This is a genomic window from Myxococcales bacterium (assembly GCA_016720545.1).
Classification (GTDB): domain Bacteria; phylum Myxococcota_A; class Polyangia; order Polyangiales; family Polyangiaceae; genus JAAFHV01.
On the sequence record JADKKK010000035.1, the window covers coordinates 115344 to 173014 of the forward strand.

Below are 57671 nucleotides of genomic sequence, written 5' to 3' on the forward strand. Positions count from 1 at the left end.
CTTCCGGCTGACAAAGCTGCTCCCGGGGCGCGAGCGCCCTTCGCCGATGGTACCAGGGAGCCCGCGCGCGCGCGGAGAAACCCGCGCTAGAAGCGGCCGGTGAGCCCCACCGACCCGAGCCCAAGCATGGGCGCGAGGTGGAGGCGCGGCGCCTCGGAGGTGGTCTTCTGCACGTCGGTGATCGTGCGCCGCAAGAGCGCGCGGTTGTACCGGTTGGCGTAGAGCACCGCGTCGTGCTCGGTGAGGAGGTGGTCGGTGGTGGCGCCGTCGCCCTTGAAGGCCGCGAGCAGGAACCAAATCCCGAAGCCCACGGTGCCCACCGTGCCCACGCCGGCCATGATGACGCTGCCGGTGTTCGAGGTGTCGCGGCTGCGATCGAAGATCTCGCCGCCCGAGGCGCTTCGGATGAAATCGCCGCGCGCATCGCGGGGCACGCAGTCGGAGTCCACGAAGGCGCTCGTGGCGCTGCTCGTGTTGACGTCGCTCGCGTTGCACGCGCGGCTCAGCGTGAGAAACCCGTAGATGCCCATGAGCGCCGAGGCGCCGGTGAGCGCGCCCGCCGTGTAGAAGGAGACCTTGTTGCGTCGCGTCTCCACGTCGTCGAGGTCCGTGGCGCCCGTGACCGCCCGGTAGCGCCGCACGAACTCGTTCTCCTTCATCGGGCCGTCTTTGTCGGTCGAGAAGACGAAGCCGCCGCCGGTGGTCTTCACGTCGAGCTTCTCGCGATCGTAAAGCTTCTTGACCGTCTCGGGGACGCCGGCCTCGGTGATGCCGGCGGCCTGCGCCACGCCGAGCGCCCCGAGCGTCTCGCCCTTCTTCGGATCGGTGACGGTGACGACCGCCGCGAGCCAGCCCTTCACCTTGCGCTTGTGCAGCACCTTCACGCGCGCGCCGCCCGCCGCGCTGCCCACGGCCATCACGTCGACCTGTGCGCTGCCGGAGGCCTCTTCGCCCGTCGCGTATTCGCCCTCGCCGTACACGAGGGCGCTCACGTAGCCGTAGCCGCAGCCCTTCGCCGCGCAGCAGGCGTTGTACTCGGCGGTGTCTTGGCGCGAGACACGCTTCGAGGTCTCGAGCTTGTAGACGAAGTGGGTCGCGCGCTCGGCGTCGCCCGAGAAGCCGAAGGCGCCGAGCATCGCCCGGGCCTTGCCGTGCACCGAGAGCTCCTGCGCGTCCTCGAAGGAGTTGGCGGTGGGGCTCGTGCGGGGCTCGGAGAGCTTGTCGGCGCACGGGTTCGCGCGGGCGGTCTCCTCCAGCGAGCGGCCGGGCGCCGGGGGCTCGGGCAAGATGCGCCCGAGGATCGAGTCGTCCTCCGACGGCAGCGGCACGAGCACGTACGACGCCCCGAGCGGGTTCGCGTCGGCGCCGCCGGCCGACGAGGCCCCCTGCGGGTTGCGGGGCGTGGCGGGGGGCGTGCAAGCCGCGGCGAGGAGCGCGAGCGGGAGCGCGGCGAGCGCGCGGCGATGGCGGCTCACCGGCACTCCCCCCCGACGCACGTCTCGCCCGTGAAACAAGGCGAGTTGCAGTCACCGCAGTGCTGTTCGTCGCTTCGGATGTCGACGCACCTGCCGTTGCACACGTTGGGCGCGATCGCGGTGCACTTCACGCCGGCGTCGCTCACGCCGGGCGAGGTGGGGCTCGTGGTCGCCTGGCCCGAGGCCGTGGTGCACGCCGCCTTCTTCTGGGTCTTCAGAACGCAGACGTTGGCCACGATCGGGCCCGCATCCGCGCCGTCGCAGGCGGTCCAGTCGGGGCCCAGCTCGGAGCAGTCTTGCACGCGGCTGCTGCAGCCTGCGGTCGCCGTCGACGCCACGAGGGGCACGACGAGCACCGCGAACGTCAGGGGGAGAGAGTGTCGAGCACGCATGGCCGCCACTCTTTCACGGCAAGCCGGACGCACAAAAGAAAACCGGCCCGGGGGCGCGTCTCGCGCGCGTCCCGAGCCGGGTCGGCCGAGGGCCTTCGGCGCTCAGAAGCCGTACTGAATACCCAGCTCGGGCGAGAGGGCCGGGAGCACGCCGTTGCCGAGCGCGAGCGCCATGCGGACCCCGAGCGGGATGGCGAGGCGCTGGTTGACGTTCAGGCGCACACCGCCGCCGAAGCCGATGAAGCCAGGGCCGCCGAGGTACCAAGCGTCGACCGGGCGGTTCTTCTTGCTGGCGCCGTCGATCTCCCTCACCTGGATCCCGACGCGCGCGTCCCAGTTGGAGATGCCGGCGCCGAAGAACACGTACGGCGTGATGCCGGACTCCTTCTCGAGGCCCTGGCCGAAGAGGTAGGTGCCGCGGGCCTCCAGGTGGATCGGGGCCGAGAAGCCCTTGCCGTCGATGCCGCCCTCCGCGCCGGGGTAGGTGTTGACGACGAGGCCGACGCGCCCGCCGATGAGGATGTTGCGCGTGATGCCGTAGTCGGCGGAGGCGAGGATGCGGAAGGTGGCCGGCGCGAGGCCACCTTGCACCTTGTTGTTGTTCGCGGAAGGGAACTCGATAGAGTAGTTCTGCTTCAAGGACTCGGGATCGCCCGACGGCCGCGTGGGGTAGTCGGCGCCGTTGTCGACGCAGTAGTAGCCCGTGTCGTTCACGGGGAGGCCGCCGCGATCGGCGTCGGTCGCGTTGGTGGGGTGGATCTTGCACACGTCGTCGCCGGAGGGGACGAACGAGAAGTCGAAGCCGAGCTGCAGGCCGACCCAGAACTTGCGGTACTTGGGCTTGGCGCCCTCCGGCGCGGTGCAGACGCCCTTGTCGAGGGGGTCGGCGCCCTTGTCCTTCTTGCACTGGGAGCTGGCGCACTCGGAGTCTTCGAGGCACGCCTCGCCTTCGGGCTTGCCCGACGGGCCGGTCTCGGGGCCCTTGGGCTTCTTGCAGCCAGGGAAGTCGGGCGGGCAGTCGCCCGTGTCGGCGCACTGCGTGGGGGCGGGCTGGTTCGGCAGGTGCGGGGGCTCGGCGACCGGCTGCGCCTTGACGCTCACCTTGTACGGCTCGGCGCGGCTCCCGGCGGTGGCGACGGGGTCGTTCTCCGCGTTGAACCCCTGGATATAATAGAGAAAATCGCCGGTCTGAACGTCGCCACACGGCGACTGCCCGCCCCAGCCCTTCTCGCCCATCTTCTGGAGCTCGAACTGCTTGTACTCGGTCATGCCGAACGCCTTGTACCGGGCGATGACCTTCACGAGCTTCTCCTCGCCCGCGTATTCGGCGTACACCGGCACGGACGTGCGCACGAGCTGCGCCGGCACCGGGACGTGGATGAAGTCACCGGAGGGGCCCTTCGCGGGGCCGGGGCCGGGGCCAGGGCCGGGGCCAGGGCCGGGCGCGCCGCCCTTCTTGGCGGCCTCGAACACGGCGGTGATTTCCTTGGTAGCGACGTCTTTGTCGAGCGCGATGGCGGGATCGAGCTTGATCGCCTCGACGAAGGCCGCCTGGCCCGCGACCTTGTCGTTGAGACCGCCGACCTGGACGACGCCGAGGTCGCGATGGAGCTGCGCCCGGAGCGCGGGCGGGCACTTGTCGGTACCGCACGCGGCGATCGCCTTGTCGAGCTTCTCCTTCGCCTTCGCGAACTCGGTGACGAGGTAGTCCTCCTCCATCGCCTTCTTCTGGAGGGCCTTCGCGGCCGCCTCGACCTTGGCGTTCTGCGCGTGGGCGGGGACCTCCAGCGCGGCGACAAGGAGGCCGAAGCTGAGCGCGGTGGTGACGAGGAGCGAGCGAGTGCGGCTTTCCAATTCAAAAACTCCGGTGAATGGAAGGGGCTTTACAACGATTCGTGCCGCCGAGCGAGGAAAGTGTGTCGGCGCCGTCAGCATGGCCCAACCGGGTCGCCGGAGTACACTAATCCGCGGGACCCGGGCCCCAGAAGGCCCCCACACGGCCTCGACCCGGTTGACGGTCATGGGCGCCGCGGCGCAGGATTCGCCATGGTCGCCGCCTCCGCCGCCTCCGCCGCCTCCGCTTCGCCCGCTACGTCGGGCGCCTCCCGCTGGGCCGGGGCGCACGCGGCCGCAACTCTTGCGCTCGCCTGCGCGCTGGGCGCGTGCGCGTCCGCGTGCGGAGGCCCCCCGCCGCCGAGCGCGCCGAGCCCGCTCCTCGGCAAGCCCGCGCCCGACTTTCGCCGGCCCGCGCTCGACGGGGTCGCGATCGACACCGTGAGCCTGCGGGGCAAGGTGACGGTGGTGAAGTTCTTCGCGAAGTACTGCGCCCCGTGCACGCGCACGCTGCCCGCGGTGCAGGCGCTGCGCGAGCGACGTCCCGAGATCGCGGTCGTGGGCGTGTCGGAAGACGAGCACGCCTCCGACGCGGCCGAGCTCGTGCGCACCTACGCGCTCACCTTCCCCGTGGTGCTCGACTCCGGCAACGTGCTGTCGGGGCGCTTCCGCGTGAGCTCGCTGCCGGCGACGTTCGTGATCGACTCCCTCGGCGTGGTGCGCTGGGTCGGCGGGGCCGGCCAGAGCGACGACGACCTCGCCCGCGCGGTCGCGGCCACCCGTTGAAGTCAGCGAGCATGCGCTCCGATCTCGGACCTCCTGGGCGGCGTGAGGTGCTTCGACGCCGCCGGCGGTCAGGCCTCCACGACGGGCGACGGTGACGGCAGCGGCGACGGCCCCGTGACCGCCGCGCGCTTGCGCCGCCGCAGCACGGGATCCGACGCCCGCCAGTCGGCGAGGCGCGCTGCGGGCACCATCGGCACGACGTACTCGGCGGCGCGGACCGCGTCGAAGCTGGTCGCCCCCGCGCTGATGACGGGCAAGTGCTCGAAGGAGATGGTCGCGTAGAACATCCTGTAATGAAAGAAGTTTTTCTGCACGATGACGTCCGCCGAGCGCGCGGACAGGCCCACCAAAGACCAGAAGCTCGGGTGAATCGGCAGGGGCGCGCGGTCGCACACGACCACGTGGACCTGCGCGCTCGCCGCGCCGGGTGCGCGAGCGTCGAGCCGAAGGGTGCGCCCCGAGTCGGTGGTCGCGCGGGCCGCGACGACGACGTCGAGCTCGACGGGCGGCGCCCCGTACCCCGGGGTGCCGCGCAGCGTGACCGCGCGGCGTTCACCGAGCGGCGCGTCCCACAGCTGCTCCACGAGCTCCGGGTCGTGCACGGGCACGAACGCCTCGAGGCCCCAGTCGCGACCGCGCCCGACGAGCGCCTCGACGAACCGGGTGTTGCCACCCGGCGCGCCGGCGCCCACGACGTCGTCGCAGTCGACGAGGGTCACCGGGCCGAGCTTGCGGAGGCGGCTCTCGGAGGCGCGGCGGAGCCCCTCGTCGACGCCGTACATCGGCGGCAAGGCGACGTCGCGCTCCTCCCACGCGCGATCGGCGAGCTCGTCGGCGAGCTTGTCGGCGAGGGCGGGATCGCCGTCGGTGCACACATGCACGGCCCAGCCGAGGTGCTCGGCGTTCGTGTACGGATGCACCATGAAGAGGCTCGCCGACACGACCCGTGGGTCGTTCTCGAGGTCGCGCAGATACTTGAAGACCCCTCGCATCGGGGCGAGAAAGTCGATGGTCTTGCCCCCACCGATCACGATGGGCAGCTTGCGCCACGCGTGGGTGGGGCGGATCTGCCCGCGGAGCGCGCGAATGAGGCGGTTGCCCGCGCGAAAGCCGGTGGGCGCGAGATCCCAGTGGGGGTTCGTGCGGTAGGCCACGAGCACGTCGACCGGCGCGACCAGGCCTTCGGAGAGGTTCGCGTGCAGATCGTAGCTCACGGCGAGCTTCACGTCGGGGCCGACGAGCTCACGCACCCGCGCGAGCAGGTGCGCCTCGGGAGCCTCCTCGAGGCCGTCGACCTGCATCGAGCCGTGGAGCGCGAGGTACACGCCGTCGAGCGGCAGCGCCTCGCGGATGCGCTCGACGAGCCCCTCGACCAGACCGTCGAAGCACGCGCGTGAGAGGGGGCCGCCGGGCACCGCAAGCGACGACTGGAGCGGGACGGTCTCTACGTCGCCCGCGAGGCGCGCGGCCTGCCGAAACCCCGTGAGCTCCGCGTGGGGCATGAACGACTTGAGCTCGGTGCCACGGAGCGTGGTCGCCGCCTCGAGCTCGCTGCCCGCCATGTGGTGGAGCCGCTCGAAGTCACAGAGCTCGGTGAGAACGGGCGACCAGGCGTTGGCCTCGTGGAAGAGGCGCCCGTAGGCGATGCGAAGAGGGCGAGGCCCACGGCCGAGAGAGACACCGAACATTTGAGACCTCCAGGTGAGGCGCCGACGGGCGCTCAGGACTTCGTTGATGGCTTCGTTCGTCGACGGGGGCCGCGCGACGCGGATTTGGACGCGGACGCGGACGCGGATGCAGATGCAGATGCGGGCGCCAACGCCGCGCGTGGTTCGAGCTTGAGCGGCGCGAGGAGCCGCTCCCACACGAGCGCGTGGACCGGCGGGAGCGCGAGGGCGGGGCTCGTGACCTTGTGGAACATCAGGCCGTCGACCAAAGCTCGCACCGTGACGACGAGCGCGTCGGCGTCGCACGGCGCGACGATGCCCTGGAGGATCCCGGCGCGCACGCGGTCGGCCGCGGCGCGCCGGAACGCCTCGAACACCTCGGTGCCGCGCGCGAGGATCTCCGGGACTCGCGCCCCCCCCCTCGCCGCGATCGCCTGCGTGAGGAAGACGAGGCGCGCCTCGCGCCCGTCGTGGAAGGCGTGCACCGCGCGGAGCTGCGCGTAGAGGCGGTCGATGGGGTGCGTGTGTCGCTCGACCTCGGCGATGACGTAGACCGCCTGCTGCGAGAGCAGCTCGACGAGCGCGGCCTCGACGAGGTCGCCGACCGTGGGGAAGTGGTAGAGCAGCGTGGGCCGCTTCACTCCGAGCGCCAGGGCGAGCCGCTCGGTCGAGAGGCCGATGCCCTCGCGCTCGAGGATGGCCACCGCGCGGCGCGCGAGGTCGAGGCGTTTCTCGTGATCGGGAGCCCGGGGCATAACTGACGAACTGTCAATGATGCTTCCTTGACGAACTGTCAAGGAACAATCGTGCGCGCCGCTCCCGAGCGCGCGCGCGGTCGCGCCCCACGCCGGAGCGCGCGAGGGAGGTGGAGCCCTGTCGTCGCGCTCTAGGCTAGCGCTCGGCCTCGAGGGCGGCGCGCGCGGCGGTCATGGCGGTCGCGATGACCTCGCGCACGGGCACGCGGTGGAAGGTGGACGCGCGCGCGCACTCGTCGAACTCCGGCTTCGCCTGCGGCGTGCCGAAGGGCCCCTCGCTCACCTTGACCGAGATGGGCCCGTAGGAGGTCTGCACGACGATCTCGCGGCGAGGCCGCGCGACCCGCGTGACGTCGGTCCGACGGACCCCGATCGTGGTGCTCTCGCGGAGCAGCGCCGCGATGATGCGCTCGCTCAGCGCGGACTGCACGAGGCAGCCGAGAATGAGGCCGGGGCGCCCCTTCTTGGTGGTGGTCGGAGTCGCCCAGGCGTCGAGCGCGCCCTCGCGGATGAGCGTCTCGATGCAGTGTCCGACGATCTCGCCGGTCGCGTCGTCGAGGTTCGCCTCGAGCACACAGTGGGTCCCCACCGCGGCTGTGACCACCGGCTCGACCGTCGACGCGCCGAGCACCGCGCGCAGCAGGTTCGGGCGATCGGGGAGCGAGCGGGTGCCCGCGCCCCAACCGACGCGGTCGGTGCGGATGTTGGGCCACCGCGCAGCGCGCGAAGCCGAGGCGCCGACGATGGCCGCGCCCGTCGGCGTGACGAGCTCGCCCTCGATGCCGGCGTCGTAGGTGGGCAGCCCCGTGAGGCACTCGACGGTGGCCGGCGCCGGGAGCGGGAGCACGCCGTGGCGCGCATTGACGAAGCCACGCCCCATCGGCAGCGGCGACACGACCACCTCGGCGCCGACGAATTCGAGCGCGGCGGCCGCGCCCACGACGTCGCATAGCGCGTCGACGGCGCCGACCTCGTGGAAGTGGACGTCGTCGATCGGCATGCGGTGCACCTTCGCCTCGGCCTTGCCGAGCCGCTCGAAGATGAGGAGCGCGCGATCTTTGACCTTCTGGGGCAGCTCCGAGTCGAGGAGGATGGCGCGCACCGCGCGGAACGTGCGCTCCGGCTGCGGCGTGTGGACGTCGACGTCGAACTTGGTCGCCACGATGCCGCTCTGCTCGCGACCTCCGAAGACCAGCGAGTACCCCGAGAGGCCGAGCTTGGCGATCGCGTCGATCACCACGCTCTCCGGCACCCCAAGGTCGACGAGGGCGGCCACGATCATGTCGCCCGCGAGCCCCGAGGGAGCGTCGAGGAAGAGCACCTTGCCGCGGCCCGCGTTGAGCGGCAGCTCGTCGCGGGCGTGGCGGCGCGGCAGCCCGTGCGCATCCGCGTGCGCGTGTGGATGCGCGTGTGGATGCGCGGGTGGATGCGCGTGTGGATGCGCGTGTGGCGCAGGCTCGGCGGTCGCCGATGCGAGCTCACCGGCCTCGAGCCGCGGGGCCGACTCGAGCGGCGCGGGCGGCTGGGTGCCGAGGGTCTCCTCGACGAGGGCTGCCACTGACACACGACCGCCCTCGCGCTCGTGCGCGTGGTCATGCGCGTGGTCATGCGCGTGGTCATGCGCGTGCTCGTGCCCGTGCATGCGCGTGCTCGTGCGCGTGGTCATGCGCGTGCTCGTGCGCGTGGTCATGCGCGTGCTCGTGCCCGTGCGCGTGCTCGTGCGCGTGGTCATGCGCGTGCTCGTGCCCGTGCTCGTGCTCAGACCCCGCGGGGTGCTCGTGCGCGTGGGCTCCCTCGTGAGTGTGCGCGTGCGTGTGGACGTGCCCGTGCGCACGCGGAGCGCTCCCGCCGGTGGCGTCGTGCGCGGGCGCCGGCGGCGTGGCGCCGCTTGCAGCGAGCGCGGGGCCCGGGTCTCCCGACCCCTTGGCGGTCGCGCCCTCGGCGAGGGCGTCGAACCGGTTCTTTCTCTGCGTGGGCGGGCCGTCCTCGACGGGGGCGGCCCCGACGATGCGTCGAATTTTCGGGCGCGCGAGGGACCCGGGATCGCTCGCGGCCGGCGGGGGGGGCTCCCGACGCGGGGGCGCGAAGCCGCCGTCGCGGGCGCGACGATCGTCGGGCGGGCGTCGATCGGGGCGACCGCTGCCGGCGTCGAACACGCGGGGTCGCGATTCGGCCCGCGGCCCGAAGCCACCGGAGGGCGGGCCGCGGCGGTCGTCGCGAGGCGCGCCTTCCCGGGGCCCACCTTCGCGAGGCACCGGCGGGCCGAAGCCGCCCTCGCGGCGGCCAGAGTCACGCGAGCCGTCTCGACGCGGTGGGCGCTCACCCGAAGGGGCGTCGTGGCGCGGACGGTAGGGGGGCCTCTCGCCGGCCCCCGGTCCCGAGGCGGGGCGCGGGGGCCTTTCGCCCTCGCGAGCGGGGGCTCCGCTGCGTGGGGGGCCACCCGGGCCGCGCCCGCCGCTGCGCGGGGGCCGTCGGTCTTCACGCGTGGGCTTCGGCCGCTCGCGGGTCTTGTCGCGCTTCTTCGGCTTCTTTTCGTCCGTCATGGTGCCCCGACCTTCTTCGCCGAACGCAGGATCCGCACGGCCGCGAACGCGCCTCCGAACCCGTTGTCGATGTTCACGACCGTGATGCCGGACGCGCAGCTCGTCAGCATACAGAGAAGCGCCGAGAGGCCCTGGAAATTAGCCCCGTAGCCGATGGAAGTGGGGACGGAGACGACCGCCCCGTCGACCAGACCGCCCACGACGCTGGGGAGCGCCCCCTCCATGCCGGCCACCACCACGACGACCGCGGCTGCCTCCAGGACCGAGCGCTTGTGCAGCAGCCGGTGGATGCCCGAGACGCCTACGTCGATGACGCGATCGACCTCGACGCCCAACATGCGGAGGGTCTCTGCGCATTCTTCCGCGACCGGCAGATCGCTCGTGCCGGCGGACACCAGCGCCACGCGGCCCGTGGAGAGCCGCGGAATGGGGGCCTGCTCGAGCGTGAGCGTGCGCGCCACGGGGGCGTAGCGAGCCGCGGGCACGAGCGCGCGCACGTCGGCGGCCTGCCCTGCGTCCACGCGGGTCACGAGCACGTTGCCCCCGCGCCGCCCGAGCTCCCCCATGATTCCCGCGACTTGCGCCGCGGTCTTGCCCTGACCGAAGACCACCTCCGGCACGCCCTGTCGGAGCGCGCGGTGGTGATCCACCATCGCGTACCCCAGCTCGGCGAAGGGGAGGTCGCGCAGCTCGGTCACCGCGGCGTCGGGCTCTGTCTCGCCCGAGCGCACGCGCTCGAGCAGCTCTTTCAAGGCAGCTGGATCCACAGTGGCTGGCCTATACCACCCTTTTGGGGCGCCTTCCCCGACGCGTTTGGTGCACGCATTCCAGCGATGCTAGAGCTGTCGCGCGTGCCGCTCCTTCTCGCTCCACTCGTCGCGATCCTGATCGGGCTCGTGCTCACCTACTACGGGCGGGCCGAGCTCTCGCTCGCGGACCGGACGCCGCTAGGCACCCGGTCGTTCCGAGTGGCCCTCGCGTTCGCCGTGCTCGTGTACGCCCCGGTGCTCGGGTACTTCGCGGCGTTCCACGGCGACTGGGCCTACCTCTACCTCGGGCCGCAGGCGCGCCTGCCCTCGGCGGTCGACCTCGCGCTCGTGCTCCTCGCGGCGGCGCTCATCCCTGCCACGCTCGCGATCGCGGCGCGCAGCGTGGCCGAGCAGCGCTCGGGGCTCTTGCTGCGCGCCGGCGGCGCCACGCTCGCCGTGACGCTCCTGCTCTGCGCGCTCGCGTCCAAGCGGCTCCTGGTGAGCGCCTCTTATGTCCAGTTCCGGGGTGGCTTCGGAGGCGTCCCGCTCGGGCAGAGCCCACTCGGGCGCGGCGTCCTGCTCTCCTGGGTGGCGCTCGGGGCCGCCGCCGCGTGGGCCCGCGCGAGCTTGCGCGACGCGCGCTAGCTTTCGACGAAGACCTCGGAACGCGCGGGTGCCCGCTCGACGTCACCGATCGAAGCGGGTCGCGTAGACGAGCGTCAGACGCTTCTGTGTATAATACAGGATATGCGGACGGTCACGTGAATCGAGGGCGAGGGCGACGCGGCCAGGCGTTCCGGGGTCCGAGACTTCGTCATCGACGTCCTCTTGGATCCACTGCGTGAGCCCGTCGACGCGAGTCTGCCGGAGGTAGGTCACCGAGCTCGCGATCGAGCTTGGTCTCTCCTGGTGGAGCACGACGTGCATCTGGCCGAACGAGTCGACGGCGAGCGCTTGGGCGAACGAGGGCGGGCCGCCGAGCGGTGGTACCTTGACGTCGCGCTCGATGACGGAGACCACCGGCTCGGCCTCGCCGGTCCACACGAGCGACACGAGCTGCGCCGAGGCCCCGTTGGCTGGCAGGTGGAAGAAGGTCGCGTAGCGCACACCATCGCGCGATACGAACGCCGGATCGAGCCCCGAGAGGCCGTCAGGAATGCGGTTGTGCACCGCGGTCGCGCCCGGCGCCCACCCGCCGGCCGTCGAGTACGACCGCACCTTCGAGATCGACGTGGGCTGCCCGAAGGTCGCCGACAGCGCCTCGCAGTAAAACGCCTGGAACAGCCCGCTCGGCTCGCGCGCGACCGACGCGGCCCCCGCGTACACCGTCGTACGCGGGTCGACCGTGGTAGAGAACGGCGACGGCAGACCGAACCGCTCGGCGGCCCCGGGGCGGTACATCCCCACCCCGACGCCGCCTTGCGCCGCGTCGCCTCCCGCCGGCTGGAACGAGGTGACGAGGAGCTCGCCCGCCTTGCCCGCCGCGATCGCAAGCGGCGCCCCACGCGGCACGTTGGTGGTCACGACGGAGGGCGCGCCGAGGGCGCCCCCGGCGAAGCGGCGGTACACGACCTGACCTCTCGGGGCCTCGTCGAAGTCGTTCGAGACGACGTGGACCTCGTCGCCTTCGCCGGCCGCGACGGCGACCGCTTCGCCCCACAGGTTGGAGAGACCGTTGCCGAGAGCGACCGTCGCCTTGTCGGCGAGCGACGGCGAGGCCGCACTGAAATGTGTGACCCGGAGCTCGGAGGCCGTGTCGAAGTTGAACCGGCCGTAGCCCGCGGCGACGCGCCCGCCGCTGGTCACCGCCACACCCAGGCGGCGCGTGAGGACGCCGTTGTCGATGGGCATCCGCCGGCGCGCGTCGCACGCGTTGCCCACTGCGACGGGCGTCGTCTTCTCGGCCCACTCGGGGCACACGGAGTCGAGTGGAGGGGCCACGCGATCGGGCGTTGGCCCCCCCTCCACCACCGCGGCGTCCGGCGCCTCGGCGTCCGACGGGGGCGACGCGTCCGCGGCCTGCGCATCGCCCGAAGCGCCCGAAGCGCCCGCGTCGTTGGAGGAGCTCTCTTTCAGCGCCGCGCACGCCCCGCACGCGAGCGCCACCACGAGCAGAGGCAACCCGCGGCGTCGAAAGGTGGCTAGTCGCAGGCGCATCCGGCGGAGTATCCCCCCAAGCCGGCGAAGAGGGAAGCCTGTGAGCCCGCGGAGCTCAGCGTCCGCCTGCGCTTCCCGTGAACGTGCAGTAACGGTAGCCGCAGTCGTTCCCACCGACCTTCACGGCCTTCTCGCCGACGCACTTGGGCGGGGCGCTCGTGCCGGTGCGGTAGACCGCGTACTTCCGCTTCGAGCCAGAGCCTTCGCTCGACAGGCGATCACGCTCGGCCTCGCACTTCTGCTCGGCCTCGATCGCTGCCCTCCCCTGCTTCGCCTTGTCGCAGCTCATCGGGAACGTGACCTTCGACCGCACAGCGTAGATCTCGGCGACGCGCCCGCTCTCCGCGTAGCCACGCACGGGCCGCGACTCGCCGACCGCGAGGGACGGACACGTCGTCTTCCCACGCGTGACGATGACCTCGCAGAAGGTCCGCGAGCCCGTCTCGTTCACCACGTCGGCCCCGGAGGACGGCCAGTTGCACGCCGCCGGCTCGGGCCGAGTCCCGCCGCCATTCGTGCTGCCGCCGCCGCTGCCGCTCGCCGCCTTCGGGCACGCGTCGCAGGTGCCCCGCACGACGCCACCCGCGCCGGGCTGGATCGACCAGCTCTTGCCGCAGTTCGCCTTGCACACGCCGCCGACGCGGCCACGTACCTTCGAGAGCATGTCGGCGCAGTCCCAGGTGGTGCTGGTCTTGTCGGCGCGGAGCATCCGGCAACCGTCGAACGACTCGACGCGGCCCCCCACGGTCAGCGTGACCGCCCCCTTCCCGCCCGCCTTGACGTCGTCTCTGGGGTCGGCGGCCGGGCAGACGGCGGCGACGGACGCGACGAACGAGCCTACGAGGGTGACGGCGACGAGCCTCTTCATTAGTGGATCTCCTTGGCGATTCGCCCGGCAGGGCTGGCGGCGCGCGAACGCGAGCGAGGTAGACGGCCCGCGCGGGCCGGGATTCAACCCGACAGCATCGTCGAGAGCACGCGCGGCCGAAAGCCGAACCGCAGCCAGGGCGCCACCAGGAGGCGCGCGCACACTGTGAGCGAGCCTCCTACCGATCACCAGCCCTCGGTTTGACCTCTGCGCGCGTGCTCGTAGAGTCGCGTCCGGGCCGCTTCTTGGCGGCCTCCCGAGTGCCCCATGCCGAAGCGCTCACTCCTCACGCTCTTCACTCGGACGCTCTTCGCGGGCCTCACTGGCTTCGCTGGCGCGGCGTGCGGATCGCCGCCCGAGGAGGTGGCGACCCCGGAGGTCGTCACGGACGCCGGGCCACGGGACGCCCCCTCGCCGCCGCTCGTGCCGAGCCCCGAGGCCACCCCGCCCACCCCACCGGATAACCTCGAACGAGCGCTCGGCGCTCCGTACCCGATCGTGCTGATGCACGGGATGGCCGGCTTCGAGCAGCTCACCGTCGGCACGATCGGGGTGGAGTACTGGGCCGGCGTGCGCGCCGAGCTCGCGCGCGTGGGCGAAGACCAGGTGTTCGTCACCGAGGTGAGCCCGTACGAGACGAGCGAGGTGCGCGCGCGCGAGGCCAAGGCACAGATCGACAAGATCCTCGCGGCCACCGGGAAGAAGAAGGTCGCGCTCGTCGGGCACAGCCAGGGCGGTCTCGACGCGCGCGTGCTCGCGAGCCCGGCTGGCCTCGACTACGGCGCCAAGATCGCCTCCGTCACAACCATCTCCACGCCCCATCGCGGCAGCTACATCGCCGACGTGGTGATGCGGCTCGCGAGCAGCTCGCCCGACACATTCGACAAGGCCACCTCCACGTTGCTGAAGCTCCTGCAGCGCACCGCGTATCAGCTCCAGGGCGACGCGAACCTGCGCGCGCAGCTCGAGCAGATCAGCGAGAAGTACATGAGGGAGGTGTTCAACCCCAAGTACGCGGATGCCCCTGGGGTGCTCTACGAGAGCTACGCGGGCCGCACGAACCTGCGCGCCGGCCTCGGCGTATGCGACGACGGCATCTACCCGAACGAGCCCTCGAAGCTCGACAGCGCCCAGTCGTTCTTGCTCCCCTCGGCGATCATCCTCGAGCGAGGTCTCCCGGTGCGCGTCAACGACGGCCTCGTCACGGTCGAGAGCGCGAAGTGGGGCACGTTCATGCAGTGCGTGCCGGCTGACCACATGAAGGAGGTCGGGCAGCTCAACATCGACGGGACGAACCTCCAGACCTTCGACCACAAAAAGTTCTACCGACAGATCGTCGAGCGCATCCGGCAGCGCGGCTTCTGAAGGGCGCGCGGCCGCGCCCGCGCGGCGCGTGCGCGCGCGCTCACAGGTCTTGGGGCAGCCCGGCGCGCGCCCAGAGGGTGGTGCCGATGAGGTACACGACGAGGAGCCCGGCGCCCGCGTAGGTGGCCCCCACGCAGTCCGCGCGGCTCACGTTCTTCGGGCCGCGGATCCGGAGAAAGACCAGCATGGCGACGGGCGCCGCCACCATGAGGAGCTCGCGCACCGTGATCGCCCGGGTGAGGCGGCCCGCCACGAGGAGGCCCATCGGGACGACGCAGAGCGCGACGACGATGCGGCCCGCCGCCTCGACGCCGTGTACGACAGGATAGGTGGGTACACCGACGGCCGTGTCGCCCTCGACGTCGCGGAGATCGTAGAGCACCTCGAAGCTCTGCTCGAAGAGGAAGAAGAAGGCGAGCACGCACGCGATCGCGGCGGCCGAGGCGGTGCGCGGAGGCCCCTCGGCGAGGAGCGGGTAGAAGCCCACGGAGAGCACGAACATGAAGGCGCTCACGCCGTTCTTCAGACCGTAGAGGTCCTTGAAGCGCTTGCGCCCGCGGGGCGTGGGGACGTAGCGAAAGCTGTATCCGAGCCCGAGCGCATGAAAGACCACCCGGAGCAGCGCGAGCTCGGGTGTCGTGACGAAGAAGCCGAGGACGAGGGAGCCCACGAGCAGCGCGAGGGTCGCCATCACGATCGCCCGCGCGTGCCGCGCGACGAGCTCGGTGGCGACGATGCCGTTAAGGCGGTCCTCCTCGACGTCGGTCGCGCGGTTCAGGAGGTTGACGATGCACCAGTCCAGGCCGCAGACGAGGGCCACTCCGACGAAATACGTCCCGCGGAACAGGGTCCCGAACACGAGGGCGGCGGCGGCCGCGATGACGACGATGTGGAAGCGGAGCGCGGAGAGGGCTTCGTTCATGGCAGGGTCGATCCCGTCGTACCGCAAGTCGTCGCGTCGTCGAAGTGTCGTCGCGCGCGGCGATGACGCGTCGAGCGCGCCCCCCGGGGGAGGGCACGCTCGACGGGGCACGCTCGTCGGGGCCTTAGCCCCGGGCGCTACTTCTTGGCCGGCTTGGCGGCGGGCTTCGCGGCGGCGGGCTTCGCGGCGGCGGGCTTCGCGGCAGCGGGCTTCGCGGCAGCGGGCGCCGGCGTGGCCGCCGGGGCCGGGACCGCCTTCTCGTCGACGATGTGGAACTCGACGCGGCGATTGTTCTGGCGACCCGCCGGCGTCTCGTTGGAGTCGATGGGCTTCTCCTGGCCGTAGCCCACGCTCGAGAGGCGCGACTTGTCGATGCCGTGCACCGTGAGCCACTTGACGACGGACGCCGCGCGGTCCGCGCTGAGGCGCTTGTTCTTGGCCGCCGCACCCTGCGAGTCGGTGTGGCCTTCGACGCTGACGGCCTTGATCTCGGGGTGATCGGTCATGACCTTGAGCACCGCCTCGAGGACCTCCTCGCTCTCGCGACCGGGGAGGATGAGTGCGCTCGCCGTCTTGAACTTCACTTGGTCAAGGATCTTGATGACCCCCGCCTGCACGAACGCCTTCGGGCAGCCGTTGCGCTTCGGATCCGGGTCGGGCTTGCCGGGCTCGTCGGGGCACGCGTCCACGTCGTTGAGGACGCCGTCCTTGTCGCGGTCGGTGTCGGGGCACCCGTTGGTCTTGGGATCGTTCGACTTCAGGCCGGGCTTGTCCGGGCACGCGTCGTTCGCGTCGATGACGCCGTCGCCGTCGGAGTCGGCCGGGCACCCGTTCTTCGCGGGGTCCTGGTGGCGCACGCCGGGCACGTCGACGCACGCGTCGTCCTTGTCGTAGATGCCGTCCTTGTCCTTGTCGGAGGGGCAGCCGCTCGTGCGGGGATCGTCGGTCTTCACGCCGGGCACGTCGACGCAGGCGTCGTCGGTGTCGAGGATGCCGTCACGATCGGTGTCCTTCGGCGCCTCGGGCGGGCAGCCGTGCTTCGACACGTCGTCGCTCGGCACGCCCTTCACGTCGGGGCAGGCGTCGTCCTTGTCGAGGATGCCGTCGCCGTCGCGATCGGTGATGATCTTGATCTCGGGCTGGTACTCGACGTTGAGCAGAACGCGGGCCTGCGGCGAGCCGAACCCGCGCGTGAAACCGGTGCCCGCGCCCGCGCCGAAGCGCACGGGGCCGGCGGTGTAGTGCACGCCGAACAGGCCCTCGACGGGGGTCGTGCGCTTGCCGAACGCAGCGCTCGTGCCGTCGGGGTTCTCCGAGACCGTCGTGGCGAGGTTCACCTCGGGCCCGACCATGAGCTTCTTGTCGAGCACGTGGAGACCGACCGCGCCGCCGAGGAGCAGCTCGGTGCCCACCGCGGCCTGGGCGAACGGCTGGTCGCGGAGGCGAATGTTGACGCCGGCGCGCGCCGAGTACGCCAGGATCCCCACGTCGCCCGACACGTTGAGGTGCGGCGCGACGCGCGCGCTGCCGTCACCGAGGTAGTTCTCTTGGCTGCCGGTGGGGAGCCAGAAGCGGCTGCCGACGCCGAACCGCAGCGGGCCGGTCGGGTCGCCCGCGACTCGGAAATCGAGCGCGAGGCGGAGATCACCGATGCCCTGCTCCTTCGGCGGCGAAGCGAACTGCGTACCGCGGAAGGTGCCCGTATGCCCGTCGTTGTAGAGGGCCACGGGGAGGTTCACGCCGAGGCGCAGGCGCTCGAAGAGCACGACGCTCGCGCCGAGGTGCGCGAGGAGCTGGTTTCGTACGACCGAGTTCTGCACCGAGCCGTCCGCGTTGTAGATCACGAGCGGGCGGTACACGTACTCGCCCACGATGCCGATCGAAGGTCGCAGCTTCCCGCGGTAGTCCATCGAGTCTTGCGCGAACCATTCGCTGCCGCGCTCCGAAGGCTCGAATTTGCTGACGGCGAACCCGGTCGTCTGCGGCACTTGCTGCGCCGACGCCGCGCCCCCGTGGAGGGTGAGCGCGAGCCCGGTCAGAGTGGCGAGCGAGGCGGCGAAAAGTGAACGAGCTCTCATGAAATCGGATCCTCAGCGGGGAACAGGGGGCTCAGTGGGCACTGGCGAGATGGCGCGCCGCAAGGCTACCGGCATTCGGAGCCGGAAGTCCAACACGCGCCGGCGCCTCAGGCGGGGTCGGGGAGATCGGAGGTGCAAGCCTTGCATTTCTTGGCCTTGATGGGCACGTCGGAGAGGCAGAGCGGGCACTCTTTCGTGGAGGGCGGGGGGTCCTTCTTGCCCATGATCTTCGAAACGAAGATGAAGAGGACGAGCGCCACGACCAGGAAATCGAGCAGCGAGCCGGCGAGCGCGCCGTACTTCACCGCCACGACGTCCTCCGGCTTCGGGGCGTCGCGGAGCACCCACTTCAGCTCTTTCCAGTTGCCGCTCGGCATCACGACCGACACCAGCGGCATGATGAGAAAGTCGACCAGCCCGGAGACGATCTTTCCGAACGCTCCGCCGATGATGACGCCGACCGCGAGGTCGACGACGTTCCCCTTGAACGCGAACTTCTTGAAGTCTTCGATGAAGGCCATGGCGCTGAGTACCTCATTCCGCGGCGGTGGTGCGACAAACCCGCCGATTCGACGCGACGGCGCATGCACGGCGCGGGCCAAGCGGTCGCGCCCTGCGAAACGCGCGCTCTCGCGCACAGACGTGCGGGGTCGACGCCTCACCGTTGCGGTCAAGATGCGGCACGACGATGCCCGGGACATCTTGTAGTGTTGCGCGCATGATGAACCCAACCGCGCGCACGCTCGAAGGCGAGACCACGCCCAAGTTCGCGAAGTCCGTGGCCGCGCCGCGGCTGCGGCTCACGGTGGAGCGCGAGGCGGGCGACGCCGCGAGCCGCTCGGTCACCATCGACGGCGACCGGGTGCGGGTCGGCTCACACGAGAGCAACGACGTGGTCCTCACCGATCCGATGGTCTCGCGGTTCCACCTTCAGCTTCTCCGCGAGCGGTCGGCGTGGCGCCTGCTCGACACCGGCTCACGCAACGGGACGGCGATCCACGGCGTGCGCGTCCGGGATGGCGAGCTCACGGTGCCCGAGGCCGTGCTCGAGCTCGGCGAGTCGCGCGTCCGCGTGACCGAGCTGCCGAGCGAGACCGAGGTGGAGATCCTCGACCAGGCGACCTTTGGAGATCTGTACGGTAGCTCGAACGCCATGCAGCGGCTCTTCGCGATCTTGGCGAGGGTCGCGGCCCACGACACGAACGTGCTGATCGAGGGCGAGAGCGGCACCGGCAAGGAGCTCGTCGCCGCCGAGATCGTTCGCCGCGGGGCGCGCGCCCGGAAGCCCTTCGTCGTCGTCGACTGCAGCGCGATCTCGCCGAATCTCATCGAGTCGGAGCTCTTCGGGCACCTGCGCGGGGCCTTCACGGGCGCCGACCGCGAGCGCGCGGGCGCCTTCGAGTCCGCGAACGGCGGCACGGTGTTCCTCGACGAGATCGGCGAGCTGCCGCTCGAGCTTCAGCCGAAGCTCCTCCGGGCCCTGGAGGCCCGAGAGATCCGGCGCCTCGGGGAGACCACGACACGCAAGATCGACGTCCGCGTGATCGCCGCCACGAACCGACAGCTCGAACGCGAGGTCAACGAGGGGCGCTTCCGCGAGGACCTCTTTTTCCGGCTCTCGGTCGTCGCGGTGCGTGTGCCGCCGCTCCGCGAGCGGCCGGAAGACGTCGCGCTGCTCGTGCGTGCGTTCATCGACGCGCTCGAGGCTCACGCCTCCGCGCACCTTTTCACGGCCGAGGTGATGGCCGATCTCGCGCGCCAGCCGTGGCCCGGCAACGTGCGGGAGCTTCGCAACTACGTGGAGCGCGCGGTCGTCCTCCAGCAGGTGGACGGGGCGCCTCCGCGCAAGGCCCCCGAGGCAGGCGCGTCGGGCGTGAGGGTGTGGGACCTCAGCGCCTCGTTCCGCGAGGCGAAGGAGGAGGCCCTCTGCGAGTTCGAGTGCGCCTACCTCACGGCGCTCATGGAATGGGCCGGCGGGAACGTCAGCCGCGCTGCCCGCAAGGCGAAGATGGACCGCATGAACCTCCACCGCCTCGTCCAGCGGTACAACTTGAAGGCGGCCCGCGGGCTGCGCGACTGACCCACCGCCCCCGGCACGGGAAATGCTTTAGATCTGTCCGAATGCGTCCTCGGGGTCTCTCGCTTCGCACCAAGTGGTCACTCGCGCTCTTGGGGACCGCGCTGGTCCCCCTCGTCGGGCTCGGACCGCTCGCCCTCCGGCTGCAGCGGAGCGGTCTCATCGCGTCGGAGACCGCGCTCCAGGCCGCCGTGGCGTCGCAGACCACCCAGTCGGTCTCGTTCGCGGTGGGGTCGGCTTCCGACACCGCCCACCGGGTCGGCCTCCTCCTCACGAGCGCTTCGGCCGCGTCCGAGCGCGATCCCGAGGCGGGCGCGAACCTCATCGCGCTCGCCAAGGCCGAGGTCGAGAGCGCCGAGACCCTCGCGACGCTCGTCGTGTACGACGCCGAGGGCGGCTACATCGACGCCATCACCCGCGCGACCAAGGGCGGTCCGGCGGCCGCCGTCGCGAAGACCCCCCTCCCCGCTGCGCTGCGGGCCTCCGCCGAGCGCGACGGCGCCGCGTGGGCGCGCGCCGAGGCCCCGGCCGACGCCTCGGTCGACGCGCTCACCTACGTCGAGCCGCTGAAGGCGGGCGGCAAGACCACTGGGTTCGTCCGCGCGTACCTCGAGCCGGGCGCCCTCTCGCGCCTGGTCGGCTCGGTGGCCTCCGACCGCTTCGGCGACAAGGGCCGAGACGCCGTGCTCCTCGCCGACGACGAGCTGCGGGTCGTCGCGATCGCGCCCGGCGCCAGCGTGAAGGTCGGCGAGTCGTTGCGTGGAAAGTACATGTTTGCGGCGATGGACCCAGGGACCATCCACTGGGACGTGTCGTTTCAGGGCGCCACGGGCACGTACGCGGGGCCGGACGGCGAGCCCACTCGCGCGGCGTTCAGCACACTCGCCAGGCACAAGTGGCTCGCGGTGGTTCAGCGACCCGAGCGCGACAGCCTGGCCGCGCTGCGCGAAACGCAGCGCGCGTTCGTGCTCGCGCTCTTCGGCGCGGCGCTCTTCGCCGTCGTCCTCGGGGGCGCGCTCGCGGCGCGCTCCACGCGCCCGATCGAGGCGCTGGTCGGCCTGTCGAGGCGACTTGGGCGCCGTGAGTTCGACGCCCGCGCGGGGGTGCGCACCGGCGACGAGCTCGAGGAGCTGGGCGACGCGCTCGGCGAGATGGCGAGCTCGATCAAGGCCGGCGAGGCCGAGATCGCCAAGAAGACGGTCGTCGAGGCGCAGCTCTCGCGCTACCTGCCCGGGGCGCTGGCGCGCTCCATCGCCGACGGCACGCGCACGATCGCGCTCGGCGGCGAGCGGCGCCCGGTGAGCGTCGTGTTCGCCGACATCGCGTCGTTCACCTCGTTCGCGGAGCGCTCGTCGCCGGAGGCGGTGGTCGCGTTTCTGAACGAGGTGTTCTCCATCCTCTCCGAGGTGGTGTTTCGGCACGGGGGCATGGTCGACAAGTTCATGGGCGACTGCATCATGGCCGTGTTCGGCGCCACGGAGGACCAGCCCGACCACGCCGAGCGGGCGCTGGCCGCCGCGGAGGACATGCACCGCTTCGTCGAGACCCAGGCGGCCGACTGGAAGGCCAGGTACAACTTCGACGTCAGGCTCGGCGTCGGGGTCACCTCCGGCGAGGCCCTCGTGGGTAACCTGGGCAGCGAGACGCGCATGGAGTTCACGGCCATCGGCGACACGGTCAACACCGCGGCGCGGCTCGAGAACCTCGCGCAGGCCGGCCAGACGCTCGTGTCGTCGGAGACGGCGCTCGCCGTGGGCGACGCGTACGAGCTGCGTTCGCTCGGTCCGCACGCCCTCCGCGGGAAACGAGAACCCGTCGAGCTCTTCGAGCTCGTGGTCTAGCGTGTTCGAGGAGGCACTGCCATGACCTTTCCCCCCGACGGCCTCGCCGCTCCCCAGAGCTCGGGCGCCCCCGACGCCACGCTCGGCCCTTGCCCGTCTTGCGGCACCCCCCTCGACGGCCTGCGCGCGTGCACCATCTGCGGGCACGTGCTGCCCGATCCGCGCATCGGCACGGTGCTCGCTGGCAAATACCGCCTCGACTCGGTGCTCGGCGAGGGCGGCATGGGCATCGTGTACCGAGCGACCCATGTGGAGCTCGGCGAGCCGCTGGCGGTGAAGTTCCTCAAGGCGGCGTGGGCCGCCCGCCCCGAGTTTCGCGCGCGCTTCCGGCGCGAGGCCGTGATCCTCGCGCGCCTCCGCCACCCGGGCATCGTGTCCGTGCTCGATTTCGGCGAGCTCGGGGGCGAGCTCTACATGGCGATGGAGCTCATCGCCGGGGTCGCGTTGGCGGACGTGATCGCCAAGGACAAGACCCCCATCGCGCGGCTCCGCGTGGCGCCGATCTTCGACGAGCTCTTGGCGGTCATCGAGGCCGCACACGACGCGGGGATCGTGCACCGCGATCTGAAGCCCGAGAACGTGATGCTGGTGCCCGCGAAGGACCGCGCTGAGCGGGTCAAGGTGCTCGACTTCGGGATCGCGTTCCTCGCGGGAGAGGAGGGCGCGCAGCGCTTGACCGAGACAGGCACGGTGCGCGGGACACCGCACTACATGGCGCCCGAGCAGTGCAAGGGCGTCCACGTCGGGCCCGAGGCGGACATCTACGCGGTGGGGATCATGCTCTTCGAAGCGCTCACCGGGACCACCCCATTCGACTCGAGCGGCGCGTCGGGGCTCATGGTGCAGCACATGTTCGTCGATCCCCCGCGGCTCGCGGAGAGCGGCGTGAAGCCGGAGGTGTCGCGCGGCCTCGAGGAGCTCGTGGCGCGCGCGTTGGCGAAGCGACCCGAGGACCGCCCGACGGCCCGCGCGATGCGCGAGGAGCTCACGAGCGTCTTTCGCGGCACGGACTTCGCCGCGTTCGCCGATCGAGGCGCGCTGGAGCGCTCGCGGATGGCCGCGCTGTCCCGCAGCGATCGTGCGATCACGGGCGTGGGCGAGGCCGCGAGCGCTGGCGGCATCGCGCCCGTGGCGACGGGCGCGGCGGTCGTGCTGTGGCTCGACGACCCCGACCGCGCCTCCGAGCTGCGCTCGGCCCTCGCCGTCCACGGGCTCTACGGTCACGTGCACCTCGGGGACTCCCCCCCTGGCCCCGACGTGGCCGCCGGGCGCACCGTGAAGGCGCTCGTGATCGGGCGCGGCGACGCCACCGGCGACGCGGTGCTCGTGGCGAGGGGGCGCGGGCCGCTGCTGGCGGTGGGCGCCCGCGACGCGGAGGACACGGCGCGGCTCGTGCGCGGCGGAGCCAGTGACGTGGCGCTCGCGTCCGCCGCCAACGACGAAATTGTCAAAAAAATCATGCGCCTAGTGCGGCGCGGAAGGTAGGCCAGCGGTGCCTCTTCGGGACTTCTCACGGGCACGGGTCTCCCAGTGGGGGCTGCGCGCCGCGATGGCTGCGGCGGCGCTCTCTCCCACCGCGGCGCAGGCACAGAAACCCAACAGCGACTACACGACCCGGCTCGGCGACGGCTGCAGCGCGATCGCGCAGCGCGCTTACGGCGATCGTCGGCGGGTCGACCTCATCCACAAGGCGAACCCCTCGCTCGGCCCACTGCCCCACTACCTGAAGCCCGGGACCGTGCTCCATCTGCCGCCCCCCGAGGAGGCCGCGGCCGCGCCCGACGCGCGGGTGACGTTCGTGCGAAACCAGGTCACCGTGCAGGCGCAGGCGTCGAAGAAGGCGGCCGTGAACGACCCGCTCTTCCGCACGAACCGCGTCACCACCGCCGACGCGTCTTCGGCCAACGTCACGTTCCGCGACGAGACGCAGCTCCGCGTGGGCGAGGAGAGCCTCGTCATCATCTTGGGCGACGTGCTCGGGGCGGCGCGCCGCGAGCCCGCCCACGCGACGCTCGTGAGCGGTGCGCTCCAGGCGCGGCTCGGCGAGCTCTCGGGCAAGCGCAAGGTGAACGTCGACACCGCGGGCGGCGCGCGCGTCACGATGGCCCAGGGTCAAGCGCGCGTCGACGTCGACGCCACCAAGACGACGCGCCTCGCCGTCCACGGCGGGAGCGCGACGCTGGACGCGAGCAAGAGGTCCGTGGTGGTCCCCACGGGGTTCGGGTCGAAGGCCGAGGAGGGCAAGGCGCCCACGCCGCCGCGCCCGCTGCCGGCCCCGCCGGTGTGGAGGGCCGCACCGCCGGAGGTGGTGTTCGCGGACGGCGACGATCGCGGCAACGTCACCGCGTCGTTCGCCGACGGGCCCACGACGCCCGGCGCGACGGCGGTCGCCGCGGCGTCGTTCCGCGTGCAGCTCGCCCGCGATCCCAAGCTCGACGACCTCATCACGAACGCGGTGGTGCCGCGCACCAAGACCACGATCGACGCGCGCGGGCTCACGCCAGGCACTTACTACCTGCGCGTGGCGGCGATCGACGACGACAAGTTCGAGGGGCCGCCCGGAGCCGTGGCGATGCTCGTGGTCGTTCGGGCGAGCGCGCGCGAGACGACCCCGGGCCGGGCAGCGCTCGGGGTCTCTCCCGGCGATTTCGTCCTCTGCGGCGCCGACGGGAGCGCCGATCCCGCGTCGCTCTTCGACGTCGACGCGACCGTGGCCCACGAGCTCTCGTGCCGGCTCAGCCCCCACCGCGCAGGGGTCGTGATGCGCGGCGGTGACGTGCCCTCGGCCCCGGGCGGAACCAAAGTACCCGAGCTCTTCCAGCGCTTCACCGCGACCGCGGCGTTCGCCGAGTCGCACCCCGCCGAGGCGCGCGGCGTGGTCGCGATCGAGCTCCGCTCGGGCACCGGCGCGACGTTGTCGACCGAGGGCATCACCGCGATCGCCTCCAACGGCGTCGAGATCACCGGCGTCACTCGAGAGGGCACCCGAGCCCTGCTCGGCGTCCGCTTCCCGGCGTCGCCGCGCCCGTTCTTCGTCACGGTGCGGCGAGGCGGCGGGAAGGCGGAGTCGAACCTCCTCACGGTGCCCGCGCCGGACGCGCCCCGGCGCCGCGCCGACGGCACGAGTGGTGTCGCCGATCGTGGCTACGAGGTCGGGCTCGGCGGCGGCGTCGGTACCCTCTTCACCGGACACGGCGGTCGCCAGCTCACGGCGAGCACCGCCTATCGCATGCCCCTCGGGAGCCGCGTCAACTTCGCCGTCGGCCCCTCGGTCACGCTCGCGCGCTTCGAGCCCCAGGTCGCCTCGGCGGACAGCTACAGCCCGACGCCGCTCGGCGACACGGGCTCGCACTTCGACGCGATCGTGGGGGTGCCCCTCTCCCTCCGTCTGTTCCCTCACGCCGTCGTGGCGCCGTACGCGACCATCGCGCCGGAGGTCGGGTTTCAGCGCGCGACGTTCGCGACGGGCACGACACGCGTCACGTCCAGCGCCGCGCTGCTGGGCGGCCGCTTCGCGCTCGGGGGGCAGTCGGAGATCGGCCCCGGCTGGCTCTTCGTCGAGGGCGCGGTCCGCGCCAGCGGGGCGGTGTCGAAGGACCCCGTCGCGGAGTCCCTCTCCGGGGCCGGGCTCGAGCTCGGCTACCGACTCGGCTGGTAGTTGCAACCTGCACGTTCTTCGTCCCCGGCCCGCTCGCGGCGTCGGCGGCTCGCCGCCCTCGCCGCAGGCGCCCTGCTCGCGATCAGCACGCTCGTCCCCAGCGCGTTCGTCTACCGCGACGGCGCCGCGCGTGTGGTCGACGAAGAGCGCGCGCGCCCGGCGCAGGTCATCGTCGTGCTCGGCGCGAGGGTCTACCCCGACGGCCACTTGAGCCACGCCCTCGCCGATCGCCTCGAGACCGCGCTCCGGCTCTATCGGGCGGGTCGCGCGCCCACGGTGCTCGTGAGCGGCGCCGACGACGAGCCCGGGGCCATGCGCCGCTGGCTCGAGGCGCGCGGCGTGCCGCCGACCGCCATCGTGGAGGATGCCGGTGGCGTCGACACGTACAGCACGATGGCGCGCGCGAGCGGCACGTACGGCGCGGCGACCGCGATCGTCGTCACGCAGGCCTTCCACCTGCCACGCGCGCTCTACCTCGGCGCGCGCAAGGGCGTCGCGTGCGAGGGAGTGGTCGCCGACGCGCGGCGCTACCAGAAGGCCCCCTACTACCAGCTCCGCGAGGTGTTTTCCCGCGTGCGTGCCTTCGTCGATGTCACGCGCGGGCGCGAGGTCCCGCTCGCGCGCTGACCACCTCCCGCGGCAGACGCGCGCGCGACCACCGCGCCCGGTCGAGCTTGCAGCGGGAGGCGCCGCAACGGACAATCGGCCACCATGGGACTCTTCGATCGCCTCGACCGCTCGCCCCGAATGCCCACCCCCGAGGAGGCCCTCCCAGGCGCCGCAGCGCCGATCGCCCCTCCCGAGCGCCACTTCGTGAGCGGAGCGCGGCTCGCGCCGCCCTTCCCCGCCGGAATGGAAGAGGCCATGTTCGGACTCGGCTGCTTCTGGGGCGCCGAGCGCGCGCTATGGCAGGCCCCCGGCGTGTACTCCACGATGGTGGGCTACTCTGGCGGCTACACGGTGAACCCGACCTACGAGCAGGTGTGCACCGGGCAGACGGGTCACAACGAGGTCGTCAAGGTCGTTTACGACCCGCGCGAGACCACGTACGAGGCGCTGCTCGCGCGCTTCTGGGAGAGCCACGATCCCACGCAGGGCATGCGGCAGGGCAACGACCGCGGCACGCAATACCGCTCGGGCGTGTACACGTTCGGCGCGACGCAGCGCGAGGCCGCGCTCGGGTCGAAGGCCGCTTACCAGGCCGCGCTCACGCAGGGCGGGCACGGCGCGATCACGACCGAGGTGGTCGACGCCGGCCCGTTCTACTACGCCGAGGACTACCATCAGCAGTACCTCGCGAAGAACCCAGGCGGGTACTGCGGCCTCGGCGGCACGGGCGTCGCGTGCCCGATTGGAGTGCGCGGCGTGAGCGCCCGCGCGCCCTCGCGGTGAGGGTCCATCGTGGTGGGGGCGGGCGCGGCCGGCGCTTTGATCGCCGCCCGCGCCACCGAGGACCCCGCGTCGGCGGGTCGGCGGCGGTGAACACGTGCATCGCCCTCCGCGGCCAGCCGTGGCTCGACGAGAAGCGCTTCGGCGAGCGGCTCCGCGACGGCGGCCTCGACTGACCCGCGCTCAAGCACGGCCCAGAGGGACCACGGACTTCGCTCGGCGACTCTCTCGACTCGCACTTCGTCCGTCGCTCGGGGTGACCGGAGTAACCCGACTCGTCGAGCGGGAGGAGCTCGAGCGGCTCGTGAATCTGTCCAAATTTGTCCGCCAAGAGCTCGCTCGCCCGCCCTGTCCGCGAAGGCGGTCGCGCGCGCCGCGCATGGGCCTTGCTCCGCGGAGCCGGGCCAGGTATCCCGCGGACCATGCTTCAGCAGACGCTGGCCTCGATGGCCACCGAGTTCGCCGCGACGCTCATCCGCGCACTGCGCGCCGCGCCCATCGATGAGCTCTCACAGCTTCTCTCCGAGCCCGACGCGCCGAGCCCCGCGAGGGCTCACGGGGCCGCGGCCCCCTCGACCGCGACGCCCGCGCGTCGCCCCGCGCCTCGCGATGCCGTGGCCCCTCGCGCTCCCGCTGCGCCGCGCGTGGCTCCTCGCGCTCCCGTGGCTCCTCGCGCACCTCGCGCACCTCGCGCACCTCGCGCACCTCGCGCACCTCGCGCGTCCAAGCGACCGGCCCCACCCGCCCCCGTGGCGGTCGACGACTCGAAGGCGCGCGCCGCCACCGTGGCGTATTTCGCGGAGCGCGGCCCCAAGGGCGCGACGCCGCGCCAGGTCTCGGAGCACCTCGTAGGGCTCGGCCTCGACGGCGACGCGAGCGACCGCATCGTCGACGCGCTGCTGGCCGACGGGGCCGTGCGCGATGCGGGCTTCCGCCGCGCCGCGGGACGCAACGCCACCGCGGCGGTGTACGTGACCACCGCCAGCACCTAGGCCCGCCCCTCCCGAGGGAGGGCCGAGGCGCCCCCGGCGCGACCGCTACCCGCGCGCGCGGGCACGAAGGCGCTCGGGCGGGGTGCGCTTCGCGCGCGCGCGCGAGTCCCCGAGCCCGAGGCGCGCGACGGCCTGCGCGAGCACGCCGAGCACGAGCTCGTCGTAGGGCAGACCGGCCGCAGCCGCCTGGAAGCACAAATCCGCGACACCGGGCGCGAGCCCTGGGAGCGGGTTTATCTCGAGTACGTACGGGACGTCGCCGTGGGCCTCGTCGAGGCGCACGTCGACCCGCGCGAAGTCGCGGCACCCGGTCGCGCGGAACGTCGCAGCCGCGAGCTCCACGACCTCGCGCTCGGTCGCGGGCGGGAGCGGCGCGGGACAGTGGTAGTGACGCCCACGCTGCCAGCGATCATCCCAATTCTGGGTCTTGATCTGGCCCGTGTAAGCCACCCCGCCGCTCGCGAGGAGACCCTCGGGTGCGATCTCGTACACGGGGAGCACATAAAGGCCGCCCGCGCGCGCGAGGCCACGCCACGCGCGCCCCGCGAGGCGCGCCGTTGGCGTCGCCAGGTTGCCGACGAGCCCGACGGTGAGCTCGCGCCCGCGGACGAACCGCTCGACGAGCGCGGGCTGCGCGTAGGCGCGGAGCACGCGCGCGACCTCGACGCGGAGCGCCGCCTCGTCGCGCACGAGGCTGCTGCGTGTGACGCCGATGCCGGAGCCTTCGCGTGAGGGTTTCACGAAAAGCGGAAACGCGAGGTCCGGATCGAGCGCTTCGTCCTCGCGTGAAAACACCTGAGAGGGCGGGGTGCGGACCCCGTGAGCCCGGAGAAGCGTCTTCGTGGTGGGCTTGTCGAGAGACACGGCGAGCGCGAGCACACCGGCGCCGGTGTACGGGATCCGGAGCATCTCGAGGAGCGCCGGGACGTGGCTCTCGCGGCTCTCGCCGAAGTGCCCCTCGCACAGGTTGAAGCACAGGTCCGGCCCGAACCGAGGCAGCGCCTCGACGAGCCCGAGGTCCCCCTCGAACGAGGCCACCTCGTGGCCGGCGAGCTGGAGCGCGCGCGCGATCGCCTCCACGGTCGCGGGCGAGTCGAGCTCCGCCCACGCGTCGGGGGCGGCGGATGCGCCAGCGGGCGCATTGGGCTTCACGTTGGCGAGCACCGCAATGCGCATGAAAGGCGCGACTGAGGGTGCCCGAGGCGCCGTGGGCGGTCAACCTCTCACGCGGCCTTACTCGGCCGCAAGCAGGCGCTACACCCGGTCGCGCAGCGACGCGCAGCAATTTCGCGCCCGGCGGCGCGCGGAGAGGTTGCCGGCCTCCGATCGGTGGCCGTATAGGTGGCGCATGAATCGACGCGAAGCCCTCGTTGGAAGCTCCGTTTGGACCGCAGCCCTCGCCATCGGCACGATCTCGTGCGCGAAGAGCGCCGTCGCGCAAGCGGCCGATCCCCACGCCCACCACCACGGCGGGGATGCCGCCCTCGTCGACGCGGCGTTCGCGTGTATGAAGGCCGGCAACGCCTGCCTCGCGCACTGCATCGGGATGGTGATGGCGAACGACCTGTCGATGGCCGCGTGCCTCGGCTCGGTCAGCGACATGCTCGCGACGATGGAGGCCCTCTCCAAGGTGGCCGCGCGCGGCGGAAAGCGCACGAACGAGCTCGCGAAGGCCGCCCTCGGCTTCTGCTCCGACTGCGCGACCGAGTGCCAGAAGCATGCCGCTGTGCATGCAGTCTGCAAGGAGTGCATGGAGGCGTGCCAGCGCACGGTCGCCGCGATCCAGAAGCTCGGCTGAAGCGCCGCCGCGAGGGGTTCCGGGCGCCGGCGCGCCCCGCCGTGGGATCGAACGCGTCGAACGTATCGAGATCGCGAAAGGGGCCCTATTCCGCCGAGGACGGCAGGTGTGCCACCTCGGTCAACCTCGTGACGCGGAGCGATGGAACGGTAGCACGCGCTAGAGACTTCGTGCCACGAAGGCCAAGACCGTCGCAAGCGGGAGTCGACGCGCTCGCTCAGGCCATCACGCCGTCATGTGAGGGTCGACGGCGCCACGTTGCCACCGCACACGAGCACGCCCACACGCTCGCCCGGCGCGGGCCGGTAGCGCCCGCCGAGCAGGGCCGCCAGGGCCGCCGCTCCCCCGGGCTCCGCCGCGACGCGGTAGGCGCGCCAGAGGTGGTCTTGGGCCTCGCGGATCTGCGCGTCGCTGACGAGCACCACGTCGCACCCTGCCCCGCGCACGGCGTCGAACGCCAGCGCGCCGGCACGCCGGGCCCCGAGCGAGTCGGCCGCGAGAGACTCGACCGGGACGTCGACGGGGTGCCCCGCCTCGAGGGCCGCCTGCATGCAGCGTGAGCCCTCGGGCTCCACACCCACGAGCTTCACGCGGCCCGCCCAGTGGCAGGCCATGCCGCCGAGCAGCCCGCCGCCGCCGACCGCGACGAGCACGGTGTCGAGGGGCTCGAGCCCGAGCCGCGCCTGATCTTCTTCCCATTCGAGGGCGACGGTGCCCTGCCCCTCGAGCGTCGGCGCGGCGTCGAACGGGTGCACCACCGTGGCGCCCGTCGTGGCGGCGTGGGCGTCGCAGGCGAGCTGCGCGTCGGCGTAGCGCGCCCCTCCGATCACGACCGTCGCTCCGTGCGCGCGGATGGCGGCGACCTTCACGGGGGAGGCGATCTCCGGGACGAAGATCGTCGCCGAGTGGCCGAGGCGCTTCGCGGCGTACGCCACGGCCACGCCGTGGTTTCCGCCCGAGGCGGCGGCGACGCCGGCGGTCGAGACGGCGCCCGAGAGCAGCGACTGGAAGGCCCCTCGCGTCTTGAACGACCCGGCGTGCTGGAGCAGCTCCAACTTGAAGGTCACCCGGGCGTCGCCGAAGGAGCCTGGATCCCCCGAGAGGAGCGGCGTGCGGCGCACGTGCGGACGGATCGCGCCGTAGGCGCGGCGGACGGCGAGCGGGGTGACGGGCGTCGGCATGGGCGCTCACCATGCCACACTCCCACGCAGCGCACGGCTCACCAGGCTCGGCGCGGGGCGCGCGCGCACTTGCGCCGGTGTCGCTGGCCGCCAAGCGGCGACGCGGGCGCACGGTGGGCGATGGTGCTCGAGCTGACCACATGGATCACAGACCATCCAGACTTGCGGCGACCGCCAGTGACATTCTGCGGGGTTGCGTGTACGCAAGTGTGCGCACGGTTCTTGCTTAAATGCGGCCATCCCCCTCGAAGGAGCCCCATGTCCCGTACGCCCCTCTTCGCCCGCCTGCTCGACACCATGTTCATCGCCCGCTCGAGCCACGCCGCCGACGAAGCCGTGGGCGTGGCGGACGCGCGGCGCGTGAGCCGGCGGCAGGCGCTCGCGGCGGGCGCGGTCACGCTGGGCGGAGCGTCGCTCCTCGGCGGGTGCGCGGCTGACGGCACGGGCGGCAGCGAAGCGGGCGAGCTTGGCCGGGCTGCGGCGTCCGCCAGGCAGATCCCCGTCGACGTGGGCATCGTCGGCGCCGGAATCGCTGGCCTTTCGTGCGCCTACGAGCTCAAGAAGGTGGGCGTCGTGGCCACCCTCCACGAAGCCTCGACCCGCGCCGGCGGCCGCATCTGGTCGATGGGCGGGCCGTTCGCCGGGCCCGTGATGTTCCCCGGCCAGGTGATCGAGCGGGGCGGCGAGCTCATCGACACGCCCCACAAGACGATGATCGGCTACGCGCGCGAGCTCGGCCTCACCCTCGAGGAGGTGACGAAGCCGGCGCGCGAGACCAAGTACTTCTTCGACGGCGCCCTCGTGAGCGAGGCGACGATGGTCGAGCAGTACCGCGTGCTCGTCGACGCGATGCGCGACGATCTCCGCAAGGTGGGCGCCCCTACCGCCGACGCTTTCACGGCCGACGAAGCCGCGCTCGATAACCTCAGCCTCCGCGAATACCTCGACTCGCGCGGGGCGCCCCCGCAGATCAAGAAGCTGCTCAACGTGGCCTACGAGATCGAGTACGGCGTCGCGAGCGACGAGCAGAGCTGCCTCGCGTTCCTCCTCTTCGCGAAGGCGTCTCGGCAGGGCAAGCTCCGCCTCCTCGGCAACTTCAGCGATGAGCGCTACCACGTGGTGGGCGGCAACCAGCAGGTCACCGACGGGCTCATCGCGCGGCTCCCGGGGCAGATTCGCCTAGGCCGGAGGCTCGTCGGCGTGCGCAAGGCGTCGGACGGCCGGGTGGTGCTCACCTTCAAGGAGGGGACCAAGACCGTGACGGCCACCCACGACGCGGTGGTGCTCTCGCTGCCCTTCAACATGCTGCGCGACGTCGCCCTCGACGCGAGCCTGGGCCTGCCCGCCTCGAAGATCTACGCGATCCAGCACACGGTCTACGGCACCAACTCCAAGCTCATGGTCGGCTTCAACGGCCGGCCGTGGCTGCCCGCCAGCGGCGCGGCCTACAGCGATCTCCCGTACCTGCAGGCGACCTGGGAGACCAGCCCGAGCACGGCCGACGCGACCCGCGGCGTCATCACCGACTACACCGGCGGCGCGCTCGGCCGCTCGCTCTCGACCGCCAACACCCAGGCCGACACGGCGCGGTTCCTGGCGAACTTCGAGATGGCGTACCCGGGCAGCAGCGCGCGCGCGCGCCGCACCGCGGGCGGGGCCTACGTGGCGCACCTCCAGCACTGGCCGAGCGACCCCAACACGAAGGGCAGCTACACCGCGAACGCGCCCGGGTACTTCACTCGGATCGAGGGCAACGAGGGCAAGGCCGTCGGCAACCTGTTCTTCGCGGGCGAGACGACCGACTCTTTCTACTCGTGGCAAGGCTTCATGGAGGGCGGCGCCCTCTCGGGGCTCCGCGCCGCCGGCGAGATCCAGCGCGCGTTTCGCTGAGCGCGCGGCCTCGAGCGGCGGACCGCTTCGCCTCTCGGGGCGACAGGCGCCTGCTACGCTCGCCGCGTGGCCTCGCGCTCCTCTCCCCGACCGCCTCCCCGACTGCCTCCCCGACTGCCGCCGCGCCCGTCGGCGCGCCTCATCGAGCGCGCGATCGGCGCGCTCCGGCCGATGCGGGCGCTCGCCGCTCCGCACGTGCAAGGGATTGAAAACATTCCGGAATCGAGACCGCTGCTCTTCGTGGGCAACCACTCGATCTTCGGCGTCCTCGATCCGCCGCTCCTCTTCGCAGAGCTCTACGAGCGCAAGGGCATCGTGCTCCGCTCGCTCGGCGATCACCTGCACTTTCAGATCCCCGGGTGGCGCGACCTTTTGTTCGCGTGCGGCGCGGTGGACGGCACACCCGAGGCCTGCGGCGCGCTCATGGCCGCGCGCGAGTGTGTGCTCGTGTTCCCGGGCGGCGGGCGCGAGGTCGCGAAGCGCAAGGGCGAGGAGTACGCCCTCCTCTGGAAGGAGCGCCTTGGGTTCGTGAGGCTCGCGGCGACGCACGGGTGCACCATCGTGCCGTTCGCCTGCGTGGGGGTGGAGGACGCGTTCGAGGTGGTGCTGGACGCCGACGAGGTGCTCGCCTCCCCTCTCGCCGCGCCGCTCGCGCGCGCGATCGACCGCCTCGGCGTGCGGCGGGACGTGCTCATGCCGCTCGCCCGGCCGCGTCGGCCGCAGCGCATCTACTTCGGCTTCTCCGAGGCCATCCCGACCGAGGGGACTCCACCGGACGACGACGCCGCGCTGCGCGCCCTGCGCGACGGCGTGCGCGCCGCCGTGACCGACCAGATCGCGTCGCTGCGTGCGTTCCAGGCCACGGACCCTCGCCGGTCGCTCGTCGCGCGGCTCGCCGAGGCGCTGGCTCGGGGCTGACGGGAGACGCCCCAGCCACCGCCACCCCCACCGCCGCGGCCCGCGCGCGCTCGAAACGGCGTATGAAGGCGCATGCCCACGCTCTACGACCGCCTCCCGCCGGACGGCGCGTCGCCCGACGCCGTGCTCGACGCGTTCCTCGGCCACGTGGCCGATCTTGGCCTCGACCTCTACCCCGCGCAGGAAGAGGCGATGCTCGAGCTCGCGGCCGACAACCACGTGATCTTGGGCACACCGACGGGCTCCGGCAAGAGCCTCGTGGCCACCTTCGCGCACTTCCTCGCGCTCTCCGAGGGGCGTCGCTCGATCTACACGGCGCCCATCAAGGCGCTCGCGAACGAGAAGTTCTTCGCCCTCTCGAAGGACTTCGGGAAGGACGCGGTGGGCCTCCTCACGGGGGACGCGAGCATCAACCCCGGCGCGCCGATCCTCTGCGCGACCGCCGAGATCTTGGCGAGCATGGCGCTGCGCGAGGGCGACCGCGCCGACCTCGGGCACGTGGTCATGGACGAGTTTCACTACTACTCGGACAAGGAGCGCGGCGTGGCCTGGCAGGTGCCCCTGCTCGAGCTGTCCCACGTGCGGTTCTTGCTCATGTCGGCCACGCTCGGCGACGTCACGTTCTTCGAGCAAGACCTCGCGCGACGCACGGGGGCGGCGGTGCGCACCGTGCGAACGGCCGAGCGGCCCGTGCCGCTCACGTTCGAGTACCGCGACACCCCGCTCCACACCACCCTGAGCGAGCTCGTCGCCGCGGGCAAATCCCCGATCTATTTGGTTAATTTCACCCAGCGTGGCGCCGCGGAGGAGGCCCAGAACCTCATGAGCGCCGACTTCTGCACGAAGGAAGAGAAGCGCACGATCGCCGACGCGATGCTCGGGACGCGCTTCGACACGCCCTTCGGCAAGGAGGTCCAGCGCTTCGTGCGGCACGGCGTGGGGCTCCACCACGCGGGGCTCCTGCCCAAGTACCGCCTGCTCGTGGAGAAGCTCGCGCAGCGCGGCCTGCTCAAGGTCATCTCCGGCACCGACACGCTCGGCGTCGGCGTGAACGTGCCCATCCGCACCGTGCTGTTCACCAAGCTGTGCAAGTACGACGGCGAGAAGACGGCGATCCTGACGGTGCGCGACTTCAAGCAGATCGCGGGGCGCGCCGGGCGTCGCGGCTTCGACACCGAGGGGCTCGTGGTGGCGCAGGCGCCCGAGCACGTGATCGAGAACCTCCGCCTCGAGGCGAAGGCCGCCGGCGATCCGAAGAAGCTCCGCAAGCTCGTGAGGCGCAAGCCGCCCGAGCGCGGCTACGTGCCGTGGGACAAGGCGACCTTCGACAAGCTCGTGGCGAGCAGCCCCGAGCCGCTCGTGTCGCGCTTCACGGTGTCGCACGGGATGCTGCTCGACGTGCTGACGCGCGAGGACGGCGGCTGCATGGCGATGGCGCGGCTCGTGAACCGCTCGCACGAGCGCACGGCCGAGAAGCGAAAGCTCGGGCGGGTGGCGCTCTCGCTCTACCGCTCACTGCTCGACGCGCAGGTGCTGTGGCGCGTGCCCCAACCCGGAGGCGGCGCCCGCCTCACGCTCGCGGACGACCTGCAGCTCGACTTCGCGCTGAACCAGCCGCTCGCGCTCTACCTGCTGGAGACGCTGCCCCGCCTCGACCACGACCTCCCCACGCACGCCCTCGACGTGCTCACGGCGGTCGAGTCGATCTGCGAGAACCCCGACCCCATCCTGGTCAAGCAGCTCGACAAGGCCAAGCAGGCGAAGCTCGCCGAGCTGAAGGCCCAGGGGATGCCCTTCGACGAGCGCATCGCCGAGCTCGAGAAGGTGGAGCTGGTGGTCCCGAACCGCGAGCTCTCGTATCTCACGTTCAACGCGTTCAAGTCGCAACACCCCTGGGTGGCCGACCAGAACGTGCGCCCCAAGTCGATCGCGCGCGACATGATCGAACAGGTGCTCTCGTTCAACGAGTACGTGAAGGAGTACGGGCTCGAGCGGGTCGAGGGGCTGCTGCTCCGGTACCTCAGCGAGGTCTACAAGACCCTCGTGCAGTCGGTGCCCGACCTCGAGAAGACCGCCGCCATCGACGACGTGGTGATCACGCTGGGCGCCGTGGTTCGGCAGGCCGACTCGAGCCTCCTCGACGAGTGGGAGAAGATGCGCGACCCCGCGTACTTCGACGCGCTGAAGGCGCGCGACGAGTCGGCGCTGGCCCCGGTCGCGATGGGCCCGCCCGACATCACCGCCGGCGAGGGGTTTCTGGCGCTCGTGCGCAACGCGAGCTTCGCGCTCGTCCGGGCGCTCGCGCGGTACGAGCTCGCGACGGCGACGGAGCTCTGCCAGAACACCGCGATCGACGAGGCGGTGCTCGCGCGCGCGCTCGACGCGCTCGTGGCCGATCACGGCGCGCTCCGCATGGACGGCGAGGCCCGCAGCCCGAAGCACCTGACCGTCGAGCGCGGCGAGCACGTGTGGGAGCTGCGACAGGCGCTCGTCGGCGACGACGGCCCCACAGGGTGGGTGGTGCGCGCCAAGGTCGACCTCGAGGGCTCCCGGAGCGAGGGGCGCGTCGTGATGCGCGTGGAGGCGATCGAGCCCTGACACGGGGCCGCGCGCCTTCGACGTGGCCCGGCCTCGCGAAGTTGGCCCCGCTCGAGCGCCCCTGCCTATCGTTCGAACAGGAGGCCCCCATGACCCTGCTCGCTCAACCCACTGTCCACCCGCTGCGCCGCAAAGGCTCTCGCCGTGCCCTCCACATCCCCTACGGGCAGGTCATCCGCGAGCGCGACTTTCGGGTCGTCTCGAACCTCACGGTGGATCTCTCGCCGTTCGGGGCGCTCGTGCAGGCCGATCGCCAGGTGCTGACCGGCGAAGAGGTCATTCTCTCGCTCCGCCCGGCGCGCCGCGAGCACTGGGTCGACGTCTTCGCGACCGTCACGCGTGTCCTCCACGGGCGCCGCAAGTACGACACCATGGGCCCCTGCCTCGGCCTGCAGTTCCATGGCGTGGACGCCGCGGCGAGGCGCGCGCTCTACGTGAACCTGGCGAGCCCGGAGCCCCGCGCGCTCCCGTCGCGCGCGCGCTAAAGAATGGGGCCGCCGGGCGCGGCGGCTCGCGTCAGCCCCTCGGCCGCCCCTCTCGGCGTCGGGCCCTGCGGCCGGCGAGCCCGAGCGCGAGCCCGAAGAGCGCCGCGAGCGACGCCGAGCGAAGGGCGCCGGCGACGCGCCCACGACCTCGCAACCGCAGCTCTCGGTGGTGGTGGTCGTCGTCGCGGCTCCGGCCGGAACGGGCTTGCCGTCGGGCCCCACCGGGCCGCCCGGCGTCGGCTGACCGCCCTCGACGATCGGGTCGGACGCGCACTCGGTCTTGCACTTGGTGGTCGCGCAGTCGGCCACGGCCTTCCGGAGCTTGTTGGCGGCGCAGCTCGGATCCGCGGACGCGCCCGCGCGAAGGCACAGGAGGCAGTCGGCGTCCCCCGCGCACGCCCCCACCGCGTCGCAGCACGCCCCCTCGGTGCAGGCGCCACACGCGTCGCGCGGGAGGGCGAAGCCGCACTTCGGGGCGCTGCGGCACTCGATGAAGCACAGAGGCTTGCACACGGTCTCGCCGCACGTGCAGTACACGGCGGCGTTGAACTTCGCGATGGCCCTCGGGTGTCTGTTCTCGCAGTCGGTCACGCACGTCGCCGACGAGCACTTCTGCTGGCACTCCGCGAGCTTCTCGCACTCGGGGTCGGTGAAGCACTCCGCCTGCTTCTGCGCGCACGGGTTGTCGCCCGAAGTCTCGGCGCGCGTGCACGAGTCGCAGGACTCGGCCGGCGGCGCCTTGGCGAGCTGCTGCTGGATGAACGTGTACACCGACGAGAAGGTGACGCGGACGCTGTAGGCCTGCTGGGTGCAGTCGCCGTTGACGTACGAGTGGATGCCGACGACGCGCTCCGCCGTGCCAGTGCCCCGGAGCGCTGGGCCGCCGCTGTCGCCCTGGCAAATGTTGCCCGACTGGAACCGGTACCCGATGTGCGTCGAGTCGAGCTCCTGGACGGCGAGCCGAATGTTCTTCCGCGTGGTGTTGTCGCCACCGGATGCGCCGGCCGGCGTGGTTCGGCCGTAGCCGACGCTCGTGAGCGTGGTACCGAGAGAGAGCTGATCGGGGGAGGCGGTGATCGGGATGACCGGCGTGCCGCTGTTCACGCCGAGCACGCGCACGACGGCGACGTCGTAGTTCGACGCGACGTCGCCGTTGTAGCTGGGGTGAGCCGCGTAATCGAGCACGGCGAAGCGCTTGGCGCTCGCGCTGTTGTAGTCGGGGCCCATGAACACGATGCTCGGCGGGATCGTCACGCAGTGCGCGGCCGTGAGCACGTAGCCCACCTTCCCCACCGTCTTCACGATGGTGCCGGTGCATGCGCCGGCCTGGGCACCCTGTTGGCCATAGATCGCCACCACCGCATCGTGCGTGCTGTCCGCCGCGCCACCGATGATCGGGTTCGCGGTGGCGCCGAGCTCCGGGGCATCGACAGGCGCGCTCGACGCGCACCCGGTGGCGCCCGCGACGATCGGGACGAGCGCCGCGAGCGCCGCGAGCGCGACCACGGTCGGCGACACGCGGGCGTTCGAGGGGGGTCGGGAGACGAGCTGCGTGCGTTCGGTCACTAGAGTCACAGGAGGCCTTTCGTCCAAGCGCGGCGTGCGACGCGTTACTCTACGGGACAGCTCGCCAAAATCTTCTTTCACCGCGGGAAGTTTCACACTTTTGTTCCCCGGTGCGCCCGCGGAGCGCCGCGAGGGGCCATAATCGTCGAATGTCCCGACGCAGCGAACTCATCCAGGCCGCCCAAGGAAAGCGCGACTGCGACCTCGTCCTCGAGAACGCGCGCTGGCTCGACGTCTTCACGGCCACCTTTCGCGAGGGGCACCTCGCCGTGTACGACGGGGCCATCGTAGGCGTCGGCCCGGAAGCGCGCCTGCCAGCCAAGCGCGTCGTCGACCTCGGCGGGAAGGCCGTCGTACCAGGCTTCATCGACGCGCACGTGCACCTCGAGAGCTCGCTGATGACCCCGTCGAACTTCCAACGGTGCGTGCTCCCGAAGGGCACGACGACCGCGGTGTGCGATCCCCACGAGCTCGCGAACGTGCTCGGCGCGCCCGGCGTTCGCTACTTCCTGGAGGCGAGCGAGACCCTCGGACTCTCGCTGAAGGTCATGATGAGCTCGTGCGTGCCGGCGACGACGTTCGAGACCAACGGCGGCGGCTCGCTGTCCGCGGCCGAGCTCTCGGCGCTCGCGGCGCACCCCTCCGCGCTCGGGCTCGCCGAGGTCATGAACGTCCCCGGTGTGCTCCACGGCGATCCCTCGCTCCTCGAGAAGCTCGACGCCTTCGAGGGCCGACCGATCGATGGCCACTGTCCGCTGCTGCGGGGCCAGGCGCTGAGCGCGTACGCCGCGGCGGGTATCTCGAGCTGCCACGAGAGCTCGGAGCTCGAAGAGGCCCGCGAGAAGCTCTCCAAGGGCGTTCGCGTGTGGATCCGCGAGGGGAGCGTGGCGAAGGACCTCGACGCCTTGCTGCCCCTGCTCGACCTCGCGAGCTCCACGAGCCTGGGGTTCTGCACCGACGACCGCAACCCGCTCGATATCGCGCGGGAGGGCCACGTCGACCACCTCGTGCGCAGCGCGATCGCGAGGGGTGTGCCGCCCGAGGTCGTCTTTCGCACAGCCTCTTACAGCGTCGCCTCCCACTATGGCCTGGCGTCGCACGCCGCACGCGCGCGCGTGGGAGCGATCGCTCCGGGTTTCACCGCCGACCTCGTGGTGCTCGGTGACGTCCAGACCTGCGCGATCGACGCCGTGTACAAGGCGGGCAAGCTCGCCGAGGAGGTGCTCGCGTCGCAGGTCGCGGGCGCCGGCGCCCGCACGGGCAACACGGTCCGTTGCGCGCTGCCCGAGGCGAGTGAGCTCGAGGGTCCGGCCGGGCAGGTTCACGTGATCGGGGTCCGGCACGGGCGCATACTGACGGATCGCTCGGTGGAGGACTCGGCGGCGCGCGGCGTGGCGCGGCTCTCGGTGCTCGAGCGGCACGGGCACGGGCGCCCGCCGTCGAACGGATACGTGCGCGGCTTCGGCGAACGCTTCGCCGGCGCCATCGCGTCTAGCGTCGGGCACGACAGCCACAACCTCATCGTGGTCGGCAGCGACACGTCCGACATGCGTCGCGCACTCGCGGCTCTCGCCGCGCTGGGCGGCGGCTTCGTGGTCGTGCGCCGCGGCGAGGTGCTCGCGGAGCTGGCCTTGCCGGAAGGTGGGCTCATGTCGGCGGCCTCGCCCGAGGAGCTGAAGGTCGCGCTCGAAGGACTGCACGGCGCGAGCCGCGCGGTCGGCTGCGAGCTGCCCGAGCCCTTCCTGCAGCTCGCCTTCCTGAGCCTCCCGGTCATCCCCTCACTCAAGCTGACCGATCACGGGCTCATGGACGTCGACCGCTTCGAGCTCATCCCGGTGAGGGCGGCGTGAGCGGCTCGGACGGGGGCGAGCCGCGCCCCTCCAGCCACCCAACGCGCCCGCCCAGCATCTCCACGGCGCCCCCCACTCGAGCGCGCGCGGACGTGTCGCTCCGGGCCGTGCCGACGCGCGTGGAGAGCCCCGACGCGGGGCACACTCTCGACGTGCGCGCCGCGTTCGTGTGGCTCCACGCCGATGGCCGCGAAGACCTCGCCTCGATAGGAGAGCTGACCTCGCTGCCGCTCGAGGAGGTGCTGCACGTCTTCAGCGGGCTCATGCGCGACGGGCTCGTGACGCTCGCCATGCCGGCAGACGGCCGGGACGATGCGGCGCACGCCCCCCGCGAGGCCCACACCACGAGCCCGCCGCCGCTCGAGTAGTCGAACTGGCGGACCGCGCCTCAGGCGAGGCGCGACGCCTCGCGATGCACGCTTCGCCGCGCGAGCAGGCGCTCGACGTCGGGGTTGGCTCGAAACGCCCGCAGCGAGCGCTCCGCGCGGGTGCGCACGAACGACCGCGGATCGTCGAGGAGGCGAATCAGCTCCGGCACCACGCGGGGATCGTCGGGAGGATCGTCGGCGACGACGGCGCGGACGTGGGGATCGGTCGAGGAGAGCCCCTCGATGAGCGCGACGTTGCCGCGCGGATCCCCCATGCGCTTGAGCGCTTTGCAGAACCACACGAGGTGGTGAGGGGCGTCGTCGTACTCGTACGTGGAGGTGAGCGGCTCTTCGAACAGGCGCCGAATCGAGCGGACCAGCGGCCCCACGCTGGAGGGATGCCCAATGTCCGCGATGCGGAGGGCCACGTTGTAGCGAAACACGCCGTTCTTGTCGTGGAGCGCCTGGTGGAGCGCGTCGAGGCCGCGGCGCTCGATCGACGGCAGCTCCATCTTGTAGTACGGGCGAACCCGCGGCACGCGCTGCCCGCGCAGCCGAAACGCCTCCGTCGCGGCGTGACGGACCGCGTGATCGTCGAGCGTGACGAAGTACCTCACCGCGTCCATGTCGAACTCGGCGCCGCCGAGCTCCGCGAGGCAGCGGAACGCCCACACGCGGCGCCTCGAGGTCTCCTCGCGCTTGAAGCCGGGCTCCCAGATCGCGCGCTCGAGCGCGCCCTCGAAGTCGAGCACCGCGCTCCCTGCGGCCGCGCTGGCGGCGCCCTCGCCGAGCTTCGCGAGGGCCGCGACGCGCACGACGTCGGCCGCCTTGTCGGCTAGCTCCACCGCCCGCAGCGTGTCGCGCGACGGCCCCTCCTCGACGCCGGTCGAGAGCTGACCCAGCGCCCACACCAGCTCGGCCGGCACGCCATCCCGCAGCGTTGCCGCGAGGCGCGTGAGCTCGCGCATGCGTGGCGCGGCGGGACCGAAGCGGAGGCGCCCGAGCGCCTCGGCGCACGTCGACACGATGGGGCGCACCTCGAGGCTCTGCGAGCGCAGCAGCTCGTGAATCGGGCCGGCGGCGGCCGCGTCGCCGAGAACGCCGAGGGTTGCCACGAGCTCTTTCACGAGCGGCCCGCGCTCGAGCCCCTCCTTCCAGTCGCGGAGGGGGTTGTCGGCGAGCAGGGCGAGCAGGCGCGGCACCGCCGGGCGCGCGCCGAGCGCTCGCAGCGCGGACACCACGCTGGTCTCGACGTGCCGGTACCGCTGTGACGGGCGATCGAGCAGGGAGAGCAACGGCGGGATCGCGCGGGCGTCGCCGAGCGCGCCGAGCATGTCGATCGCGCGCAGGTCCTCGCGGAGCGCTCGCCCAACGAGGAGCGGCACGAGCACGGGGCGGCCATGCGCGCCGAGCGCGAGCAGCGCCTCCTCGCGCTCGTTCGGCAGCACGGCGTTGTCGTGCACGTGCCCGTCCTGGTCGATGTAGTCGATCGCCGCGAGCCCGCACTCGAGCTCCGGACGCTCGCCAAGCCTCGCGAAGATCGCGCGGTGGGTGCCCTCGTCGCCGAGCCTCTCCCACGCGCGACGTTCGAGATCGTCGAGCGAACGCGCACGGAGGGTCTGGGCGCTCGGCGACGGCGCAACGGCAGGCGTGCGCTCCGAGCCAGGCGCGCGAGGACGCGCGCGCGACGAGGGCGGCGACGTGAGCCCGAGCGAGAGGAACGCTCCACGCGCCTGGCTCAGGCTACCCAGCGCGCCGAGTGTGTCACGCCGCCCGTGGGCCACGTCGTCGAAGAACCTCGCGGCGTCGGCGATGAGCCTGGCGGGGCTCGCCAAGCACACCTCGATGGCCTCGGCGAGGCGGCGGTGGTCCTCGAAGAAGTAGCTGCGGAAGAGCGCGTAGAGGGCCGTCGGGACCTGGCTGGGCATGGCCCGGACGAAGCGCTCCCACACCGCGCGAGTGGGCTGCGCATTGTGCCGCGGCGAAAATAGGCGTCGCACGTCGTCGAGGGAGAAGACGCCATCGTCGGCGAGGAGCCCGTGGATCCACAACGCCCGGAGGAAGCGCTGGAGCGTCGCCGAGCGCGGCGCCACGTAGGGCGCGCCCGCGCGTCGCGTCACCTTCTCGAGCTCCGCGAACGGCGACCGCCGCGCGACGTGGGGCCGGAGGCGCTCCGCGCACGCGCCGAAGCCGGGCTCGTCGATCTCGCCGGCCCGGCGCCCGCCCACCAGCGCCGCCGCGTACGCGAACGACGACAGGTCGCGGGTGAGAGGCCCCACGAGCGCGCGCTTGACCCACGAGAACCCGAACACCGCGTCGCGGCTCACGAGGCGCGGGGTGCGAGAGAGCGGCTCGTCGAGCCCCTCGTCGAGCGCGACGTAGAACGTCTCGCCGAGGTCGGAGCGCGCGATGGGGAGCGCCCCGATCAGGAGGCCGAGCAGCGCGCCCGAGCCGCTGTGCCGCACGAACGCGTCGAACGCGTTGTCGTCGGTACCCTCGGGAAAGCGGAGCAGGTCGAAGTCGGCCAGCACCGGACGCAGCGACGCGAGCGTCGTGAAGCCGACGAGGTCACGCGGTGGGGGGAAGCCGAACGCGTGGCCGAAGTCGGAGACGAACCTCACCGCTTGAGGCGACGGCTCGCGCACGAAGCGCTCGAGGAACGACGTAGGGCTCTCCGCGAGCACGCGCGCCGCGACCGCGCGGCCACGATGCGCGAGCCGAGCCTCGAGCGAGGTCGGCTCCGATCGTTGCGAGGCTTCGGTCTGCAATGCACCCATGAGTGTCGTCGCTCGGCGTCACGCGCGATCTCGCGCGGCCCCCCGCAGAGAGAATGGTCGTGGACGATCGCCCGCGGGTCAACGAGAGACGATCCGTTCAGTCCGACGAGGTGCGCCAAGCGACGACACCTACCCCGTCCCGCGATCGTGACGCACCACGACGCGCCCGCTGCGCGCTTGGAGTAGGCTGACGCCACGCATGGCGACAAGGATACAGCTGGGCGGCGAGACCCAGGAGAGCGCGGCGATCCACGTTCGTGGGCAGCCGTTCCAGCCGCACAAGGACGTGTTCCACTTCGTGCTCCGGGTCCCCTGGGTGGGCTTCTTCGCGCTCGTGACGCTGATCTACGTCGCGGCGAACCTGCTGTTCGCCGCGGCCTACCAGTGGCAGCCGGGGTGCGTGTCGGGCGTGACGAGCTTCGAGAGCGCGTTCTACTTCAGCGTGCAGACGATGGCGACCATCGGCTACGGGACCTTCTCGCCGATCACACGCTACGGCCACATGCTGGTGACGCTCGAGGCGATCATCGGCGTGTTCACGACGGCGATGGTGACCGGCCTCACGTTCGCGAAGTTCGCGCGCCCCACCGCCCGGGTGCTGTTCGCGAACAAGGCCGTCATCACCCGGCGCAACGGCGTGCCGCACCTCATGTTCCGGCTGGCGAACGCGCGCCACAACACGGTCGTGGAGGCGCAGCTCCGCGTGACCTTACTCGTCTGGGAGCGCACGACCGAGGGCGAGTCGATGCGACGCCAGCTCGACGTGCCTCTCGTGCGTGGGAGCACGTCCATCTTCGCGCTCTCGTGGTCGGCGATGCACGAGATCACCAAGGAGAGCCTCTTCTATGGGCCCGAAGGGATGGCGAGGCTCCGCGCGGGAGAGGCGGAGATCGTGCTCAGCATGAGCGGCCTCGACGAGACCATCGTGCAGAACATCCACGCGCGTCACAGATACGCCATCGCCGACGTGGTCGAGAACGCGCGATTCAAGGACATCATCAGCGTCGACGCGTCCGGCGCGCGGGTGCTCGACTACGAGAACTTCCACGAGGTCGAGGCCATGCCGGTCGAGGGCGCCGCCGCGGTCGCCGAGGAGCCGTCATGAGCCAGGCCACGAGGGCGCGCGTCGAGAGCTTCGAAGAGCGCTTCGCCGTGGTGAACGGCGTGCGACTCCACTTCGCGAGCGCCGGGCCCCCCGAGGGGCGGCTCGTCGTGCTGCTCCACGGGTTCCCCGAGTTCTGGTGGTCGTGGCGCCACCAACTCGAGGCGCTCGCCACCGCGGGCTACCGCGTGCTCGCGCCCGACATGCGAGGCTTCGCGCAGTCGGACAAGCCCGCCGGCGTGCGGAGCTACGGAGTGGAGCTGCTCGCGAAGGACGTGGCCGAGCTCGTTCGCCGCGAGGGGCGCGCCTCGGCGATCGTGGTCGGTCACGACTGGGGCGCCGTGGTCGCGTGGCAGGTGGCCATGCGTCACCCCGAGATCGTGGAGCGCCTCGGCGTGCTCAACGTGCCGCACCCGCGCCGCATGCTCGAAGGCCTCCTCACGCGCGAGCAGCTCCGCAAGAGCTGGTACATCTTCTTCTTCCAGATCCCCGGGCTCCCCGAGCGCCTCATCTCACGAAACGACTTCGCGAACCTCCGCGCGATGTTCCGGGAGGACGGCTTCGACGAAGAGGAGATCGATCCGTACGTGGACGCCCTCCGTTACCCCGGCGCTCTCACGGCGGCGCTCAACTACTACCGGGCCGCCGCGCGTGACACCCTCGCAGAGCTGCTCGCGCGAGGCCGCGGCGTCGCGCGTGGCCGCCGCGTCACGTGCCCCGTGCTCGTGCTCTGGGGCAGGCGCGATCGGGTGCTGGGCGCGGAGCTCGCCGCGCCACCCCCCGACCTGGTGCCGAACGCGACGGTCGAGGTGGTCGAGCACGCCTCGCACTGGCTCCAGCGCGACGCGCCCGACCTCGTGAACGCGCGGCTTCTGCGCTTCTTCGAAGAGAGTTGAGCGCCGCTCGCTCGCGGCGCCACAAAAGAGGCGAGGCGCCCCGAGAGTCGGCGCGCCTCGTGCTCCGCGTGCTGCAGGGCCTCAGAGCAGGCTCTTGATCTCCTTCTCGATCTCGGCCTCCTCGCCGTCGTGATAGCCGAGGTGCACGAAGCGAACGACGCCCTGCTTGTCGACGACGAACGAGGCGGGCATGCTCTTCGGCTGCCACTTGCCGGCGATGTCCTTGCCCTTGTCCCACCCGAGCGGGAACTTGGCGCTGAACTGCTCGCCGAACTCCTTGATGCCGGTGTTCTCGTCGTCTTCGGAGATGCCGACGACCTCCACCTGGCCCTTGTACTTCGTGAAAAGCTCCTGGATCTTCGGGAAGGACTTCTTGCAGGGCTCACACCACGTCGCCCAGAAGTCGACGTACACGACCTTGCCCTTCCACTTCTCGATCGAGACCTTGCCCTGACCGTTGAGCGACTCGAACTCGAAGGCGGGAGCGGGCTGACCGATGAGCGGGTGCTTCGCCGCTTCTGCGGCCTTCGGCCCCTCGCCCGCCGGCTCGCCGCACGCGCCGAGCGCCAGGCCCGCGGCGAGAGCGCCGATCGTCAGGAGTTTGGTTGAGAAACCCTTCGTGACGGTGGTTGTCATGAGTCAAGTTCGTATCATAGGGCCGCAGCGTCGCGGGCCAGAACGTGCGGGTCGCGCGCGGGTCGGTAGTCGAATGTAGGACGGGGGCTCAGACCAGAACGGCGAGCGCCTCCTCGAGGGTCTTGACCCCGAGGGCGAGCACCGCGTCGCCGCGTCGACGCTTGGCGTTGGCCGCATTGCCCGCGCCCGCGGCCGACTCGCTGCGTGCGGTCGAGACCTGCGCGGACGGCGCGACCGCGCGCGAGAACCCCATTTCCATCGCCTCGACCAGGCGCTCTTTGGCGCGCGGAACGCTGCGCACCTCGCCAGAGAGACCGAGCTCGCCGAAGGCCACCAACGTCGCGGGCGCGGGGCGGTCGCGGAGGCTCGATGCCACCGCGAGCGCGATCGCGAGATCAGCCGCCGGTTCGTCGACACGGACACCGCCCGCGACGCTGACGAACACGTCGCAGCCGGAGACCGCGAGCCCGGCCTTCCGCTCCAAGATGGCGAGCGTCATCGCGAGCCGCGCGCCATCGACGCCGACGGCGGTGCGGCGCGGCGAGCCGTGCACGAAAGGAGACACGAGCGCCTGCACCTCCACGAGCATCGGGCGCGAGCCCTCGCACGTGGCGCAGATCACGCTGCCAGAGCTGCCCGCTTGACGCTCGGCCAGGAAGAGCGCGCTCGGGTTCTTCACCTCGCGCATGCCGTCGCCGGACATCTCGAACACGCCCACCTCCGTGGCGCTCCCGAAGCGGTTCTTCAGTGCGCGGAGCGAGCGAAACGACTGCCCGCGTTCGCCCTCGAACGCGAGCACGGTGTCGACGAGGTGCTCGAGCACCTTCGGGCCCGCGAGGGCGCCGTCTTTCGTGACGTGACCGACGAGGAACGCGGCGATTCCATCGCGCTTGCATACCTCGACCACACGAGCGGCGACCTCGCGGAGCTGGCTCACCGTCCCGGCGGCGCTCTCCAGCGAGCCGCTGCGGACGGTCTGGACGCTGTCGATCACGACCGCCGCGGGCTTCACCTCCGACAGCGCGTCGATGACGCGATTGAGGTCGCTCTCGGCGAGCACGTAGAGCGAGTCAGTCGTGGCGCCTAGCCGGCGCGCGCGCGCCGCGGTCTGGCCCGCGCTCTCTTCGCCAGACACGTAGAGCGTGCGCACACCCCGGCGGGAGAGCCCCGCGAGGGCCTGCAACAGCAGCGTCGACTTGCCGACCCCCGGATCGCCGCCGAGCAGCGTGACGCCGCCCGGCACGAGGCCCCCGCCAAGGACGCGATCGAGCTCGCCGATCCCCGTCGCCGCGCGCACGTGCGAGTCGCCCTCGATCTCGCCGATCGGCCGAGCCTTCGTAGGACCCGACGAGCGCCGCGTCTTGACTGTGCGCTCCTCGGAGGTCTCCTCGACGAGGCTGTTCCACTCCGAGCAGGTCGTGCAGCGCCCGAGCCAGCGAGGGCTCCGCGCGCCGCACGCCTGACAGACGTACTGGCTCTGGGGCTTCGCCACGCGGGCGCGACCACTACTTCGGCGGCGCGCAGAGCGCGGCGTTCGACAGACAGATCGCCGGGCCGACGTTGCAGTTCTTGGTGCAACGCGCGGCGCCACACACGCCCGAGCCCGAGGTGCAGTCCTTGTGGCACTTGCCGTCCTTCGGGAGGAGCACGTAGGTGGCCGGGCACTTGCCCCCGACGGCGGGGACCTCGGGACCGGTCGCGGACGGCGTAGGGGCGGCGGCGTCTACGACGGCGGGCGGCGGCGCGGCGGCGTCCGCCTTGGGCTGGGGCGGCGGCGCGCCGGCGTCGGAGACGTGATGGTACACGACGCAGGTGGTCACTCCGTCGCCCGCCTTGCCCTTTACGATGCGGGAGGCCGTGCCTTTGCAGGCCTGTCCAGCGGGGCAGTCGGGGTCCTTCTCGCAGACCTTCGCGCAGACAGGGAGGTCCGCCATCACGAGCGTGAGCCCGCCGGGGCAGCTCGCCGGCGGCACCACGGGCGGCGGCGCGGCCGCGTCACGCAGCTTCACGACGCTGGACGCAGGCGCGGGGGTACCGGCGCCCCCGACGGACGGCGCGAACACCCACCCCATGAGACGCTGGGACGTGTTCTTCGAGTTCTCGAAGGTCACGAGGATGTACGCGTCGCGCTGGGCGATCTCGACGACCGCTGTGCCCTTCGGGAGGATCGCGACGAGCGGGCCGTTCGGCGGAGACTCGCGCACGTTCGCCGAGGGCGAGACGACCGTCGCCGCCACGTCGGCGATCTTGGTCTCTTCGCCGAACCGCGCGATGTCGTCGGCGTTCGCGGCCACGGCGGCGGCGGCGGCAGGCGCCGCCGAGGGGGGCGGCTCGGGCGCGGTGGCCGTGTCGGAGGCGATGGGCGTCGCCGCGTCGTCTCCCGCCTTGCCCTTGCGGCAGTGGAGTGCCGGGAGCGCAAGGAGGGCGAGAAAGACGATCGAGAGGGAGGTGCGTCTCATGGTGGGGACTTTTTCTCATGCTTTCGGGGCCGCTGTCTCGCAACGATTTGGTTGGCGGGCGCCGGGGACCTGCCTGCTCGGGCAAGTGCGCGATGTTGCGGCCGTCTCGCTTGTCGCCCGGTCGCCCGCGAGGCACGATGCGCGCGTGGGCCTCTTCGACAGGTTTCGACGCGTCCCCGCGGGCCCGCCCCCGCCGGTGGCGGAGCCCTCGGCGACGCGCGGGGCGGAGCCCGCGTCCCCGCGGGAGCTCCAGGTGCTCGCCCGTGCGGGCCGCGAGGGAGGCCCCTCCGAGCAGGAGGTGCTGAGCGTCCTCGCGAGCCTGCGCGCTTCCCCGCTGGAAGGCCGCGCGCTCGACGTGCTCTTCGCCGCGACGACGGGCCAGCCGCTCCCCGACGCCATCGCGCTGGCAGCGAGCGCGATGCTGGTCGACCGCGGCGAGCGAGCGACGGCGCTCCGGCTCCTCACCCCGGTCACGCACCCGAGCGGCCTCCTCTTGCGCGCCGACCTGGCGGCCGAGTCCGGCGACGTGCCCACGGCGCTCGCGTGCGTCGAGCGGGTGCTCCTCCGCGACCTCGATCACCCCGGGGCGAAGGAGCGCCACGCGCGGTTCCGGGCGGAGCTCGGGCTCGCCGTGCCGCAGCGGAGCGTGCCGGCGGGCGCGACCATGGTCGTGCGCGAGGCCGACGCGCCGTTCGAGCTGCTGCGCGAGATCGCGCGTGGCGGAGCCGGGGCGGTGTACGAAGCCGTCGATCGCGAGCTCGAGCGCCGCGTGGCGCTGAAGGTCTATCACCACCCCGAGCGCGACGCCGAGCAACTCCGCCACGAGGCGAGGGTCGCCAGCGCGCTCGCGGGACGCGGGGTAGTGCGCGTCTACGATCTCGACCCGGAGCACGGGTGGCTCGCGCTGGCGTGGGCGCCCCTCGGCGCCTTCCGCGAGCTCATCCGAGCGCGCGATCGCGCAGCGCTGCTCCCCATCGACCGGTGGCTCTTCCCGCTCGTCGCCGCGCTCGCGCGGGTGCACGCGGCCGGCTGGGTCCATCACGACGTGAAGCCCGCGAACGTGCTCCTCCACGACCTCGACACGCCCATCCTCACCGACTTCGGCATCGCGCGTCGCTTCGGCGAGCCGAGCCCCGCCGGCAGCCTCGGGTACGTGTCGCCCGAGCGCCTCGCCGGCCGGCCGAGCGACCCTCGCGACGATCTGTACGGGCTCGGGCGCATGCTCCAGGACGCCCTCGAGGCGCTCGGCACCACGGCCGACACCGTGCGGTTCCGGCCGTTCGCCACCATCTGCACGGGCCCGGACGCCGACCGCCCCGCCGACGCGCGTGCACTCTACACCCGTCTTCGCGTCGAGCTGCATGCCTGACGCGCCGACCGCTCCTGATCTGCCGCTCGATGAGCTCGCGGAAGCGCTCGCGCGGGGCGAGCCGCTCGCGCTCCTCGACGTGCGCGAGGCCGACGAGTTCGAGGCGGCGCACGTGCCGGGTGCGCGCTCGCTCCCGCTCTCGCAGCTGGAGTCCGCGGCCTCGCGCGACGCGCTCGCACCCCTCGCACCCCTCGCACCCCTCGCTCTCGTCGCCGACCTCGACCCCGGCGCGCTCGTCGTCACGTTCTGCGCCTCGGGGAGGCGCGCCGCACGCGCGCGGGATGCGCTGTCGCGCCTCGGGTTGTCCGGAGCCCGCGCCGCCGCGTCGGGCATGCTGGAGTGGCTAGCCCGTGGGCTGCCAGCCGCGGGCGCGGCGGTCCCGCACCCCGACGACGCGCGGCGCTACGCGCGGCAGCTGCGTCTGCCCGAGGTAGGCCCGCGCGGCCAGGCGCGGCTCGCGCGCGCCCGCGTCGCCATCGTCGGCGTCGGCGGCCTGGGCTGCCCCGCAGCCCTCTACCTCGCCGCCGCAGGCGTCGGGCACCTCACCCTCGTGGACCCCGACCTGGTGTCGCTCGACAACCTCCACAGGCAGGTGCTCTTTCGCACCGACGACGTGGGCACGCCCAAAGTGAGCGCGGCGCGCGCCGCCCTGCTCGCCCGCACGCCGCGGCTCACGGTCGAAGGGCGCGCGCTCCCCCTCGGTCGGGAGAACGCCATCGCGCTGCTCGGTGGGCACGATCTGCTCGTCGACGCGACCGACAACTACGCCGCGCGCGCTGAGGTGAACCGCGCCTCCTGCGAGCTCGAGGTGCCCGCGGTGTTCGGCGCCGTCGCGCGCTTCGAGGGGCAGGTCACCACGCGCCTGCCCGGGCGCGGCCCCTGCTATGTGTGCCTCCACCCGAGCCCCCCCGGCGACGGCATGGCCCCGACCTGCGCGGAGGAGGGCGTGCTGGGCGTGGTGCCGGGCGTCATCGGCCTGCTGCAGGCCCACGAGGCCTTGAAGGTGCTCCTGGGGTACGGCGACCCGCTCGTCGGCACGCTGCTTCACTTCGACGCGAGGACGAGCCGTTTTCGCGCCCTCGGCTTCGATCGCGCGCCGGGCTGCGCCGCGTGCGGCGCGGCCTGACGCGCCAGCAACGAACGGCGACGCCTGCGTGGCTGGCAGCGCGAGGGTCACGCGAGCTTCGTCGTCGAGATCCGGCGCGTGACTGGCGCGCCTCAGGCAGCTCAGCGCAGTACTTTGAACGCGAGCCACACGAGCACGACCACGCACACGAGCCCCACGCCGACCGTGAGCTGCCACGGCGCCTTCTCGCGCCTCGGCGCGCGCTGCGCGAAGAGCAGCTGGGTCGCCGCCGCCACGATGGCGTCGAGGCGCTTCTGCGCGCGCGCCTCGTGCCCCTCCACGGTGAGCTGGGCCCGATAGCGCCCCGCCAGATCGGGCAGGCGTTCGCTGCGCAGCGCATATTCCAAGACGGCCGCGTGCGGCTTGTCGTCGTCCCACGAGCCGAGCACCTTCGCCCAGAGCGCCTCGAAGAGCGCGTCGGCGCTGCCCGGGGCCGGGTGCGCCTCTGCGTCGATGGACGGGCCCGGGCTGTCATTGGGGTCGGGCGCCGCGTCGCTCACGACACCATCTCCGCGGGTCTTGGGCTCTCGAGCCAGAGCGTCACGGGGCCCTCGTTCACGGACGTGACGCGCATGTCGGCCCGGAACCGCCCCGTCGCCACGCCGAGCGTCGGGTAACGCTCACGCGCGAGCGCCACGAAGCCCGCGTAGAGCTGCGCGGCCTCGTCGGGCGCCATGGCCCCCTCGAAGCTCGGTCTTCGCCCCTTGCGGAGGTCGCCGTAGAGCGTGAACTGGCTGACGACCAAGAGCTCGCCGCCCACATCCAGGAGGGCGCGGTCGAGCTTGCCGGCACCGTTCTCGAACACGCGGAGCCCGACGATTTTGTCCAGCATCCACGCGGCGTCGGATGCGAGATCGCCCCTGCCGCAGCCGAGGTAAACGAGGAGGCCATGGCCCACGGAGCCGACCACCTCACCCGCGACGACGACGCTCGCCGAGGCCACGCGCTGCACGACCGCGCGCACGTCAGCGCCTCGGGGCGCCCTGCTCGAGGCGCTTGACGAGGTCGAAGTAGCTCGCGCGATCGTAGGGCTCGTTGAGGATGTGGAAGTCCTTCCGAGTGAGGCCCACGCAGCCGTAGCAGTACGTGCAGCCGTTGCAGTCGAACGAGCGCACGAGGTAGGCCGACGCGCGGCAGCGCTCCGAGTCGCGGCAGTGCGTGCACCCGTGCAGCTCGCGGCTTCCGCTGCAGTGCGACGACTCGGTGCAGCCGTGGCAGTCCTCGCAGTAGTTCGATCGCGTCGTCTTGGTGCACCGCACGCAGAACGTGCAGTCCACACATGACTCGCACGACGTGCAGGCGAGGCAGCCCGCGTTCGCCGTGGTCGTGCGGAACGACGCGAGCAGGTCGCGCAGGCGGGATTCGAAGGCGGACTTGTCCATGGCGGGGGTGGTTCTCGCCGGTCTTCGGCCACCGGAGAAGGACGAACCAACAATCGACGCCGCTTTCTTGGGACAGGGTGCGAGCGTGTGGGATAACGGCCGACATCGCACCAGTCCGGTGCCCCGCCCTAATGGAGGGTGAATCATGAAGCGTCTCGCCTCTCTCGTTGCGCTCGCTCTCCTCGTCCCGTTCTCGGCCTCGGCGAGCCCGTCGGCCCACACGCGGTCGAGTCGCCACCCCGCTGCGAAGGGCGAGCCGGCCCCCGCTGCCGCCGCCCCCAAGCCCGTCAGTGCACCTGTTCGCGCGCCCGCGAAGCCGCGGCACGCGCGTGCGCAGACCCGCGGTCACGTCGACGTGGGTCACCACGAGCCGAGCGTCACTCGCGGCGTGCTCGTCACGAAGGTCTCTGCCCGGCACGTCGAGCGGCCCTCCGCCGGCCCCGACCGCGCCGATCGCCACGCGCACCTCGCGAACAAGCGCGAGGAGCAGCGGCCGAGCCCCGCCTCGATCGAGCGCACCTCGCACGGCGCGAAGAAGCCGCTGCCGCTGCTGCCCGCCGCCGCGCTCCAGCGGGCCTCTGCCCGCGAGCTCGGCGAGGGCGCCGCGAAGGCCGCGCCTCGTCCCGGCCACGAGCCGCGCGGCGCCAAGCCCGAGGACAAGGCGCCCAAGGCGGCGCCGAAGCCCGCGGCGGCGGCGAAGGAGGGCGGGTGCCCCAAGACCGCAGCCCAGCCGAAGGCGGCGCGGGAGTGCCTGCACGACCCCGTGGAGCTCGTGCGCGGCGCCGAGATCGATCGATTCGCGCTGCAGCGCTGTGAAGGAGGCCTCGCCCCTTTAGCGCTTGAGCGCCTCAGCGTCGCGTTGCGCCCAAGTCAGGTGGCGCGGCCGGTGCTCGACCTCCGGTCGACGCCGAGACCTGGGTCGCTCTCCAAAAAGGCGAAGTCTGCTCACGAGGTCGGCAAGGCTGGCAAAGCCGAGGCCGAGAAGCGCGAGGACGTCCTCCCCTCGCAGATCAAGCGAGTCGATCCGGGCCTCGCCGAGCGCCTCGACCTCATCGCAGGGCACTTCCAGAAGCCCGGGCGCCCGCTCCGTGTCTCGGTGGTCTCCGGCTACCGCCCCGCCTCCGCGGGAAGCCAGCACGCCCACGGCCGAGCTATGGACATCCGGGTCGAGGGCGTCGAGAACGAGGAGCTCGTCGCCTTCTGCAAGTCTATCCCGGACACGGGCTGCGGCTACTACCCGAACTCGTCGTTCGTGCACGTCGACGTGCGGGATCCCGGCGCCGGCCACGTCTCGTGGATCGACGCGAGCGGCCCCGGCGAGTCACCGCACTACGTCACCGAGTGGCCCCTGAAGGCGGCGAAGCCCTCGGAGCCGCCGGCCGTCACGGGGGGCGATGAGCACCCGGCGTCCACCCCGCCCGAGGTCGCCAAGGAGCCCGAGGCCCCGAAGGGTGGCAAGCCCCAGGAGCTCATCGACGGCGTGCGCGACTAGCGTGCTTCGTTGCTCCTCGTCGGCTAGCGAGTCTCCACCGGCGAGCCGACCCCGGACGCATGAAGACCCGCGCACTTGCGAGGGCTTCTATCGCTCAGCCCTCGCGCGGGCCATCCTCGCGGCGAGCCCGATGGCCTCGCGCATGCCGCGCGCGTCGGCGGCGCCGGTGCCCGCGCGATCGTAGGCGGTGCCGTGGTCGACGCTGGTGCGCACGATGGGCAGCCCGAGCGAGACGTTCACCGCTTCGCCGAAGCCCGTGAGCTTCATCGCGATCGTCGCCTGATCATGGAACATCGCGACGACGCCCGCGTACGCGCCCTCCGCGGCGAGGCGGAGCGCGGTCTCCGCGGGGACGGGCCCCGCCACCGAGACCCGCGCGGTGGTCACGTCTCGACCGAGCGCGCGGCGGGCGGCGCGGACGGCGGGCGCGATCTCGGCGATCTCCTCTCCGCCGAGGAGGCCCTCCTCGCCCGCGTGCGGGTTCAGGCCGGCCACCGCGAGGGCGACCGGACCGGACTCGAGATCCGCGAGGAACCGCGCCGTGTGAAGCGTGGCGCGCAGCACCTCGTGACGCGTGATCGCCCTCGACACCTGGCGCAAGGCGAGGTGAGTGGTGACGAGCGATGTGGTGAATCTACTTGACCAAAACGCCATGGTCACGCTGGGCGCGCCGAGGCGCCTCATGAGGTGCTCGGTGTGGCCGGCGAAGCCGCGCGAGCCCGGCGCGCCGGAACGCACGACCGCGGCCTTGCTGACCGGGCCGGTGACCAGGGCGTCGGCGAGCCCATCGCGTGCCCAGTCGGCGCCCAGGTCGACGTAGGCGAGCTGGGCCGCGCCGCCCGCCTTCGACGGGGCGCCAGCGCGGCGATCGCGGGGAGAGAGCGCGCGATGCGGCGTCACGACGCCGAGGAGGCCGCGCTCCAGCGAGAAGCCCTCGGCGGCGGTCGCGACGCGGACCAGCCGCGACGGGTCTACGCCCACCGCGCGCGCCCGCTCCTGCAGGCAGCCCATGTCGCCGAGCAGCACCGCGCGCGCGCCCCGCGGAAGCGCGCGCGCGGCGAGCAGGCTCACGTCCGGCCCCACCCCGGACGGGCAACCGGTGCTCACCACCAAGCGCGGGCCCTGCGCTCTCACGCGCCCGCTCACGTGCGGCCCCGCTCTTCGCCCGCCGCGCGCAGCACGTAGCCGGCGCCGCGGCGGGTCTCGAGGGGGAGCGCGTCGCCGAGCTTCGCGCGGAGGCGGCGCACGTGGATGTCGACCGTCCGCGCGCCGCCTTCGTAGCGCGGCCCCCACACGCGCGCGAGGAGGGTGGAGCGTGGGAACACGCGGCCGCGGCTCTGCGCCAGGAACGCGAGGAGCGAGAACTCCTTGGCCGTGAGGGGCACGCGGTGCCCGTCGAGGCTCACCTCGCGCGCCGCACGATCGATGAGGAGGCCCCCGACCTTGACGCGCTCCTCGGTGAGAAACTCGCTCTTCTGCCACTCGAGCCGGCGGATGCGCGCGTAGAGCTCGGCAGGGAAATACGGCAGCACGATGAAGTCGTCGAAGCCCTCGAAGCCGGACTGCGGCTCCACGCGCGCCACCTGGCGCTCCGGCAGGGCGAGCAACGTGGGGACGGCGGCGAGCTGCGGATCACGGCGTAGCCCTCGCAGCGCGGCCACGGCCAGATCGGGACGATCGCCCCCTTCGACCACGACCGCCCGGACCTGGGCGCCGGGCGCGCCGTAGCCCGTGGCCTTGCCTACCTCCTCCCACAGGGCGATCGGCTCGTCCCAGAAGTCGAGGGTGAGCACCTCGGCGCCGAGCTGGCGCAGCACCGTCGCGGCGGTGCCCTCGTCCCACAGGCGCGGCTTGTCGCCGACGACGACGATCGCCCGCGCTTTCGTACCGACGCGTCCACCCGAGGGCCGCTGCGGCGGCAGTGGGGAGCCCGGCGCAGGCTGCGCGCCACGCGACACCGCTCAGACCTTCGTGCCGCCGACCGTGATCGCCGAGATCTTGATGGTCGGACAGCCGACGCCGACGGGGACGCTCTGCCCGTCTTTTCCGCAGGTCCAGACGCCGTCGGAGATCTCGACGTCGTGCCCCAGCATGGTGACCTTGCGGAGCACATCCGGCCCGTTCCCGATGAGGTTTACGCCCTTCAGCGGAGCTGTGAGCTTGCCGTCCTCCACGAGGTAGCTCTCCGTGAGCGAGAACACGAAATCGCCGTTGGCGATGTCGACCTGCCCGCCGCCGAACTTCTTCGCGTAGATGCCCTTCTTCACGGTGCGGAGGATCTCCTCGGGGTCGTGGGGCCCAGCCGTGAGGATGGTGTTGGTCATGCGGGGAAGCGGCACGCTCGCGAAGCTCTCGCGGCGCCCGTTCCCGCTCGGCGCGCGGCCGTAGTGGCGGGCGCTGTGCCGATCGTGCATGTAGCCTCGGAGGACGCCCTTCTCGATGAGGACCGAGCTCGAGGGCTCGAAGCCCTCGTCGTCCACGTTCACCGAGCCGCGCGACTGAAGCAGCGTCGCGTCGTCGATGACCGTGCACAGCTCGCTCGCGACCTCGCGCCCGATCTGGCCAGAATAGTTGCTCGTGCCCTTCCGGTTGAAGTCGGCCTCGAGCCCGTGCCCGACCGCCTCATGGAGGAGGATCCCGCTGTCGCCCGGCGCGAGGACGACCTCGAAGGTGCCCGCGGGCGCCTCCTCGGCGTCCAGCATGCGGAGCGCGAGCGACGCGGCCTGCTCGGCGTGCCATTCGGGCGACTTGCCGTCGAAGTACCCGAGCGTGCTGCGCCCGCCGCCCCCGGAGGAGCCCTCTTGGCGCTTGCCGTCGCGCTCGGCGATGACCCGCACGCCGAACCGCATGAGCGGCTGCGTGTCGCGCGCCATGCGGCCCTCGGAGGTGACGACCAGGATCTCGCGGAGCTCCTCGGCGAAGCTCGCCTCGACCTTCACGACGCGTGGATCGAAGGCCTCGGCCCGCTTCGCCGCGCGCTCGAGGAGGGCGCGCTTCTCGAGGCCCGCGACGTCGAGCGTCACGGTGTCGAGCTCGTAGCGCTTGGGCACCGCCACTTCGACGGCCCGCACCGGCGCGAGCGCGCCTCCCTCGACGGCGATCTGCGCCGCGGTGGCCGCCGCGTGCTGCATCGACGCCCAGTCGAGCTTCTCGACGTACGCGTACCCCGTGGCGTCGCCCTTCTGTGCCCGAACACCGAGGCCCACCGAGACGCCGCGGGACGCGCTCTTCAGGATGCCCTCGTCGTACACGAGCCCCCCCGCGGCGCGGTACTCGAAGAAGAGATCGGCGTAGTCGGCGCCCTTGGAGAGCGCGACGGCGAGCAGCTTCTCGGCGAGCTGGACGTCGATCTCGGTGGGGCCGCCGGGGCCGAAGGGAGCCTTGTAGAGGGCGGACACGGTGGCCATGGCGCACCACCGTAAGCGGTCGCGCCGCCGAGCGGAAGCGGTTCGCTCGCAGAACCTGTCGTGAGCCCCGCGGGGACGAACGAAGGTCGATCGGGCCCGAGCCTAGGGCGAGGTGTCGCTTCCCTTCTTTTTCCTCCGGGCCCAACCGCTGCTGCACTAAGGTGCCTCACGTCGCTCATGCTTCTCTTGCTCGTCGCCGTCCATGTCATGGCCAACGTCGTCTGGATCGGCGCGATCGCCTCCGTGGGCTGGCTCACGCGTCACGCGGCGTCCCTCGCCGAGGCCGAGGGGCGTGCCGTCGCGCGCGCGGCCTACGAGCTTCTCTACCTGCGCGCCGCGGTGCCAGCGTTCGTGGTGAGCTTCCTCGCGGGCGTCGGGCGCCTCGCCGCCGATCCAAAGACCTACTTCACCCTTCATTGGTTCCACGGCAAGCTCTTCTTCGCCTTCGCTGTGATCGGCGTCCACCACGTGCTCGGCGCGCGGGCGAAAAAGGCTGCGGGAGGGAGTATGCAAGGGGCTGAAAGCAGCGCTATTCTCACGGGTGCGTTGCTCGTCGCCACCTTCCTCGTCCTGGTCTTTGCCGTCCTCAAAGGGAGCCTCGTGACCTAGTGCTGTCTCCCGCCTCTCCCGTCATCGCCGCCTGGTCGCGCCCCGCGCTCGAAGCGCGCGCCGCGCGCGCGCCCGCCCTGCGCCCCAGCCTGTCCGCCCCGTCCAGCCTGCCCGGCCTGCCCTGCTCGTCCAGCCCGCGCTTGCCCCGCTTGCCCCGCTTGCCCCGCTCGCCCCGCTTGCCCCGCTCGCCCCGCTCGCCCCGCTCGCCCCGCTCG

Annotated in this window: 48 protein-coding genes (1 of these 48 only partly in view); 22 read left to right on the top strand and 26 right to left on the bottom strand. The window is 72.0% G+C overall.

Annotated features, from left to right (window positions below):
* From IPQ09_29095 to IPQ09_29110, 4 genes are all read right to left on the bottom strand, one after another.
* Positions 1–14 carry the 5' portion of a serine/threonine protein kinase gene (locus tag IPQ09_29095; GenBank protein MBL0198202.1) on the bottom strand. Its footprint begins 2509 nt before the window's first position, so the window shows 14 of its 2523 coding nt (coding positions 1–14); its start codon is at positions 12–14; its stop codon lies beyond the left edge, outside the window.
* Between the two features lie 72 nt (positions 15–86).
* Positions 87–1475, bottom strand: coding sequence for a hypothetical protein (locus IPQ09_29100; protein ID MBL0198203.1), 1389 nt, complete (start codon positions 1473–1475; stop codon positions 87–89).
* On the bottom strand, positions 1472–1867 hold the full coding sequence (locus IPQ09_29105; GenBank protein ID MBL0198204.1) for a hypothetical protein: 396 nt from the start codon (positions 1865–1867) through the stop codon (positions 1472–1474). Before IPQ09_29105 ends, IPQ09_29100 begins: the two co-directional genes overlap by 4 nt.
* A gap of 102 nt (positions 1868–1969) precedes the next feature.
* Complete coding sequence (locus IPQ09_29110; GenBank protein ID MBL0198205.1) at positions 1970–3721, bottom strand: hypothetical protein; 1752 nt, start codon at positions 3719–3721, stop codon at positions 1970–1972.
* A 192-nt stretch (positions 3722–3913) separates the two neighbouring features.
* Here IPQ09_29110 and IPQ09_29115 point away from each other — a divergent pair, with 192 nt between their 5' ends.
* Positions 3914–4486 carry a TlpA family protein disulfide reductase gene (locus IPQ09_29115; GenBank protein MBL0198206.1) on the top strand — a complete coding sequence of 191 codons (573 nt, stop codon included), beginning with the start codon at positions 3914–3916 and terminating at the stop codon, positions 4484–4486.
* A 68-nt stretch (positions 4487–4554) separates the two neighbouring features.
* On the opposite strand, the gene IPQ09_29120 is transcribed toward IPQ09_29115, so the two are convergent.
* From IPQ09_29120 to larB, 4 genes are all read right to left on the bottom strand, one after another.
* Positions 4555–6174: a M81 family metallopeptidase gene (locus tag IPQ09_29120; GenBank protein ID MBL0198207.1), complete on the bottom strand. Its 1620-nt coding sequence runs from the start codon at positions 6172–6174 to the stop codon at positions 4555–4557.
* A gap of 32 nt (positions 6175–6206) precedes the next feature.
* Positions 6207–6908 (bottom strand): TetR/AcrR family transcriptional regulator, encoded by a 702-nt coding sequence (locus IPQ09_29125; protein ID MBL0198208.1) that lies wholly within the window; start codon positions 6906–6908, stop codon positions 6207–6209.
* 136 nt (positions 6909–7044) lie between these two features.
* The gene (gene larC, locus IPQ09_29130) at positions 7045–8640 is read right to left on the bottom strand and encodes a nickel pincer cofactor biosynthesis protein LarC (protein ID MBL0198209.1); all 1596 of its coding nucleotides are present in this window, start codon (positions 8638–8640) and stop codon (positions 7045–7047) included.
* A gap of 807 nt (positions 8641–9447) precedes the next feature.
* On the bottom strand, positions 9448–10218 hold the full coding sequence (larB, locus tag IPQ09_29135) for a nickel pincer cofactor biosynthesis protein LarB (GenBank protein MBL0198210.1): 771 nt from the start codon (positions 10216–10218) through the stop codon (positions 9448–9450).
* A gap of 84 nt (positions 10219–10302) precedes the next feature.
* Here larB and IPQ09_29140 point away from each other — a divergent pair, with 84 nt between their 5' ends.
* The gene (locus tag IPQ09_29140) at positions 10303–10845 is read left to right on the top strand and encodes a hypothetical protein (GenBank protein ID MBL0198211.1); all 543 of its coding nucleotides are present in this window, start codon (positions 10303–10305) and stop codon (positions 10843–10845) included.
* A gap of 42 nt (positions 10846–10887) precedes the next feature.
* On the opposite strand, the gene IPQ09_29145 is transcribed toward IPQ09_29140, so the two are convergent.
* Positions 10888–12357, bottom strand: coding sequence for a hypothetical protein (locus IPQ09_29145; protein ID MBL0198212.1), 1470 nt, complete (start codon positions 12355–12357; stop codon positions 10888–10890).
* Between the two features lie 55 nt (positions 12358–12412).
* Positions 12413–13225, bottom strand: coding sequence for a hypothetical protein (locus IPQ09_29150; protein MBL0198213.1), 813 nt, complete (start codon positions 13223–13225; stop codon positions 12413–12415).
* A gap of 267 nt (positions 13226–13492) precedes the next feature.
* Between IPQ09_29150 and IPQ09_29155 the strand changes: the two genes are divergently transcribed.
* The gene (locus IPQ09_29155; protein ID MBL0198214.1) at positions 13493–14590 is read left to right on the top strand and encodes an alpha/beta fold hydrolase; all 1098 of its coding nucleotides are present in this window, start codon (positions 13493–13495) and stop codon (positions 14588–14590) included.
* Positions 14591–14630: 40 nt separating this feature from the next.
* Here IPQ09_29155 and IPQ09_29160 read toward each other — a convergent pair whose 3' ends face one another.
* From IPQ09_29160 to mscL, 3 genes are all read right to left on the bottom strand, one after another.
* Positions 14631–15512, bottom strand: a complete 882-nt coding sequence (locus IPQ09_29160; protein ID MBL0198215.1) for a UbiA family prenyltransferase — start codon at positions 15510–15512, stop codon at positions 14631–14633.
* Positions 15513–15649: 137 nt separating this feature from the next.
* Positions 15650–17590 (bottom strand): OmpA family protein, encoded by a 1941-nt coding sequence (locus tag IPQ09_29165; protein MBL0198216.1) that lies wholly within the window; start codon positions 17588–17590, stop codon positions 15650–15652.
* Positions 17591–17697: 107 nt separating this feature from the next.
* On the bottom strand, positions 17698–18111 hold the full coding sequence (gene mscL / locus IPQ09_29170; GenBank protein MBL0198217.1) for a large conductance mechanosensitive channel protein MscL: 414 nt from the start codon (positions 18109–18111) through the stop codon (positions 17698–17700).
* 167 nt (positions 18112–18278) lie between these two features.
* On the opposite strand from mscL, the gene IPQ09_29175 reads away from it, so the two are divergent.
* The 7 genes from IPQ09_29175 to IPQ09_29205 all read left to right on the top strand — a co-directional run bounded on the left by IPQ09_29175 (position 18279) and on the right by IPQ09_29205 (position 27547).
* A complete protein-coding gene (locus IPQ09_29175) occupies positions 18279–19670 on the top strand; it encodes a sigma 54-dependent Fis family transcriptional regulator (protein ID MBL0198218.1) in 1392 nt (463 codons plus the stop codon).
* A gap of 41 nt (positions 19671–19711) precedes the next feature.
* On the top strand, positions 19712–21508 hold the full coding sequence (locus IPQ09_29180) for a HAMP domain-containing protein (protein MBL0198219.1): 1797 nt from the start codon (positions 19712–19714) through the stop codon (positions 21506–21508).
* A gap of 21 nt (positions 21509–21529) precedes the next feature.
* The gene (locus IPQ09_29185; GenBank protein ID MBL0198220.1) at positions 21530–22993 is read left to right on the top strand and encodes a protein kinase; all 1464 of its coding nucleotides are present in this window, start codon (positions 21530–21532) and stop codon (positions 22991–22993) included.
* Positions 22994–23000: 7 nt separating this feature from the next.
* On the top strand, positions 23001–25166 hold the full coding sequence (locus tag IPQ09_29190; protein ID MBL0198221.1) for a LysM peptidoglycan-binding domain-containing protein: 2166 nt from the start codon (positions 23001–23003) through the stop codon (positions 25164–25166).
* Complete coding sequence (locus tag IPQ09_29195; GenBank protein ID MBL0198222.1) at positions 25167–25793, top strand: YdcF family protein; 627 nt, start codon at positions 25167–25169, stop codon at positions 25791–25793.
* A gap of 84 nt (positions 25794–25877) precedes the next feature.
* Entirely contained in the window at positions 25878–26558 is a 681-nt protein-coding gene (msrA, locus tag IPQ09_29200) for a peptide-methionine (S)-S-oxide reductase MsrA (protein MBL0198223.1), read from the top strand.
* A 746-nt stretch (positions 26559–27304) separates the two neighbouring features.
* Positions 27305–27547 (top strand): hypothetical protein, encoded by a 243-nt coding sequence (locus tag IPQ09_29205; GenBank protein ID MBL0198224.1) that lies wholly within the window; start codon positions 27305–27307, stop codon positions 27545–27547.
* A 45-nt stretch (positions 27548–27592) separates the two neighbouring features.
* Here the strand turns inward: IPQ09_29205 and IPQ09_29210 are convergent, their stop codons facing one another.
* A complete protein-coding gene (locus IPQ09_29210) occupies positions 27593–28723 on the bottom strand; it encodes a D-alanine--D-alanine ligase (GenBank protein ID MBL0198225.1) in 1131 nt (376 codons plus the stop codon).
* Between the two features lie 172 nt (positions 28724–28895).
* Here IPQ09_29210 and IPQ09_29215 point away from each other — a divergent pair, with 172 nt between their 5' ends.
* Positions 28896–29345, top strand: a complete 450-nt coding sequence (locus IPQ09_29215) for a Csp1 family four helix bundle copper storage protein (GenBank protein ID MBL0198226.1) — start codon at positions 28896–28898, stop codon at positions 29343–29345.
* Between the two features lie 233 nt (positions 29346–29578).
* Here IPQ09_29215 and IPQ09_29220 read toward each other — a convergent pair whose 3' ends face one another.
* Positions 29579–30526 carry a serine/threonine dehydratase gene (locus tag IPQ09_29220; protein ID MBL0198227.1) on the bottom strand — a complete coding sequence of 316 codons (948 nt, stop codon included), beginning with the start codon at positions 30524–30526 and terminating at the stop codon, positions 29579–29581.
* 258 nt (positions 30527–30784) lie between these two features.
* Here IPQ09_29220 and IPQ09_29225 point away from each other — a divergent pair, with 258 nt between their 5' ends.
* From IPQ09_29225 to IPQ09_29235, 3 genes are all read left to right on the top strand, one after another.
* Entirely contained in the window at positions 30785–32416 is a 1632-nt protein-coding gene (locus IPQ09_29225; GenBank protein ID MBL0198228.1) for an FAD-dependent oxidoreductase, read from the top strand.
* 171 nt (positions 32417–32587) lie between these two features.
* Positions 32588–33334, top strand: a complete 747-nt coding sequence (locus tag IPQ09_29230; protein MBL0198229.1) for an acyltransferase family protein — start codon at positions 32588–32590, stop codon at positions 33332–33334.
* A gap of 72 nt (positions 33335–33406) precedes the next feature.
* Positions 33407–35932: a DUF3516 domain-containing protein gene (locus tag IPQ09_29235; protein ID MBL0198230.1), complete on the top strand. Its 2526-nt coding sequence runs from the start codon at positions 33407–33409 to the stop codon at positions 35930–35932.
* A gap of 65 nt (positions 35933–35997) precedes the next feature.
* Here the strand turns inward: IPQ09_29235 and IPQ09_29240 are convergent, their stop codons facing one another.
* Entirely contained in the window at positions 35998–37983 is a 1986-nt protein-coding gene (locus tag IPQ09_29240; protein MBL0198231.1) for a trypsin-like serine protease, read from the bottom strand.
* Between the two features lie 149 nt (positions 37984–38132).
* On the opposite strand from IPQ09_29240, the gene ade reads away from it, so the two are divergent.
* Both ade and IPQ09_29250 read left to right on the top strand, forming a co-directional pair.
* The gene (ade, locus tag IPQ09_29245; protein ID MBL0198232.1) at positions 38133–39833 is read left to right on the top strand and encodes an adenine deaminase; all 1701 of its coding nucleotides are present in this window, start codon (positions 38133–38135) and stop codon (positions 39831–39833) included.
* A complete protein-coding gene (locus IPQ09_29250; protein MBL0198233.1) occupies positions 39830–40201 on the top strand; it encodes a hypothetical protein in 372 nt (123 codons plus the stop codon). Before ade ends, IPQ09_29250 begins: the two co-directional genes overlap by 4 nt.
* Positions 40202–40221: 20 nt before the next feature.
* Here IPQ09_29250 and IPQ09_29255 read toward each other — a convergent pair whose 3' ends face one another.
* Positions 40222–42969: a hypothetical protein gene (locus IPQ09_29255; GenBank protein MBL0198234.1), complete on the bottom strand. Its 2748-nt coding sequence runs from the start codon at positions 42967–42969 to the stop codon at positions 40222–40224.
* A 208-nt stretch (positions 42970–43177) separates the two neighbouring features.
* Between IPQ09_29255 and IPQ09_29260 the strand changes: the two genes are divergently transcribed.
* Both IPQ09_29260 and IPQ09_29265 read left to right on the top strand, forming a co-directional pair.
* Positions 43178–44083 (top strand): ATP-sensitive inward rectifier potassium channel 10, encoded by a 906-nt coding sequence (locus IPQ09_29260; GenBank protein ID MBL0198235.1) that lies wholly within the window; start codon positions 43178–43180, stop codon positions 44081–44083.
* The gene (locus IPQ09_29265; GenBank protein MBL0198236.1) at positions 44080–44976 is read left to right on the top strand and encodes an alpha/beta hydrolase; all 897 of its coding nucleotides are present in this window, start codon (positions 44080–44082) and stop codon (positions 44974–44976) included. Before IPQ09_29260 ends, IPQ09_29265 begins: the two co-directional genes overlap by 4 nt.
* An 81-nt stretch (positions 44977–45057) precedes the next feature.
* Here the strand turns inward: IPQ09_29265 and IPQ09_29270 are convergent, their stop codons facing one another.
* The 3 genes from IPQ09_29270 to IPQ09_29280 all read right to left on the bottom strand — a co-directional run bounded on the left by IPQ09_29270 (position 45058) and on the right by IPQ09_29280 (position 48071).
* Complete coding sequence (locus IPQ09_29270) at positions 45058–45612, bottom strand: TlpA family protein disulfide reductase (GenBank protein ID MBL0198237.1); 555 nt, start codon at positions 45610–45612, stop codon at positions 45058–45060.
* 88 nt (positions 45613–45700) lie between these two features.
* Positions 45701–47104 (bottom strand): DNA repair protein RadA, encoded by a 1404-nt coding sequence (gene radA, locus IPQ09_29275; protein MBL0198238.1) that lies wholly within the window; start codon positions 47102–47104, stop codon positions 45701–45703.
* Positions 47105–47117: 13 nt separating this feature from the next.
* Positions 47118–48071, bottom strand: coding sequence for a hypothetical protein (locus tag IPQ09_29280; GenBank protein MBL0198239.1), 954 nt, complete (start codon positions 48069–48071; stop codon positions 47118–47120).
* Positions 48072–48216: 145 nt separating this feature from the next.
* Here IPQ09_29280 and IPQ09_29285 point away from each other — a divergent pair, with 145 nt between their 5' ends.
* Positions 48217–49440, top strand: a complete 1224-nt coding sequence (locus IPQ09_29285; GenBank protein ID MBL0198240.1) for a serine/threonine protein kinase — start codon at positions 48217–48219, stop codon at positions 49438–49440.
* Complete coding sequence (locus IPQ09_29290; GenBank protein ID MBL0198241.1) at positions 49433–50566, top strand: ThiF family adenylyltransferase; 1134 nt, start codon at positions 49433–49435, stop codon at positions 50564–50566. Before IPQ09_29285 ends, IPQ09_29290 begins: the two co-directional genes overlap by 8 nt.
* A gap of 101 nt (positions 50567–50667) precedes the next feature.
* Here IPQ09_29290 and IPQ09_29295 read toward each other — a convergent pair whose 3' ends face one another.
* From IPQ09_29295 to IPQ09_29305, 3 genes are read right to left on the bottom strand one after another with little or no spacing between them, the layout of a single operon-like run.
* Positions 50668–51066: a hypothetical protein gene (locus tag IPQ09_29295; protein MBL0198242.1), complete on the bottom strand. Its 399-nt coding sequence runs from the start codon at positions 51064–51066 to the stop codon at positions 50668–50670.
* Positions 51063–51530 (bottom strand): D-tyrosyl-tRNA(Tyr) deacylase, encoded by a 468-nt coding sequence (locus IPQ09_29300; GenBank protein MBL0198243.1) that lies wholly within the window; start codon positions 51528–51530, stop codon positions 51063–51065. Before IPQ09_29300 ends, IPQ09_29295 begins: the two co-directional genes overlap by 4 nt.
* Before the next feature lies 1 nt (position 51531).
* Positions 51532–51948, bottom strand: coding sequence for a hypothetical protein (locus IPQ09_29305; protein MBL0198244.1), 417 nt, complete (start codon positions 51946–51948; stop codon positions 51532–51534).
* Between the two features lie 145 nt (positions 51949–52093).
* Between IPQ09_29305 and IPQ09_29310 the strand changes: the two genes are divergently transcribed.
* Positions 52094–53440, top strand: coding sequence for a YcbK family protein (locus tag IPQ09_29310; GenBank protein ID MBL0198245.1), 1347 nt, complete (start codon positions 52094–52096; stop codon positions 53438–53440).
* Between the two features lie 87 nt (positions 53441–53527).
* On the opposite strand, the gene IPQ09_29315 is transcribed toward IPQ09_29310, so the two are convergent.
* From IPQ09_29315 to tldD, 3 genes are all read right to left on the bottom strand, one after another.
* Positions 53528–54523: a 4-hydroxythreonine-4-phosphate dehydrogenase PdxA gene (locus IPQ09_29315; GenBank protein ID MBL0198246.1), complete on the bottom strand. Its 996-nt coding sequence runs from the start codon at positions 54521–54523 to the stop codon at positions 53528–53530.
* A 59-nt stretch (positions 54524–54582) separates the two neighbouring features.
* Complete coding sequence (locus IPQ09_29320) at positions 54583–55254, bottom strand: winged helix-turn-helix domain-containing protein (protein ID MBL0198247.1); 672 nt, start codon at positions 55252–55254, stop codon at positions 54583–54585.
* 147 nt (positions 55255–55401) lie between these two features.
* Positions 55402–56847 carry a metalloprotease TldD gene (gene tldD, locus IPQ09_29325; protein ID MBL0198248.1) on the bottom strand — a complete coding sequence of 482 codons (1446 nt, stop codon included), beginning with the start codon at positions 56845–56847 and terminating at the stop codon, positions 55402–55404.
* Between the two features lie 177 nt (positions 56848–57024).
* Between tldD and IPQ09_29330 the strand changes: the two genes are divergently transcribed.
* Positions 57025–57456, top strand: coding sequence for a CopD family protein (locus tag IPQ09_29330; GenBank protein MBL0198249.1), 432 nt, complete (start codon positions 57025–57027; stop codon positions 57454–57456).
* Positions 57457–57671: the final 215 nt, after the last annotated feature.

Bases quoted from the DNA above. Each gene is read 5' to 3' on its own strand.
- IPQ09_29260 (MBL0198235.1), top strand. From the start codon at position 43,178: ATGGCGACAAGGATACAGCTGGGCGGCGAGACCCAGGAGAGCGCGGCG.
- IPQ09_29235 (MBL0198230.1), top strand. From the start codon at position 33,407: ATGCCCACGCTCTACGACCGCCTCCCGCCGGACGGCGCGTCGCCCGAC.
- IPQ09_29305 (MBL0198244.1), bottom strand. From the start codon at position 51,948: ATGGACAAGTCCGCCTTCGAATCCCGCCTGCGCGACCTGCTCGCGTCG.
- IPQ09_29145 (MBL0198212.1), bottom strand. From the start codon at position 12,357: ATGCGCCTGCGACTAGCCACCTTTCGACGCCGCGGGTTGCCTCTGCTC.
- IPQ09_29230 (MBL0198229.1), top strand. From the start codon at position 32,588: ATGCGGGCGCTCGCCGCTCCGCACGTGCAAGGGATTGAAAACATTCCG.
- mscL (MBL0198217.1), bottom strand. From the start codon at position 18,111: ATGGCCTTCATCGAAGACTTCAAGAAGTTCGCGTTCAAGGGGAACGTC.
- IPQ09_29290 (MBL0198241.1), top strand. From the start codon at position 49,433: ATGCCTGACGCGCCGACCGCTCCTGATCTGCCGCTCGATGAGCTCGCG.
- IPQ09_29155 (MBL0198214.1), top strand. From the start codon at position 13,493: ATGCCGAAGCGCTCACTCCTCACGCTCTTCACTCGGACGCTCTTCGCG.
- IPQ09_29210 (MBL0198225.1), bottom strand. From the start codon at position 28,723: ATGCGCATTGCGGTGCTCGCCAACGTGAAGCCCAATGCGCCCGCTGGC.
- IPQ09_29150 (MBL0198213.1), bottom strand. From the start codon at position 13,225: ATGAAGAGGCTCGTCGCCGTCACCCTCGTAGGCTCGTTCGTCGCGTCC.
- IPQ09_29105 (MBL0198204.1), bottom strand. From the start codon at position 1,867: ATGCGTGCTCGACACTCTCTCCCCCTGACGTTCGCGGTGCTCGTCGTG.
- msrA (MBL0198223.1), top strand. From the start codon at position 25,878: ATGGGACTCTTCGATCGCCTCGACCGCTCGCCCCGAATGCCCACCCCC.
- IPQ09_29220 (MBL0198227.1), bottom strand. From the start codon at position 30,526: ATGCCGACGCCCGTCACCCCGCTCGCCGTCCGCCGCGCCTACGGCGCG.
- IPQ09_29265 (MBL0198236.1), top strand. From the start codon at position 44,080: ATGAGCCAGGCCACGAGGGCGCGCGTCGAGAGCTTCGAAGAGCGCTTC.
- ade (MBL0198232.1), top strand. From the start codon at position 38,133: ATGTCCCGACGCAGCGAACTCATCCAGGCCGCCCAAGGAAAGCGCGAC.
- IPQ09_29280 (MBL0198239.1), bottom strand. From the start codon at position 48,071: ATGAGACGCACCTCCCTCTCGATCGTCTTTCTCGCCCTCCTTGCGCTC.
- IPQ09_29120 (MBL0198207.1), bottom strand. From the start codon at position 6,174: ATGTTCGGTGTCTCTCTCGGCCGTGGGCCTCGCCCTCTTCGCATCGCC.
- IPQ09_29310 (MBL0198245.1), top strand. From the start codon at position 52,094: ATGAAGCGTCTCGCCTCTCTCGTTGCGCTCGCTCTCCTCGTCCCGTTC.
- IPQ09_29160 (MBL0198215.1), bottom strand. From the start codon at position 15,512: ATGAACGAAGCCCTCTCCGCGCTCCGCTTCCACATCGTCGTCATCGCG.
- IPQ09_29175 (MBL0198218.1), top strand. From the start codon at position 18,279: ATGCCCGGGACATCTTGTAGTGTTGCGCGCATGATGAACCCAACCGCG.
- IPQ09_29225 (MBL0198228.1), top strand. From the start codon at position 30,785: ATGTCCCGTACGCCCCTCTTCGCCCGCCTGCTCGACACCATGTTCATC.
- tldD (MBL0198248.1), bottom strand. From the start codon at position 56,847: ATGGCCACCGTGTCCGCCCTCTACAAGGCTCCCTTCGGCCCCGGCGGC.
- IPQ09_29115 (MBL0198206.1), top strand. From the start codon at position 3,914: ATGGTCGCCGCCTCCGCCGCCTCCGCCGCCTCCGCTTCGCCCGCTACG.
- IPQ09_29165 (MBL0198216.1), bottom strand. From the start codon at position 17,590: ATGAGAGCTCGTTCACTTTTCGCCGCCTCGCTCGCCACTCTGACCGGG.
- IPQ09_29125 (MBL0198208.1), bottom strand. From the start codon at position 6,908: ATGCCCCGGGCTCCCGATCACGAGAAACGCCTCGACCTCGCGCGCCGC.
- IPQ09_29215 (MBL0198226.1), top strand. From the start codon at position 28,896: ATGAATCGACGCGAAGCCCTCGTTGGAAGCTCCGTTTGGACCGCAGCC.
- IPQ09_29185 (MBL0198220.1), top strand. From the start codon at position 21,530: ATGACCTTTCCCCCCGACGGCCTCGCCGCTCCCCAGAGCTCGGGCGCC.
- larC (MBL0198209.1), bottom strand. From the start codon at position 8,640: ATGACCACGCGCACGAGCACGCGCACGGGCACGAGCACGCGCATGACC.
- IPQ09_29330 (MBL0198249.1), top strand. From the start codon at position 57,025: ATGCTTCTCTTGCTCGTCGCCGTCCATGTCATGGCCAACGTCGTCTGG.
- IPQ09_29270 (MBL0198237.1), bottom strand. From the start codon at position 45,612: ATGACAACCACCGTCACGAAGGGTTTCTCAACCAAACTCCTGACGATC.
- IPQ09_29180 (MBL0198219.1), top strand. From the start codon at position 19,712: ATGCGTCCTCGGGGTCTCTCGCTTCGCACCAAGTGGTCACTCGCGCTC.